We start from the raw sequence: 55,260 nt of genomic DNA, 5'->3' as shown, positions 1-55,260 counted from the left end.
GCGAACGAGATGACCTCGGCCTTGATGAAGCCGCGCTCGAAGTCGGTGTGGATGACGCCGGCCGCCTGAGGCGCCTTCGCGCCCTTCGGGATCGTCCAGGCGCGCGACTCCTTCGGGCCCGCCGTCAGGTAGGTCTGCAGGCCGAGCGTGTCGAAGCCGATGCGGGCGAGCTGGTCGAGGCCCGACTCGTCCTGCCCGGTGGAGGCGAGCAGCTCGGCGGCGTCGGCCGGGTCGAGGTCGATGAGCTCCGACTCGATCTTCGCGTCGAGGAACACGGCCTCTGCGGGTGCGACGAGCGCTGCGAGCTCCGCCTTCTTGGCGTCGTCGGTCAGCACCGTCTCGTCGACGTTGAAGACGTAGATGAAGGGCTTGGCCGTCAGCAGGCCGAGCTCCTTGATGGGGGTCAGGTCGACGGATGCCGCGGAGAGCGGCGTGCCCCGCTGCAGCTCCTCCAGCGCGGCCTTCGCCGCGTCGATCACCGAGGGGTCGATCTTCTTGCCCTTGAGCTCCTTCTCGTAGCGCGGGATGGCGCGTTCGAGGGTCTCGAGGTCGGCGAGGATCAGCTCGGTGTTGATGGTCTCCATGTCGGCCTTGGGGTCGACGGTGCCCTCGACGTGCACGACGTCGGAGTCCTCGAAGCCGCGCACGACCTGCGCGATCGCGTCGGCCTCGCGGATGTTCGCGAGGAACTTGTTGCCGAGTCCCTCGCCCTCGGAGGCGCCGCGCACGATGCCGGCGATGTCGACGAACGACACCGCTGCGGGCAGGATGCGCTCGGAGCCGAAGATGCCGGCGAGGGTCTCGAGCCGCGGGTCGGGCAGGTTCACCACGCCCACGTTGGGCTCGATCGTCGCGAACGGGTAGTTCGCCGCGAGCACCTGGTTCTTGGTGAGGGCGTTGAAGAGGGTGGACTTGCCGACGTTGGGCAGGCCGACGATGCCGATAGTGAGAGCCACGGGGGTCTATCGTACCGGCAGCTGTCTATCGCGCCGACAGATCGGTCGCGGCATCCGCTCGCTTCGGTCGACCGACCCGGAGCGTCAGGTACACGCCGAGCAGCACGAGCACGCCGCCCGCCATCGCCACCGGCTCGAGCGACTGCCCGAGCACCACGGCGATGAGCACCGTGAAGACCGGCAGCAGGTTCAGGAAGATGCCGGCGCGGGCGGGGCCGACGGCGCCCGAGCCGAGGTTCCAGAGGGCGTAGCCCAGCATCGACGGGAAGATCACGATGTACACGAGGCCCGCGATGCTGCCCGCGGTGCTCGGCAGGGTGACCCCGACGACGGCGACGAAGGGCAGCATGGTCACGACCGCGAGCACGGCCTGCACGGCGGTCGCCGTGATGGGCGGGGTGCGCAGTCGCCGGGCGACGATCGAGTAGGCGGTCCAGGCGATGACGGATGCCACGACGAGCAGATCCCCGACGCGGAACCCCTGCTCGAGCACGGCCATCACGTCGCCGCCCGTCAGCACGAGCGTCACGCCCGCGAACGCGACGACGAGGCCGACGATCTGCAGGCCGCGCAGCCGCTGATGCAGGAAGATCGCCGCGGCGAGCGCGATCGTCGCCGGATTGATCGCCGAGATGACCGAGGCGTTCACCGCGCCGGTGAGCCCCAGGGCGCTGTAGAGGAAGAGCGTGTAGCCCGTGAGGCCGAGCACCGACTGCAGCAGGTGCAGCGGCCACTCGCGCGCGGCTGACCGCCAGTCGGGCCGTTCGATCGCCCAGGCGAGCACGAGCAGCGGGATCGCAGCGAACACCCAACGCCAGAACGTGAGCGAGATCGGCGTGATCTCGGCGGTGACCATCTCGCCGAAGACGTAGTTGCCCGCCCAGAAGAGGTTGGCGAGCGCGAGTGCCAGGTACGCCCGTCCGCGATGCATCAGGTCAGGATACGGGCTCGCTCGGGCCGGCTCCGGCCGGTCGCGTCATGCGAGCGCCGTCGTGGGTGCGGTCTCTCGTTCAGTTCGCGAGCACGGTGCGGAAGCATCGCGTCACGTACGGCACGACGAGCTCCTCCGCGCCCGCGAGGTCGGGATGCGTCGTGAGCAGCGTCTCCAACGCGGTGATGGTCGCGTGCTGCTCCTCGGGCGACGCGGTGATGAAGTAGCTGCGCGAGCGCACGAGGTCGAGGAACCCCTCCCGCGACATCCGCGCACCCCACTCGACCGTGTGCTCGGCGATCTCGCCGAACGGCGGCCCGACGTTGACGTAGCTCTCGAACGTGGCACTCGCATCGTGCCGCTCGTGCATGATCTCGCCTGCCTCGCGGAGCCAGTCGACCCGCGTATCCCGGCTGTTCCAGACGAGTCCGAGCACGCCGCCCGGGCGCAGCACGCGCGCGATCTCGGGGATCGCCCGTTCGGGCTGGAACCAGTGCCAGGCCTGCCCTGCGACGACGGCGTCGACCGCGGCATCCTCGATCGGGATGTCTTCAGCGGTGCCGAGGAGGCGCGGCACCCCGGGCACGGCGACCTCGAGCTCCTCGAGCATCTCCTCGACGGGGTCGACCGCGATCACCTCGCGGTCGAGTGCCACGAGCGCCTCGGTGAGCTTGCCGGTGCCCGCCCCGAGGTCGAGCACGCGGGTCGCGTCGCCGATGAGCCAGGCGATCGCCTCGGCCGGGTAGCCGGGCCGGGCCTGATGGTAGACGGATGCCGCGGCGCCGAACGAGCGCGCACTCTCGAGCGTCGCGGGGTCGGAGGGGTCGGCGACGAGTCCGTGCTCGCGGGAAGCCGAGACCTCGGGTCGATCGTTCATCGCGATTGCTCTCCTCACGTGCCCCGGCCGACCCGGGTCACCGCCATTCCACGCCCAGCCCGGGGCATCCGTCAACCTCGCGGTTCGCGGCGCGGGTGGCGAGCGGTGTCGGCGCGGCATGCGACGATGCCAGTGTGCCAGTGGACTTCACCGCGATCGACTTCGAAACCGCCAACTCCTCTGGCGCCTCCGCCTGCTCGGTCGGGCTGGTGAAGGTGAGAGACGGCCGGGTCGTCGAGCGCGAGCACCGGTACATCCGCCCGCCGTTCCCGCACAACGAGTTCTCGGAGTGGAACGTGCGCATCCACGGCATCACTCCCGAGATGGTGGCGAACGCCGACGACTGGTCGGTGCACCTGCCGGCGCTGCGCGAATTCGCGGGCGACGACATGCTCGTCGCGCACAACGCGGGCTTCGACATGGGCGTCATCGCAAAGACCTCGACCGCACTCGGCCTCGAGGTGCCCGACTTCCGCTACCTCTGCAGCCTGCAGGTCGCACGGCGCACCTACCACCTCGAGTCCTACCGGCTGCCGGTCGCCGCGATGGCCGCAGGCTTCGAGGGCTTCTCGCACCACGACGCGCTCGCCGACGCCGAGGCGTGCGCCGCGATCATCGTGCACTCCGCGGCCCGTCACGAGGTCGACGACCTCGACCGCCTCGCGCACGTCACGCGCGTGAAGGTCGGTGCGATCGGGCCGGTCGCCACGCGCGACGACCGTGCAGCGCACGGCCCGATGGCACTGCAGTAGCGGCCCGCCGGCTCGCACTGCAGTAGCGGCCCGCCGGGCCCGGAGCCGGGCGATGTCTGCGGCCCCTGCGACACTGTGGACATGGACATCCTCGCCCTCGTCATCGGCCTCATCGTCGGCATCGCGCTCGGCGCCCTCGTTGCCGCGCTCGTGCTGCAGCGCCGTGCGTCGCAGGCCGCGGCCGAGTCACCCGTCGCCGAAGACCCGGCGCTCGTCGAGGCCCGCATGCAGGCCCGGCTCGCCGAGGTGCGCGTCGGCGAGGAGGCCGCGAAGGCGGTGCTCCGCGAAGAGCTCGCCTCCACGCAGGCCACGGCAGAGGCGCTCCGCGAGCAGATCCTCTCCGCTCAGCAGCAGTACCGCGAGCTCGTCGAACAGCAGCGCGCCGAGGTGCAGGCCCGCGAGGCGCGCGACGCCGCAGAGAGCAAGGTCCTCCAGGCACTCGCCCCGGTGAAGCAGTCGCTCACCGAGATGCAGTCGAAGGTCACGCAGCTCGAGAGCCAGCGCACGCTCCAGCACGGCGAACTGACCCAGCAGCTGAAGTCCGCCGCCGAATCCGAAGAGCGCCTGCGCTCCACGGCGGAGTCCCTGGCCTCTGCCCTCCGCTCCAACAGCACCCGCGGAGTCTGGGGCGAGACACAACTGCGCAGCGTCGTCGAGGCCGCCGGCCTCATCGAGCGGGTCGACTTCGACGTGCAGTCGAGCATCACGAGCGACTCCGGTCACGGCCGCCCCGACATGGTCGTGCGACTGCCCGGCGGCAAGTCGATCGCCGTCGACGCGAAGGTGCCGTTCAACGCCTACCTCGAGGCCAGCCAGATCCCGGCCACCGCGACGGGAGCAGAGGGCGCACGACGCGCAGAGTTCATGAAGCAGCACGTCGCCGCGGTGCGCGCCCACGTTACGGCGCTGGGCACCAAGGGGTACTGGAACGGCCTCGACGCCTCCCCCGAGCTCGTCATCGCGTTCATTCCGAGCGAGTCCCTCGTCTCCGCGGCCATGGAGGCCGACCCCACGATCATGGAGTTCGCGTTCTCGAAGCGGGTCGCTCTCGCCTCCCCGGTGACGCTGTGGTCCGTGCTGAAGACCGTCGCCTTCTCGTGGCAGCAAGACGTACTCACCAACGAGGCGAAGACGCTGTTCGACCTGAGCCGCGAGCTCTACTCCCGTCTCTCGACCACGGCGAGCCACATCGAGAAGCTCGGCCGCACCATCGAGCGCAGCGTGAAGGACTACAACGCCTTCGTCGGCTCCCTCGAGCGTCAGGTGCTGCCGACCGCCCGCAAGCTCGGCGCCCTCGACGAGTCGAAGGTGCTCGCGCCGCTCACGGGTATCGAAGAGGCGCCGCGCGAGCTCACGGCGTACGAACTCGTCTCGACCACCAGCGCCGACCTCGACCCCGAGTTGCGTCGCCAGCTCGAGGCCACGGGCGACGCCGACTGACACGGCCGCGCGAGGGGCTACGCCGCCTCAGTCGTAGTACAGGTCGAGGCTCTCGCTCAGTCGATCGCGTTCCTGCAGCCGACGGCCGGCGCCCTTCGCGCTGGCGGTCGTCAACGTGACGAGCAGGTGGATGACGAGCGCGACCGATGTCGGCGAGTTGGCGAACGAGGCGCTCTCGGTGTCGACGATGAGCAGCTCCTGAGCCACGTCGGCGAGCGGCGCATCGGCCGAGTCGGTGATGACGATCACCGTTCCTCCCGCCTCGGCGAACCGGCGGGCGATGTCGACCGTGTACTTGCGGTAGCGCGAGAGCGAGATCGCGACGAGCACGTCGGTCGAGCGCACGTCGCTCAGCACGTCGAGCGGCCGCACGATGGTGCCGTCGATGAGCGACACGTTGGCGAGCCCCGCACTCAGGTCCATCGCGAGCAGCGAGGCGTAGGTGAACGACTTCGCCGCGCCGAGGATGAAGCGTCGACGCGAGGCCACGATCGCAGCCGCGATGCGCTCGAAGGCGGCCTCGTCGTGAGCCCAGTCGAGGGCGGCGAGGAAGTGCTCGCGCTCCTGCTCGACGATGCGACGCTTCAGCAGCAGCGCTGAGCGCCGCTGCACCCGCGCGTCGTACCGTTCGTGCGGACTCCCGAGATCATCTGGCGGCATGTCACCCTTTCCGATGCAATCGTGCCCGGTCGAGGGGTGCACCACCAAGAGCGACACCCCTGCGAAGCCCCGGACTGGGGACATTCATCGCGTCAGCGGGTCACGCCTCGATCACGAGTTCGGGTTCGGAGCCTGCCACCAGCGTCCCGCGCACCCCGAGCGGAATGCTCGAGGCGTGCGGCCCATGGCCGAAGCCGAGCTCCCACACGAGCGGAACCCCGAGCGGAGCGAGCAGCTCTTCGGCGAGCGCGCGCACCTCGCCGAGGTCGCCGCAGCCCTGCCAGCTCCCGAGGGCGATGCCGGTGACGCCGTCGAACCAGCCCGCCCTGAGGAGCGAGGTCAGCAGGCCGTCGAGACGGTACGGCTCCTCTTCGACGTCTTCGAGCAGTGCGATGCATCCGGTGTGATCCGCGACCGGCAGGCCGTGCGCCCCGAGGGTCATGGCGAGCAGGCTGAGGTTGCCGCCGATGATCCGGCCCGTCGCCTCGCCCGCAACGAGCGTCTCGGCCGTCGGCGCGGTGAAGCGCCGACCCCCGACGGGCTCGAAGACGGCACGCCGCAGGCTCTCGATGGCCGCTGCATCGTCGAGCAGCGCCGCGGTCGCCGTCATCGGCGTGAACCAGGTCGCCAGCCCGATTCGCTCGAGCCAATACTCGTGGATGCCCGTCACGTCGGAGCTGCCGTACAGCGGCTTCGGCGGCGCGGCGGCGAGCGCATCGCGGTCGAGCAGGTCGATCATCCGTACGGAGCCGTACCCGCCGCGAGCGCAGAACACGGCGTCGACGGTCGTATCGCACCAGGCGGACTGGAGATCTGCCGCACGCTGCACATCCGGCCCGGCGAGGTACCGTGCTCGCGGATGCGTCGCCGTCGCGCTCGGGAACACGACGGGCTCGAGTCCCCACCCGTCGAGCAACTCGAGCGAGCGGGCGAGCAGTTCCGACGGCGGCGGCCCGCTCGGGGCGACGATGGCGACGCGGGCGCCGGGGGTGAGCGGACCGAGTTCAGAGGCGGTCAAGCGGAGTTCCTACCTTCGAGTAGCGAGCATCTTACGTTTCACATGGCATCGATCCAACCGACAGTTCGAGGATGAACCGGCCCCGCCTGCACAGCATCAACACTGCCATCTCGGAGTGCAGTGCGCGAGGACGTTGCTCGATGATACGGTGCGTAACAGGCGGATAGGTATCGTTTCACCAGCATGCCGCAACGACGTGAGGAGCCTCGATGGCGCAGCAGTGGAACGTGCAGGGGCTCGACGAGGCGATCACGGCCGGTGCAGCTGACCTGAGCACGGTCGAGTGGTCGGCCGCGGTCGCCGACGCAGCCACCGGTGACGTGCTGTGGTCGCACGACGCCGATCGCGTGCTCAAGACTGCGAGCGTGGGCAAGGTCTTCCTGCTCATCGAGGCGGCGCGCCAAGCGGAGACCGGCGAGCTCGACCTCGACGAGCCGGTGCAACGGCTGCCCGAAGACCTCGTCGCCGATTCCGGACTCTGGCACGTGCTCGACCTCGAAGCCCTGAGCATTCGCGATGCCTGCGCCCTGATCGGCGCCGTGAGCGACAACCTCGCCACCAACGTGCTCGTGCGGCGGCTCGGCATCGACCGCATCGGCGACACCGGCCGATCGCTCGGCTTCACCGCATCGGCATTGCTCGACCGGGTGCGCGAAGACCGCGGGCCGCAGCATCCGCCGACCCTCTCGCGCGGCAACGCCGCTGAACTCGTGCGCCTGATGGCCGACCTCACTCGGGGGCGCATCGTGTCACCGGCGGTCTCGGCCCGCGTGCTCGGATGGCTCGCCCTCAACACCGACCAGTCGATGGTCGCAGCTCCGTTCGGCGTCGACCCCCTCGCGCACACCGAACCCGACAACGGGTTCGTCCTGCGCAACAAGACGGGCACCATCAGCACCGCCCGCATCGACATCGGCGTGTGCGACGTCGACGGGGGCGACGGCGGACTGGCCTGGGCCGTGCTGGCGAACTGGAGCGACGAGGTCGACCTGCGCGATGCCGTGCTCGAGCGCATGACGGCGATCGGCGCCGAACTCCGCGGTGCCCTGCGGCAGACGGTCACCGACCGCCCCGTCGCCGGCTGAGCCCGCGGGCGGTGCGCCGTCAAGCGGTGAGCACGCTCAGCACGTTGCCCGCAGGGTCGGTGAACCAGGCGATGTCGGGTCCCTGCCCGGTCGCAGAGCCGTGCGCGATGCCGCGCTCATCGGTGCCGAAGTCGTCGGGGGCGGTGTAGATCTTCGTGACCACGCCTGCTGCGTTCAGCTCGTCGACGGCGCGGTCGATGTCGTCGACCACGAGGTTCAGGATCGTGAAGCTCGCCGGCTCGTGGTTCGGCTTCGGGTAGATGAAGACGCCCTGACCCGATGGCAGCGTGACGCGCAGCGCCCCGGCGCCGGGTTCGTCGCCCACGGGCAACCCGAGTCTCGTACCGTAGAACTCGCGCGCCGCTTCGACGTCATCGACGCTGAACCCCGGGAACGCATCTCGAACCGTGACCATCATCGTGATCCCCTTTCACGTACGTGCACCCCACACTTGCACGACGCATGGGCGACGTCGACCCCTCACCTGTGCTCGTGCTCGTCGACGGGAGGCTCGAAGCCCGCAACGGCCCCCGCACCGGTCACCGGTTCGGCGTCGGCCGACGCATCGAGCGGATGCGCCAGCTCGTCTTGCCCGAGACGGGCGAGCGCGAGGGTGCCGATGGCGAGCAGCGGCGACACGACGCCCGCGATGAGGAAGGCCGGCGCGATGCCGATCCACTCCCCCACCGGGCCCGCGACGGCCATCGAGATGGGCATGAGCGCGAGCGAGACGAAGAAGTCGAGGCTCGACACCCGGCCGAGCATCGCGGGCGGCACCCGGCGCTGCAGCAACGTGCCCCACACGACGCTCGCCCCGGAGAAGAGCACGCCGCAGATGAAGAGCGCGACGACCATCACCCAGAGCCACGAGGTGAAGCCGATGACCGCGAGCGGGAGGCATCCGAACCCCCACGCCAGGATCATGAGCGTCAGGTACCGCCGCGGCAGTCGCATGGACGCGACGGCGAGCGAGCCGATCGCGCCGCCCACGCCGAACGCGGCCAGCGCGAGGGCGAAGGCACCGGCGCCGCCGCCCGTCTGGTCTTTCACGGCGAACGGCAGCAGCACCTCGATCGGACCCATGATGACGAAGACCAGCAGGATCGAGAAGATGAGCGTCGCGAGCAGCCATCGCGTCTGCAGCAGGTACGCGAACCCGTCGCGCAGGTCGATGAACGTCTGCCGAACCGGGTGCACCGGCGGCCCGTCGAGCACCCGTCGCACGGGAGTCGTGCGCATCACGCCGAGCACGGCCGCTGCGACCACCTGCAGCCCCGCGACCACCGCGAACGCGAGCACGGCCCCTGCACGGCGATGAGGGCGCTCGCGACCGCCGGGCCCGCGGCGTTCATCACCGAGGGCCGAAGCACCCCCTCGATGCCGTTGGCGGCGAGCAGCTGCTCGTTCGGGAGGATGGCGGGCAGCCAGGCCGAGTAGGCCGGGTAGAAGAAGCCGTCGGCGAGGCCGAGCACGAACGAGAGCACGGCGAGGTGCCACACCTCGATCACTCCGGTGGCGGCGAGCACGGCGGCGACCGAGAACGCGGCACCGCGCACGACCTCGACAGCGAGGAGGATGCGCCGCTGCGGGATGCGGTCGGCGGCGACACCGCCGAAGAGCACCGCGAGCACGAGCCCGAGGCTCGACCCGACCGCCACGAACGAGAGGTCGACGGGCGTGCCGCCGAGCTCGACGACCTGCCAGACGGCCGAGACGATCCACGCGCCGGCGCTCAGGAGCGACGCTGCGAGCGCCGCCGTGAGCAGACGGTACTGGCCCGACCCGAAGGGTCGGAGGGCACGCGGGAGTCGAGCGGCGGTGGTCACCCGTCCATCATGGCGACCCCCGCCGACACGGTCACCCGCGAGCGCGCGTCACAGCGCGTCGTCGACGAGCCACTTCTCGACGAGGTGGTCGGCCACGATGCGGCGGATCGTGCCCGACTTGCCGCGCAGCACGATCGACTCGGTGCGCACGATGGGCCCCTTCTTGCGCACGCCGTCGAGCAGCTCGCCGTCGGTCACGCCCGTGGCGACGAAGAACGTGTTGTCGCCGCGCACGAGGTCGTCGAGTTCGTAGACGCGCTCGCAGTCGAGGCCGGCGGCCTCGCCGCGCGCACGCTCGGCGTCGTCCTTCGGCGCGAGCACGCCCTGCATGAAGCCTCCGAGCGCCTTGATCGCGCACGCCGTGGTGATGCCCTCGGGGCTGCCGCCGATGCCGACGCACATGTCGATGCGCGACTCGTAGCGGGCCGCGTTGATGCCGCCGGCGACGTCGCCGTCGCTCATCAGGCGGGTGCCGGCGCCGGCCTCGCGGATGTCGGCGATGAGCCGCTCGTGGCGGTCGCGGTTCAGCACGGCGACGCGGAGTTCGCTGACGTCCTTGCCCTTCGCCGCGGCGAGCGCGCGCAGGTTCTCGCCGATCGGCTTCCGGATGTCGACGACGCCGATGCCCGAGGCATCCGTGACGATCTTGTCCATGTAGAAGACCGAGGAGGCGTCGAGCATGGTGCCGCGGTCGGAGACGGCGATGACCGAGAGCGCGTTGTGCCGGCCGGCGGCCGTGAGCGAGGTGCCGTCGATCGGGTCGACCGCGATGTCGCAGGCCGGGCCGCGCCCGGTGCCGACGCGCTCGCCGTTGAAGAGCATGGGCGCGGCGTCCTTCTCGCCCTCGCCGATGACGACCACGCCCTCGAAGTCCACCGTGCCGAGGAATGCGCGCATCGCGTCGACCGCTGCGCCGTCGGCCCCGAGCTTGTCGCCCTTGCCGATCCACGGGTACGAGCGGATCGCCGCAGCCTCCGTGGCACGCACGAGTTCGAGTGCGATGTTGCGGTCGGGGTGCAAGAACAGGCTTGCCGTGTCGGTGCTCACCATCGAGGGTCCTCCCGGACGCTAGTGCGGCCGGCCAGTCGGGGCGGCCATGGAACGATGCTTCCAGCCTATGCAGCGCGCCCGCCGATCTCGCCTGTTTTCAGGGCGACGGCGATGAAAGAATGTGCATTCTTAAGCTGTCGTTCACACCACGCGCACCTCGCCGACCATGGCGTCGACGCCCGGCCCGGCGTGCCAGGTCGCCACGATCGCAGGGCCGTCCGGCCGCGTTCGTACGCCGGGCATCACCGCGTCGCCCGGTGCACACTCGGTCACGGCGCTGAGGAAGACCCATGCGGGTGCTCCGCAGAGTTCGCCGAGCGACCAGACGCGATCGAGGTCGAGCCCGTCGGCGAGCACGCGCGCTCGCTCGACCCTCGACTGCGGCGCGAGTCGCGCCCACATCGAGCCGCCGAGCGCGTGCACCGCCGCTGCGGTCAGCACCCCCTCGGGGGCGCCGCCGATGCCCGAGACGAGATCGAGCCCCGCTTCGCCGCCCGCCGCACGAAGGCTGCGCTCGACGTCGCCGTGCACGAAGAGCTCGACGGATGCCCCCGCCGCCCGGGCCTCGACGACGAATCCCTCGTTCCGCGGCCGATCCTGCACGGCGACCCGCACCCCCGAGGCGGCGATGCCCCGTGCCGCAGCGATGCGGTCGACGAGTTCGCCGACGGAAGCGCCGGCCGGGGCGTCCGGAAGCCACGTGATGTGCTTCTCGAGGTAGTGGGCCGCACCGAGCGCGGCGAGGGCGCCTCGCGGTGCGACCGCGAGCACGGCCATCGCGCCGGGTGCGCCGGCCGCCGCCAGCCGGGTGCCGTCGACCGGATCGACCGCGAGATCGATGACGGGCGAACCCCTTCCAGCGCGGCCGAACCGCTCGCCGACGTACAGCATCGGCGCCTCGTCCTTCTCGCCCTCGCCCACCACCACGACCCCGTCGACGTCGAGTTCGCCGAGCGCCGAGCGCAGCGCCTGCACGGCGAGCGCGTCGATGGCGTGGCCGTCGTCCGAGCCGATGAGCGGCGAGGCGGCCAGCGCGGCGAGCGCCGTCGCGCGGCGGAAACCGTCGACGAGGCCGCGTTCGGCGAGGCGGAGCTGGTCGGTCGGCACGCGTCCATCCTGCCGTGCTGCGGGCGCCGCGGCATCCGACACCTGAGCACCCCTCGGCAAGTCGGTAGACTCGACGCCAAACCCGTTGTCGTCCGAAGGAGCACCATGCCCATCGCCACCCCCGAGCAGTACGCCGAGATGCTGGACACCGCGAAGGCCAAGGGCTTCGCGTTCCCGGCCTTCAACGTCTCCTCCTCGCAGACGCTCAACGCGGTGCTGCAGGGTCTGACCGAGGCGGGCTCCGACGGCATCATCCAGGTCACCACCGGCGGTGCCGACTACTTCGCCGGCCACACCGTCAAGGCCCGTGCCACCGGCGCGCTCGCCTTCGCGCGCTTCGCCCACGAGGTCGCCAAGAACTACCCGATCACGGTCGCACTGCACACCGACCACTGCCCGAAGCCGGCCCTCGCCGACTTCGTGTTCCCGCTCATCGAGGCCTCCGAGGCCGAGGTCAAGGCCGGCCGCAACCCGATCTTCCAGTCCCACATGTGGGACGGCTCGGCTGTGCCGCTCACCGAGAACCTCGAGATCGCGAAAGAGATCCTCCCCCGCATGAAGGCGATCAACGCCATCCTCGAGGTCGAGATCGGCGTCGTCGGCGGCGAGGAGGACGGCGTGCAGCACGAGGGCTCGAACGACGCGCTCTACACGACGCTCGACGACGCGATCGCGACCGTCGAGGCGCTCGGCTTCGGCGACCAGGGCCGCTACATGGCCGCCCTCACCTTCGGCAACGTGCACGGCGTCTACGCTCCCGGCAACGTGAAGCTGCGCCCGGCGCTCCTGAAGGAGATCCAGGATGGCCTGCAGGCCAAGTACGGCACCGCGGCGAAGCCGCTCGACCTCGTCTTCCACGGCGGCTCGGGCTCGACCGACGCCGAGATCGCCGAGGCCGTCGCGAACGGCGTCGTGAAGATGAACATCGACACCGACACGCAGTACGCGTACACGCGCGCCGTCGCCGGCTACATGTTCCAGAACTACGACGGCGTGCTGAAGGTCGACGGTTCGGTCGGCAACAAGAAGCAGTACGACCCGCGCGCCTGGGGCAAGGTCGCCGAGACCGCCATGGCGGTTCGCGTCGGCGAGTCGACCCGTCAGCTCGGTTCCGCCGCGCAGTCGATCAGCGCGTAGGGCACGGATGTCGCAGCACGAGGCCGCTCGAACGCCCGACCAGTCGGGCGACGCCGCAACGACGAACGGAGGGGCGACCCCGCCCGCCGCGCCGTCGCCGCGGCGCGACGAGCGGCCTCGTCCGCAATACGGCGAGTACGCCCCCGAAGGGTGGACATGGACGCCGCCGGTCGATGAGCGGGCGGCGGCCTCTGACGCGGCGATCGCCGAGCCCGCCGCAGCGGTGACTCCCGCCCAGGCGGCTCCCTCGGGCGCCGCTGCTGCCGGTGCGCACCCGATCGATCGCATGTGGACGATCGCCCTGCTCGTCATCGGCGTGTTCGGTGCGCTCTACAACAGCCTGTCGCTCTTCCAGCTGCCGACGACAGCACTCGAATCGGCGAAGCTCTCGGCATCGATGCTCGGCATCGACGGGCCGGCCGACTTCACTCCCGGCCCCGCGGTACCCGTGTACATCTTCGTCGGCATCGCGCTGCAACTCCTGCTGTGGGTCGGCGCGCTGCTCTGGTCGCGTGCGCGCATGCGGACCGGCCGACTTGCCTGGTGGGTTCCGCTCCTCGCGGGTGTCGCGGCGTTCATCGTCGTGGTGGTCGTCGGCATGCTCGTGTTCGCGAGCGACCCGGCCTTCCTGCAGTCGCTGGCGCCCGCCCAGCCGTAGGCGCGATCAGTCGGTCGCGCGGAACGTGCCCTCGATCACATGACCGGCAACGGTGTGGCCGAGGGCGTTCCCGTCGGTCATCGCCTTCCGGAAGTGGAATCCGAGCCAGATCCTCGCGTTCATCGCCTCGTCATCGAGGTCGCTCGTGGCCGCGAAGTGCCGGTCGGGACGGCCCTGCACGGTCGACGGAACATCGATGTCGATCGTGTCCGCGCCGAACAGATGGCCGAACACCTCCGACGCCGAACCGGTCACACAGGCGTGCCCGCTCGTATAGTCGGGGTACGGCGGGGTCTCACGGAAGGCCTTCCACGTCGGGTCCGCCACCGTTGCATCATTCCCGTCGGCGCCGGCCTCGTGGATGGCCGTGATCGGGCGCCAGTACGCCTCATCGAACTTCGACCGCCAGCAGGAGATCTGCGTGTCGGCCATCGAGGTGCCCAGCAGCGCGAACGCTCGAGCGGATTCGCCGATGTCGTACCCGCGCTGCGCCGTCTCAGCACGCATCACCGCGTTGTACTGCGCCACCGGATTCGCGGTCCAGAACACTGCCGTCGCGCTTTCCGCATCCGAGCGGGTCGACCCGTTCAGCGCGCCCTTCTCCTTCACCTCGGTGAAGTCCGTCGCATACGCGTCCGACTCGACGGGATCGGGCCCGGCGGGCGCGAACTGCGTCGGCGAATCGATCACGAGCGGGTCGACGAAGCCGAGCCACGACACCGCCATCGGCAGGAGCAGATCGGGAGTCGGCCGCCAGACGCCGATGTCGGGTTGGGCGAGGAACGGATGGGGATCTCCGCGCCCGTCGTCCGCACGCAACGCGATGATCGCTGCCGCCGCGTCCTCACCGACGCGCGTGCCGTGCACGAGGCCGACCCCCTTCGGCACCTCTGCGAGGAACGCCGCGTAGTCGGCATCGAGGTTCGCACCCGAGTTCGGGAAGTAGTGCTTCAACACGTGGTGCGCCGCCGTCGCCGCCGCTACCTCGGGCGAGGCGTGCGCGTGAGCTCGCGGGAGCTCGGTGAACGGCTCGAAACCACCCTCGATGGTGGCGACGGCATCGTGCATCGCGATCGACACGAACGCGAAATACAGCGGCGATGCCGGCACCGGGGTGCCGTTCTCCGTCGCGATCGTGCGGACCGCGATCGCGTTCCACTCGCTGATCACGGCGGGATCCCGCCCGATGTCGGGGACCGCCTGGCTCGGCCCCGCGACGACCACGGGGGCCAGGAGGCACGCGACCGCGGCGACCGCGGCGGTGATGAGTTTGCTGGGCTTGAGAGACATCGGGTACCTCCAACTGACACGCACGGGTCGCTCAGGGATGGAAAGCCGGATGACGTGTAAGGACGAAGGTTCTGACGTGCCCTGACGGTTGCATCTTCGTCGCGCACGTACGCGCGCACAAGCCCCCGGGGGCACATCTCATCCGGGGCATCGGAGGCGAATCCCGTCCGTCGCGCGGACGTCGCGGCGGCGCCGGTCAGCTCGTGGCGCCCTCCGGCACCGCCTCGATGCCGCCCGTGGCCGTACCCGGTCCCCCGACGTCCTCGGGGTCGACGAGCGCCCCCGCATCGGCGGGCGCCGCGAACTGCGCCTCGTAGAGCCGCGTGTACGCGCCGCCCTGGGCGAGCAGCCCGGCGTGGTCGCCCTGCTCGACGATGTGCCCGTCCTCCATCACGAGGATGAGGTCGGCGTCGCGGATCGTCGAGAGCCGGTGCGCGATCACGAAGCTCGTGCGGTCTTTCCGCAGCGCGTTCATGGCGTGCTGCAGCAGCAGCTCGGTGCGCGTGTCGACCGAGCTCGTCGCCTCGTCGAGGATCAGCACGGCCGGCTGCGCGAGGAATGCACGGGCGATCGTGATGAGCTGCTTCTCACCGGCCGAGAGGTTCGACGCCTCGTCGTCGAGCACCGTGTCGTACCCGTCGGGCAGCGTGCGCACGAAGCGGTCGACGTAGGTCGCCCGGGCCGCCTCGAGGATCTCGTCCTCCGAGGCATCCGGTCGCCCGTAGGCGATGTTCTCGCGGATCGTGCCCGTGAACAGCCAGGTGTCCTGCAGCACCATGCCCATGCGGCCGCGCAGCTCGTCGCGCGTCATGCGCGTGATGTCGACGCCGTCGAGCGTGATGCGCCCGGAGTCGAGCTCGTAGAAGCGCATGATGAGGTTCACGAGGGTGGTCTTGCCCGCCCCGGTCGGGCCGACGATCGCGATCGACTGCCCGGGTTCCGCGGTGAGCGAGAGGTCGTCGATGAGCGGCTTCTCGGGGTCGTAGCTGAACGAGACATCGTCGAAGACGAGGCGACCGGATGCCGCGCCCTCCGCGCCGTCCGCATCCGCGGCGGCCTCGGGCTCGACCGGATCGGGCACCTGCTCGTCGGCGTCGAGCAGCGCGAACACCCGCTCGGCGCTCGCGACGCCAGACTGCAGGAGGTTCGCCATCGAGCCGAGCTGGCTGAGCGGCTGGGTGAACTGCCGCGAGTACTGGATGAACGCCTGCACGTCGCCGAGGCTGATGCTGCCCGCTGCGACCATGAGGCCGCCGACGACGGCGATCGCGACGTAGACGAGGTTGCCGACGAACATCATGGCGGGCATGATGATGCCGCTCACGAACTGCGCGCCGAAGCTCGCCTCGTAGAGCTGGTCGTTCTTGTCGTCGAACCCGCGCTCGACCTCGCGGCGGCGGCCGAAGACGCGCACGAGGGCGTGGCCCGAGTAGGCCTCCTCGATCTGCGCGTTGAGGGCGCCGGTATGGGTCCACTGCGCAACGAAGAGCTTCTGCGAGCGCTTGGCGATGATCGTCGTGATGAGGATCGTGAGCGGGATCGTGACGAGCGCGATGGCCGCGAGCAGCGGCGAGATGATGAACATCATCACGAGCACGCCGACGACGGTGAGGAGCGACGTGAGCAACTGGCTCATCGTCTGCTGCAACGACTGCGAGACGTTGTCGATGTCGTTCGTGACCCGCGAGAGGAGCTCGCCGCGCTGCATCTTGTCGAAGTACGACAGCGGCAGGCGGTGGAGCTTCTCCTCGACCTCCTGGCGCAGGCGGTAGACCGTGCGCTGCGTCACGCCGTTCAGCACGTAGCCCTGCGCCCACCCGAAGAGCGAGGCGAGCACGTAGAGGGCGAGCACCCAGAGCAGCACGGTCGCGAGCGCGCTGAAGTCGATGCCCTCCCCGGGCACGAGGTTCATCGACGACACCATGTCGGCCTGCTGGGTGTCACCGGAGGCACGCAACCCGTCGACGACCTGCTGCTGCGTCGCACCCGCGGGCATCTGCGACGAGAGGAAGCCCTCGAAGATGATGTTCGTCGCCTCGCCGAGGATCTTCGGGCCCAGCACTGAGAAGACGACGCTCACGACGCCGAGCAGTACGACGGCCGCGACGAGCGCTCGCTCGGGCTTGAGCCGGCGGAGCAGTCGCTTGGCCGACGGCCAGAAGTTCATCGACTTCTCGGCGGGCATGCCGACGCCGCCCATCGGGCCGCCGCCCATCGGGCCGCGGCGCGGCGGCCCGACCGGGCGTGCCGGGGCCGCCGTCTCCTGGGCCGCCGGGGTCTCCTGCGACCCGGCGGGCTCCTGGGGCTGTCCCTGCGACGCGCTCATGCCGCCTCCTCCACGCTCAGCTGGCTCTCGACGATCTCGGCGTACGCCTCGGAGCTCGCGAGCAGTTCCTCATGGGTGCCCTGCGCCGTGATGCGGCCGTCTTCGACGACGAGGATCTTGTCGGCGCCGACGATCGTCGCGACGCGCTGGGCGACGACGATCATCGTGGCATCGGACACCGTGCGCGACAGGGCCGCGCGCAGGCGGGCGTCGGTCGCCGTGTCGAGGGCCGAGAACGAGTCGTCGAACAGGTAGATCGGTGGTCGTTTCGCGAGGGCTCTCGCGATGGACAGTCGTTGTCGCTGGCCACCCGAGACGTTCGTGCCGCCCTGCGCGATGGGCGCCTCGAGCTGGCCGGGCATCGCGGCGACGAAGTCCTGCGCCTGCGCGGTCTCGAGCACGCTCCAGAGCTCGGCGTCGCTCGCCTCGGGGTCGCCGTAGCGCAGCGTCGAGCCGACGGTGCCGGCGAAGAGGTAGGGCTTCTGCGGCACGAGGGCGAGTTGGGCGCCGAGCACCTCGGGGTCGAGCTCCCGCACGTCGACGCCGCCCACGAGCACGGAGCCTCCCGTCGCGTCGAAGAGGCGCGCGACGAGGTTGACGATCGTCGTCTTGCCCGAGCCGGTGGCGCCGATGATCGCCGTGACCTGGCCGGGCTCGGCGACGAAGTTCAGGTCGTGCAGCACGGGCTCCTCAGCGCCGGGGTAGGCGAAGTCGACGCCGCGGAACTCCACCGTGCCGGGTGCGGTGAGCGTGAAGACGGGCTGCTCTGGATCGACGACGCTCGACGCCGTCTCGAGCACCTCGCCGATGCGACCGGCCGAGACCGCCGCACGCGGCAGCAGGAACGCGATCATCGTCGCCATCATCACCGCCATGAGGATCTGGATGAGGTAGCTGAGGAAGGCGGTGAGCGAGCCGATCTGCATCGAGCCGTCTTCGACGCGGTAGGCGCCGAACCAGAGCACGGCGATGCTCGAGACGTTCAGCACGAGCATGACGACCGGGAAGACGAGGGCGAAGAGGCGGCCCGCCTTGAGCGCGGTGTCGGTGAGCGCGTCGTTCGCCTCGTCGAAGCGCTCGCTCTCGACGCCCTCGCGCACGAAGGCGCGAATGACGCGGATGCCTGTGAGCTGCTCCCGGAGCACCCGGTTGACGCCGTCGATGCGCTTCTGCATCGACTGGAAGAGTGGCACCATGCGGCTGATGATGAGCCCGACCGAGACGAGCAGCACGGGCACGGCGACGACCATGATCCACGACAGGGCGAGGTCTTCGCGGAGCGCCATGTAGACGCCGCCGATCGCGAGGATCGGCGCGGAGACGAGGATCGTGCACGACATGAGCACGAGCATCTGCACCTGCTGCACGTCGTTCGTCGACCGCGTGATGAGGCTCGGTGCGCCGAAGCGCGACACCTCCTGCTCCGAGAAGTCGGCGACCTTGCGGAACACGGCGACGCGCAGGTCGCGGCCGAAGGCCATCGCCGCCTTCGCGCCGAAGTACACGGCCGCGATGGCGCACGCCACCTGGGCGAGCGTGATGGCGAGCATCACGCCGCCGGTCGAGATGATGAAGCCGGTGTCGCCCTTGGCGACGCCGTCGTCGATGATGTCGGCGTTCAGCGTCGGCAGGTAGAGCGAGGCGATCGACTGCGCGAGCTGGAACACGAGGACGCCGAGGAGCAGCGCCCAATACGGCCGGAGGTGCCGGCGCAGCAGTTTCATCAGCATGGAGTGGTTCCCATCGGGCTGGTCGGAGCGGTCTGGATGGTCGGTTCGAGAACGGCAGCGGATGCCGCCGGCGCGGGTGCGCCCGTCGATGACGCGATGCCGTGCACGATGAGGTGGGCGAGTTCGTCGGTGTCGAGCCCGATCGTCGGGCCGAACTGCGGCATCGCCGACGAGAACGCGACGAGTCGCACGAACTTGAAGACCTGGGCCGGCGGCACGCGCAACGCCTCGAGGTCGGGGGCGAGCAGCTCGTCGAAGATATCCGTGATGATCTCGAGGTTCTGCGCGGGTGGCCGGGGGCGGCTGCCGAGCGACGCGAATACCCCGAAGATGCCGCTGAACCGTTCGAGGAACCGGGCCAGCACGAGCTCGACCTTCAGCTCGAGCGGAAGCGACGGATCGATGCTGCGAAGCGCCGCTCGAAACGGCTCGGGGTCGAGGAAGTGCTCGACGGCGGCGTCGATGATCGCCTCCTTGTCGTCGAACACGCGGAACAGCGTGCCCTCGGCGACCCCGGATGCATCGGCGATCTGCCGGGTCGTGACGTCGCGTCCGTGGGCGACGAGCAGCGGCAGCGTCGCCTGGGCGATCGCCGCCCGACGCTCCTCGACCGGCATCGGCCTCGCGCGCGTCGAACGCTCGGTATTCGAGTTCATGCGGGCGATACTACGCGGAGTGAGCGCTCACTCCATCCCCCTGGAGACGGAGGATCCGCGCCACGCGGCGGAGTTCGCCGACGGCGGAAACGCGAGCGGCCCGCCGACGACCGTCACCAGGCGAGCGGATCCACCAGGCGAGCGGATCACCAGCCGTCGGACGCGCGGCCGCGGCATCCGCTCACCGGATCAGCGCTGCGCGCGAGCGCGACCGCCGAGGGCACGCTCGTCGCGGTTGCCCTGCAGGTCTTTGCGCAGTTCCTTCGGCAGCGAGAACATCAGGTCCTCCTCGGCCGTCTTCACCTCGGAGACCGAGCCGTATCCCGCGTCGGAGAGTGCGTCGAGCAGTTCCTTCACGAGCTCCTCGGGCACGGACGCCCCGCTCGTCACGCCGACCGTCTCGACGCCGTCGAGCCACTCCTGCTTGACCTCGCTCGCGTAGTCGACCCGGTAGGCGGCCTTCGCGCCGTACTCGAGCGCGACCTCGACGAGGCGCACGCTGTTGGAGCTGTTGGCCGAGCCCACGACGATCACGAGGTCGGCGTCCTGTGCGACCTTCTTGATCGCGACCTGGCGGTTCTGGGTGGCGTAGCAGATGTCGTCGGAGGGCGGGTCTTGAAGATTCGGGAAGCGTTCGCGCAGGCGGCGCACGGTCTCCATGGTCTCGTCGACCGAGAGCGTGGTCTGCGAGAGCCAGACGACCTTGTCGGGGTCTTGCACCTCGATGTTGTCGACGTCGTCGGGGCTGTTGACGATGGTCACGTGGTCGGGCGCCTCGCCCGCCGTGCCCTCGACCTCTTCGTGTCCTTCGTGGCCGATGAGCAGGATCTCGAAGTCGTCGCGCGCGAAGCGCACGGCCTCACGGTGCACCTTGGTCACGAGCGGGCAGGTCGCATCGATCGCGTGCAGGCCGCGGTCGGCGGCGGCGTTGACGACGGCCGGCGAGACGCCGTGCGCACTGAAGACGATGTGGGCGCCTTCGGGCACCTCGTCGACCTCTTCGACGAAGATCGCGCCCTGCGCCTCGAGCTCGGTGACGACGTGGATGTTGTGCACGATCTGCTTGCGCACGTAGACCGGGGCGCCGTAGTGCTCGAGGGCCTTCTCGACCGCGATCACGGCGCGGTCGACGCCGGCGCAGTAGCCGCGCGGGGCCGCCAGGAGCACCCGCTTCTGTCCGGGGACCGGGTTATCCTTGAGCCGGCCGCGCACGCCCGGAACTCGGGGCATGCCAAGGCCGATTCGCGGGGTTTCCGTAGTGCTCGTCACGGTGCCCATCCTACGCGGCTGACGCGGGCAGACGGCTGGGAGGCCAGACATGACGGATGCACCGGCGACACGTGAGGCTCCGTGGCCGGTCGGGCTCCTCTCGGGCAAGCTCAAGCAGTACATCGATCGACTCGGCACGGTCTGGGTCGAGGGCGAGATCACTCAGTGGGGCGTCTCGGGCGGCAACGTCTACGGCAAGTTGAAAGACCTCGATGCCGAGGCGACCCTCTCGTTCCAGGTGTGGTCTTCGGTGCGCGCCCGGTTCGACGAGCAGTTCAAGCAGGGCGACCGGGTCATCGCCCTCGTCAAGCCCAACTGGTGGGTCAAGGGCGGCTCGCTGTCGATGCAGGTCTTCGAGCTGAAGCACGTCGGCCTCGGCGACCTGCTCGAGCGCCTCGAGCGCCTGCGCGCCCAGCTCGCGGCCGAGGGACTGTTCGACGCCGGCCGCAAGCGACGCCTGCCGTTCCTGCCGGGCGTCGTCGGCCTCATCACCGGAAAAGACAGCGACGCCGAGAAAGACGTGCTGCGCAACGCCAAGTTGCGATGGCCCGCCGTCGAGTTCCGCGTCGTGCACGCCGCCGTGCAGGGCGACCGCACCGTCTCAGAGGTCGTCGCGGCGATCGAGCGACTCGACGCCGACCCCCAGGTCGAGGTCATCATCGTCGCCCGCGGCGGCGGCGACTTCCAGAACCTGCTGGGCTTCAGCGACGAGCGCGTCGTGAGAGCGGCTGCCGCGGCATCCACCCCCATCGTCTCGGCCATCGGGCACGAGGCCGACCGGCCGCTGCTCGACGAGGTCGCCGACTTGCGAGCCTCGACCCCGACGGACGCCGCGAAGCGCGTCGTGCCCGACGTCAACGAAGAACTCGTGCGGGTCGAGCAGGCCCGCGCCCGCCTCGGCATGCGGCTGCAGGCGATCCTCTCCCGCGAGATCGACCGCATCGGCCACTTGCGATCGCGACCGGCGCTCGCCGAGACCTCGTGGATCGTCGACCGCCGCGCCGAGGACCTGACCCGTTGGGTGGCGCGCGGCGCCGAGCTCGTCGAGCGCACGATCGATCGACAGACCCATCGCGTCGCCGAACTGCGCGGGCACCTGCGGGCGCTCTCGCCGCAGGCCACGCTCGACCGCGGGTACGCGATCGTGCAGGGCGCCGACGGCCATGTGGTGCGGGGCCCCGCAGGGGCTCCCGACGGCGCCGAGGTCACGGTCACGCTCGCCGAGGGCGCGTTCGCCGCCGTCTCCCGCGGCGCCGTACCGTCGGTGCACGACCTCGCCGGTGCGCCTCACGACCACCCTGAATAAACCTCGCGAACACGCCGAATAGAATGGACGCCATGCCCTCCACCACCGAAGTCTCCGAGCTGAGCTACGAGCAGGCGCGCGACGAACTCGTGCAGGTCGTCGGCGAGCTCGAGCAGGGTTCGGCGACGCTCGAGCAGTCGCTCGCGCTGTGGGAGCGCGGCGAGGCCCTCGCGGCCCGCTGCGAGGAGTGGCTCATCGGCGCGAAGGCTCGCCTCGAGGCGGCCCGCGCCGGCTCATCCCGCGCGGCGGCCGACGACAGCGGCGACCGCTGATGGCGGAGCGCGCACCCCGGGTCGTGGCCGAGCTCGGCCGGCCCGAGACCCCCGAAGAGACGGCGGCCCGCAAGGCCGAGAACTCCCTGAAGCACCGCCAGCGCCAGACGCTGCGCAACCTCCTGCTCGCGCTCGGCGCGAGCCTCGCGGTCATGCTCGTCATCGTGCTGCTCGTGCCGCGCAGCGACACCCCCATCGAGCGCGACATCGACGTGGCATCCCTCGCCGAACAGGCGCAGGCCGCGAGCGTCGACCCGCTCGCCGTGCCCGAGCTGCCCGACGGCTGGCGCGCCAACGCCGCCGAGCTCCGCGTCAGCCAGGCCGACGACGTGACCGCGTGGTACGTGGGCTACCTCACCCCGAGCGATGAGTTCATCGGGCTCTACCAGGGGCTCGACGCGAACCCCACGTGGGTCGCCGGGCTCCTCGCCCGCACCCTCGCCGTGGGCACCACGACCATCGACGGCGTGGAGTGGACGGTGTACGACAACCGCGAATCCCCCGAAGACGTCGGCAACGCCCGCTACGGCCTCACCACCGAAGCGGGCGGCAGCACCTTCGTGCTGCTCGGCACCGCGACTCCCGAAGAATTCGAGACGCTCGCGTCGGCGCTCACGCCGACGATCGAGGCACAGGACTGAAAGGGCACCACGTGACCACGCAGCCGAAAGATCGTCCGCAGACTCCGGCTGAGACGTGGCGCGAGCTCCGCAGCGGCAACACCCGCTTCGTCGAGGGCAAGCCCCTCCACCCGCGTCAAGACGTCGATCGCCGCGCGTCGCTCGCGCACGCGCAGCGCCCGCTCGTCGCGATCTTCGGCTGCAGCGACTCCCGCCTCGCGGCCGAGATCATCTTCGACGTGGGTCTCGGCGACGCCTTCGTCGTGCGCAACGCCGGCCAGGTCGTGACCCCGTCGTCGCTCGGCTCGCTCGAGTACGCCGTCGGCCTGCTGCACGTGCCGCTCGTCATCGTGCTCGCGCACGACGAGTGCGGTGCCGTGCGCGCCGCCATCGATTCCGAGGCCGAAGACGCGACCCCGCTGCCGGTGCACATCGCCGGTCTCGTCGAGAAGATCGTGCCCGCCGTGCGCAAGGTCGCCGGGGGCGCAGCCGACGCGCCCGTGGACCCCGCTCACGTCGACACCGGCTTCGTCGGCCGCGAGCACCTGCGCAACACCGTGACCGAGCTCGTTGCCGCATCCGAGATGATCAGCGACGCGATCGCAGCGGGTACGCTGGCTATCGTCGGAGCGAACTACCGACTCTTCGAGGGTCGTGTCGAGACCGACATCGTCGTCGGCTCGGTCTGACGGCTCACGCCGAACGAACGAGCGGCATCAGCCGGGACATCCGGCAAGCACATCGAAGGGAACACACCGTGGTGGACAACGCCGCCGACTATCGCATCGAGCACGACACGATGGGCGAGGTGCGGGTGCCCGCATCGGCCCTCTACCGGGCGCAGACGCAGCGCGCCGTCGAGAACTTCCCCATCTCCGGCGCAGGTCTCGAGCCCCAGCAGATCCAGGCGCTCGCCCGCATCAAGAAGGCGGCCGCGCAGGCGAACGCGCAGCTCGGCGTGCTCGACCCGGCCATCGCGAAGGCGATCGAAGACGCCGCAGACGAGGTCATCTCGGGCGTGCACAGCTACACCGAGCACTTCCCGGTCGACGTGTACCAGACCGGCTCCGGCACCTCCTCGAACATGAACATGAACGAGGTGCTCGCCACCATCGCGACGGGCAAGCTCGGCAGCCCGGTGCACCCCAACGATCACGTGAACGCCTCGCAGTCGTCGAACGACGTCTTCCCGACCTCGGTGCACATCGCCGTGACCGCGGCGCTCATCGACGAGCTCATCCCCTCGCTCGACCACCTCGCCGTCGCCCTCGAGGCGAAGGCCGTCGAGTGGGCCGGCGTCGTCAAGGCCGGCCGCACCCACCTCATGGATGCGACCCCCGTCACCCTCGGCCAGGAGTTCGGCGGCTACGCCCGCCAGATCCGCCTCGGCATCGAGCGCGTGCGCACGGCGCTCCCCCGCGTCGCCGAGGTCCCGCTCGGCGGCACCGCCGTCGGCACCGGCATCAACACGCCGGCCGGGTTCCCGCAGCTCGTCATCTCGCTGCTCCAGGCCGAGACCGAACTGCCGGTCACCGAGGCCGCCGACCACTTCGAGGCGCAGGCCAACCGCGACGGCCTCGTCGACGCCTCGGGCGCGCTGCGCACGATCGCCGTGAGCCTCACGAAGATCTCGAACGACCTCCGTTGGATGGGTTCCGGCCCGAACACCGGCCTCGGCGAACTGCGCATCCCCGACCTGCAGCCCGGCTCCTCGATCATGCCGGGCAAGGTGAACCCCGTCGTTCCCGAGGCCGTGCTCATGGTCTGCGCACGCGTCATCGGCAACGACGCGACGATCGCGTGGGCCGGTGCATCGGGTGCCTTCGAGCTCAACGTGCAGATCCCCGTCATGGGCACCGCCCTCCTCGAGTCGATCCGCCTGCTCGCGAACTCGGTGCGAGTGCTCGCCGACAAGACGATCGACGGCCTCGAGGCCGACGTCGAGCGCGCGACCGCCCTCGCGGGCATGTCGCCCTCGATCGTGACCCCGCTCAACAAGCTCATCGGCTACGAGGCCGCCGCGAAGATCGCGAAGCACTCGGTCGCCAAGGGCATCACGGTGCGCGAGGCCGTGATCGACCTCGGCTACGTGGAGCGCGGCGACCTCACCATCGAGCAGCTCGACACGGCCCTCGACCTGCTGTCGATGACGCGTCCGCCGCAGGCCTAGCAGCAGCGATTCCCGAAGCGCCCCGCCGGTCCGGCGGGGCGCTTCGTCGTCGGCCGCCAGTTACGTCAGGCGGATGTCGCGTGCACGCCGTGGCCCGCGACGAAGCCGATGATGTCGGCCGACGCGTCAGCGAGCGTGCGAAAGTGCCGGTGGGCGCCCGCGACCGGCACCTGGCCGTTGACGCTCCAGGTCGTCATGCCCGCGGCCACTCCTGCGGTGACGCCCGCTGGAGAATCCTCGATCACGAGGCAGTCGCCGGAACGGGCGCCGAGACGACGCGCCGCGAGCAGGTAGGGGTCGGGCGACGGCTTGCCCGCGTTGGTCGCCACATTGTCGACGATGACCTCCGGCAACGGCAATCCGAGTCGACGGAACCGTGCCGTCACGCGCCGCTCGGCATTCGAGGTCACGAGGGCCCATGTGTTCGGTTCGAGCGACGAGAGAAGCTTCGCGGCCCCCTCGATTCCGTGCAGCGCCCCGTGCTCGGCCTCCACATCTTCGAGCTCGTCGAACGCGGCGACGAGTGGAGCCGGGTCGCGCCCCGGCAGCAGTTCGGCCACCGTCTCGAGCGGCCGGGTGCGCATCGCCGCCTCGTACACGACCGACGGGTCGAGGTCGAAGCGCTCGGCCCACTCGTGCCAGATACGTCGCTGGCCCGCGATCGCGTCGATCAGCGTGCCGTCGACGTCGAAGAGCACCGCACGTTTCGACCGCATGATCCGATCCTCTCAGGCTGCAGCGTTTCAGGCGGCCGCGCGGGGCGAGCGGGCGACGGATGCCGGCGGCAGCACGCGCAGCGCGACGATGACGCCGGCGACGGTCGCCGCAGCGGTCAGCAGCAGCCCGCTGACCGCGCTGTCGCCGCCGCTCACCGCGAAGGCGTCGGCGATCGACATGCCCATCGAGAAGCCGCCGACCCACTGCGTGAACCCGATGCCGAAGACGGCGACGAGGCTCGCGCGGGCGATGCGACGGGCGTCGAGGCGGCGGAGCGTGCCCCGGTTTCCGACGACGGCCGTCGCGAGGAACAGCAGACCGAGCGGCGCCCAGGTCGCGGCCCAGACGAGGGCGTACGCCGCGGCCGGACCCGCGGGCTCGCCCCGGTCGGCCATCTGCGCGTAGATCTCGGGCAGGGCGAGGCCGGGCACCTTCGAGAGCGGGTTCCAGACCAGGATGTGCACGGCCCCGACAGCGGCGCCGCCGAGCACGACGATCGCGCCGACGAGCGCGGTCGCCCGGGTGCCGAGTCGTGCGGGCAGGCCGGGCCACGTGCGACGACGTTCGGGGTCGGTCGCGGCGGGGAGCGCCCACGCGAACACGACGGTCGCCGCGCCGGCGAGCATGCCTCCGAGCATCATCGCGGGCACGAGCGCTACGGTCAGCATGGCGACGACCGGCACGGTGAGCAGCACGACTCCGAGGCTCACCGCCCAGCGGAGGCCGGCACCACGTGAGGCGAGCAGCCCGTGCACGGCAGCGGCCAGCCAGACCAGCCCGACACCGCCGACGAGTGCCACGACGACCATCACGCGCGAGCCCACCTCGCCGAACGCGCCGCCGGCCGTGAACGGTGTCAGGAAGAAGCTCCCGAGCGCGAGCGACACCGCCGCCGCGAACCAGGCCGCCGCCCAGCGGAGCCGCCTTCCGGCGAGCGCGCTCGACGTCAGTCCGAACGCCTCCGGCGAGCGCGGAGCCCGCAGCACGACGCCGAACGCGCCGGCGACGAGTTGCGCGGTCGACACACCCGCAGCCGGGGCATCCCGCAGGTCTGCCGCCCACTCCTCGCGGTAGCGCTCGCGCCGAGCATCGGGCAGCAGCCGCACGGCCACGGCGAGGCCGGCGCGGGCGAGTCGCCCGCTCATGCGGTTCCGTCCGCGACGGCGGGCACGGTCGCGACCGACGCGGCAGACCGGGCCGCGGTGCGAGCCGGCCGCGCGGCGACCGCCTGCCGGGCGGCTGCCGACCCGCCCTCGCTCAATGTGTAGTACCGGCGACGCGGCCCGGGCCGCGCGGCATCCTGCTCCCATTCGCTCTCGAGCCAGCCGGCCCGCTCGAGTCGTTCGAGGATCGGGTAGACACTGCCGGCGGGTCGTCCCGACGCCTTGACGACGGCGAGCCCCCAGCTCGGGCCGGGCGCGTCGAGCAGCGCCCGCAGCACGTCGACCGTGGCATCCGTGATGCGACTGAGCGGTTCCATGCTCGAACTCTAGCTATATAGAGATAGCCGGGGCAATGCCCGGGAGCGCGGGATCCGCCGTGACGATCGACGCCGCGCGACGGGCGTAGCGTGGAGCCATGGATCATGGAGGCACCCCCGTCACGACCACCGCCGAGCTCGAGGCGATCATCGGCTCCCCGCTGCCCGCCGCCCGCGACAAGTCGCGCGCTCGACTGCACGACCTCGATCGGCAGTGGCTCGCGGCATCCCCGCTCTGCTTCGTCTCGACGGCGGATGCCGCCGGCAACGCCGACGTCTCCCCCAAGGGCGACCCCGCCGGCTTCGCGATCGTGCTCGACGACACGACGATCGCGATCCCCGAGCGGCCGGGCAACCGCCGGGCCGACGGTTTCCACAACGTGCTCGAGAACCCGCACGTCGGGCTGCTCTTCGTCATCCCCGGCCGCGGCGACACGCTGCGCATCAACGGCCGCGGCCGTCTGCTGCGCGATGCGCCCTACGCCGATCGCATGCAGGTGCGCGGGCACGAACCGGCGCTCGTGCTCGAGGTCGCGATCGACGAGATCTTCTCCCATTGCTCGAAGGCGTTCCTGCGATCGCAGACCTGGAAGCCCGAGACCTGGGCACCGGCGGCCGCGCCCCGCCGCGCGCTGATCGCGCAGGCGCTCGAACGGCCGAACGAGTCGGTCGAGGCGCTCGACGCGTACTACGGCCCCACCTACGACGCGAAGCTCTACGGCTGACGCGACGCGGCTGAGACACCGGAGCACGCGGAAGCGGGCCCCGGTCGCCCGGGGCCCGCTCCAGTCAGCCCTGCTCAGGCCAGTTCGTGCCCGTCGAGCATCTCGGCGACGAGCGCGGCGATCGCCGAGCGCTCCGAGCGGGTCAGCGTGATGTGGGCGAAGAGCGGATGCCCCTTCAGCGTCTCGATCACGCTCGCGACGCCGTCATGGCGGCCGACCCGAAGGTTGTCGCGCTGGGCGACGTCGTGGGTGAGCACGACCCGCGAATTCTGGCCGATGCGCGAGAGCACCGTGAGCAGCACGTTGCGCTCGAGCGACTGCGCCTCGTCGACGATCACGAATGCGTCGTGCAGCGAGCGCCCGCGGATGTGCGTCAGCGGCAGCACCTCGAGGATGCCGCGGTCGATCACCTCTTCGAGCACGTTGTCGGAGACCACGGAGCCGAGCGTGTCGAACACGGCCTGACCCCAGGGGTTCATCTTCTCGCCCTGGTCTCCGGGCAGGTACCCGAGCTCCTGGCCGCCGACCGCGTAGAGCGGACGGAACACCATGATCTTCTTGTGCTGCTGGCGTTCGAGCACCGCCTCGAGGCCTGCGCACAGGGCGAGCGCCGACTTGCCGGTGCCCGCCCGGCCGCCGAGCGAGAGGATGCCGATCTCGGGGTCGAGCAGCAGGTCGATCGCGAGCCGCTGCTCGGCGGAGCGCCCGTGCAGCCCGAAGACCTCGCGGTCGCCGCGCACGAGCCGCACCTCGCGCTCCCCCACGACCCGGCCGAGCGCCGAGCCACGGTCGGAGTGGATGACGAGACCGGTGTTGATCGGCTGATCGAGGTCGGCGGGCACCGTCAGGTGCTCGTGCTCGTAGAGCTTCGCCATGTCGTTCGAGCCGAGGTCGAGCTCCGCCATGCCGTTCCAGCCGGAGTCGATCGCGAGCTCGTGCCGGTACTCCGCGGCGTCGAGGCCGATCGAGGCGGCCTTCACGCGCAGCGGCAGGTCCTTCGAGACGACGGTGACGGCGAGGCCGTCGTTGGCGAGGTTCAACGCGCACGCGAGGATGCGGGAGTCGTTGTCGGAGAGGCGTAGGCCCGACGGCAGCACGCTCTGGTCGCTGTGGTTCAGCTCGACGCGGAGCGACCCGCCGTCGCCGACGGTGATCGGGAAGTCGAGTCGCTCGTGCTCGACGCGCAGCTCATCGAGGATGCGCAGCGCCTGACGGGCGAAGTAGCCGATCTCGGGATCGTTCCGCTTGGCCTCGAGCTCCGTGATCACGACGACGGGCAGCACCACGGCATGCTCGTCGAAGCGGAACAGGGCCTTCGGATCGGAGAGCAGCACCGAGGTGTCGAGCACGTACGTGCGCTCCTGCTGTGCTGCTGCGGCATCCGCCGCGAGATCGGTCGACTTGGAGGTAGAGAGTGACACGCCAGCTCCCGCCCCGAGCTTCAGCTCGGCATTCCGTGCCGGCGGCGAACCTCCCACGAGCGGTTCACGAGCCGACTCGATCGGACTCCTTGTCCGATGCCACAGACGCTACGACGGTGCCGGCGAATCGGCCTCAGCGACACGCGGTGCGACACACGCCGTTCACCTGGGAGCGGATGCCGCGACCCCCCGATGGCCGTTCAGTACGACGCAGCGGTGCCGTACGAGACGAACGCCGCGCGCAGCATCTCGAGCGTCTCGCCGGACGTCGCTGCGTGCACCGAGAGCCGGATGCGCCCCTGCCGCATGGTCGCCGTGACGCCGTGGTTGTGCAGCGACGCGGTGAGCAGGGTCACCTGCTCGGTCGGCGGTTCGAGCACGACGATGCCGGCACGCTCGCGCTCGTCGCGCGAGGAGACCACCGCGATCGCGAACTCGTCGGCGAGCTCGATGGTCTGGCTGACCCGCTCCGCCATCGCCGTGTTGATCGCGGCGACGCCGACGCCGGCGATCTCCTCGAGGCTCGCGGCGAACCGCGCCTCGGCGAGCGGGTCGGGGTTCGACACCCGGTAGGCGCGTGCATCGGGCGCCGGCGGGGGCACCTCGCCCCACGGCTCGTCCTCCTCGGTGCCCGTGAAGCCCGAGAAGACCGGGGTCAGCTGGTCGAGCGCGCGCGGCGACAGCGCCATGAACCCCGTGCCCCAACCCGCGCGGCACCACTTCTGCCCACCGGTCAGCACGACGTCGGCGACCTCCCACGGCGCGTCGACGACGCCGAAGCCCTGGATGGCGTCGACGATCAGCAGTCGATCGCCGATGACCTGCCTGATGCCCTCGATGTCGCAGAGGTATCCCGAGCGCGAGTCGACGAGGCTCACCGCCACGGCGGCGACGTTCGCCTCGAGCTGCTCGCGGATCTGGCCGGGCGTCACCTTGCCGTGGTCGGTCTCGAGCCAGACGGGCTGCACGGTGTGCAGCGCCTCCTGCGCGCGCACCGCGGCGATGGGCAGGCTCGGGAACTCCTCCGCCGAGAGCAGCACCCCGCCGGTGAGACCGAACATCGCATGCATGATGCCGGTCGTCGCGTTGGGCTGGAAGACGATCTGGTCGGCCGGGAACCCGAGGACCGCCGACGCCGCCGCGCGCACCCGACCGTCCTGCTCGCGGATCTCGTCGAGGCTGCCGTGACGGGCGCGCTGCAGCACCTGGGTGAAGACGAGCGACTCCTCGGCGGCAGCGGTCGAGAGCGGCCCGACCCGGCCGTAGTCGAGGTATCCGGGTTCCTGGGTGAATCCGGCGGTGAAATCGTCGATGGTCACGTGGTGGTGCCCCCTTCATCGAGGCGGAGATGGTCGGCGCGCATAGTCTCGCAGACGAGGGTGTCGCGAGTCATCCGCCGAATCGGCGATGACGCTTCGTGTAGTCGCGCAGGGCCCGCAGGAAGTCGACCTTGCGGAGGTCGGGGCCGAGGGCCTCGACGAAGTAGAACTCGCTGTGGGCCGACTGCCAGAGCATGAAGTCGCTGAGCCGCTGCTCGCCCGAGGTGCGGATGACGAGGTCGGGGTCGGGCTGCCCGCCCGTGTAGAGGTGCTGGCCGATGAGGTCGGGTGTCAGCCGCTCGGCGAGGTCGTCGAGGCTCCGTCCCTCTGCGTGGTGCTCGGCGACGATCGAGCGCATCGCGTCGGTGATCTCCTTGCGCCCGCCGTAGCCGACCGCGAGGTTGACGTGCAGGCCGCGCTTGTCGGCGGTTCGGTGCTCCGCCGCGTCGAGCGCCGCCACGAGGGGCTCGGGGAGGCCGGCATCCGACCCGACGTGCTGCACGCGCCAGTCGCGGTAGTGCGAGAGTTCCTCGGCCAGCTCGGCGATGATCTCGATCAGGTCGGCGAGCTCGGCCGACGGGCGATTGCCGAGGTTGTCGCTCGAGAGCAGGTACAGCGTGACCGTCTTGATGCCAGCGTCGTCGCACCACTCGAGGAACTCGCGCATCTTCGCCGCGCCGGCGCGGTGGCCGTGGGCCGCGGTGTCGTAGCCGAGCTGCTTGGCCCACCGACGGTTGCCGTCGATGATCATCGCGACATGGCGCGGCATGGCCTCAGGGTCGAGTCCGCGCCGGAGCCGGTTCTGATAGAGGCGGTAGAGGAGGCCGCGACCGAGGGGCTGATCGCTCGTCTGCACGGAACTACGCTACCGCTCCGGGGCATCCGACACTCACAGCCGGTCGTGACCGGGGAGGTCCTACGCTGTGAGCATGACCTCGAAGCGCCGGCGCGCATCGCACGATGCCGTGGATGAACTCTCCCGCCCCGTCGCACCGGAAGATCCCGGAGACCTCGCCGTCGCACGAGGCCAGCACGGCCCCGACCTGCCGAACATCCCGCTGCTCGACGATTCGCTCGCGCACCCCGAAGAGGTCAAGCCCACGTGGCGCGGCTGGATCCACGCAGGCACCTTCCCGGTGACGATCGCGGCGGGCATCGTGCTCATCGTGCTCGCAGAGGGTGCACCTGCGAAGTGGGCGTCGGCGGTCTTCGTGCTCTCCTCGATGCTGCTCTTCGGCAACTCGGCGCTCTATCACCGCTTCGACTGGAATCCGAAGACGAAGCTCGCGCTGAAGCGCATCGACCACGCCAACATCTTCCTGCTGATCGCGGGCACGTACACCCCGCTCGCGGTGCTCGCGCTGCCGCCCGACAAGGGCTGGCTGCTGCTCGGCGTCGTCTGGGCCGGTGCGCTCGCGGGCATCGGCTTCCGCGTGTTCTGGATCGGCGCACCGCGCTGGCTCTACGTCGCGCTCTACCTGCTGCTCGGCTGGGCGGCCGTGATGTACATGGGCGACCTGCTCGCGGCGAACGTCGCGATGATGGTGCTCGTGATCGTCGGCGGCCTGCTCTACACGGGCGGCGCCATCGTCTACGGCCTCAAGAAGCCCAACCCGTGGCCGGGCGTCTTCGGCTTCCACGAGATCTTCCACACCTGCACGGTGCTCGCGTTCATGTGCCACTGGACGGCGACGCTGCTCATCGCGATCGCGCCGGTCTACCACGTGGGCTGAGGCCGGTCGCCGCAGGTCGGGGAGCGAACGCCGCGGCGTCTCGAGACCCGGTCAGCGAGCGGATGCCTCGTCGGGCCCCTCATCGGTGGAACCGGGTTCGGCGGGCGGCAGCGTGCCCGAGGCATCCGTCACCTGACCGTCGGCCTCCGCGATCTCGGCATCGCGCGCCTCGGCCTCGAGCTGCTCGCGCACCTCGATGCGGTAGTTCGTGCGGCGGATGCGGCGCACCATGTCGAGGATCAGCAGCAGCACCGCCAGCATGATGAGGAAGGTGATGACGAAGCCCCAGACGCCGGGCGTCACCGTATTGGGGTCGAACTCCTCGTCTTCGGCCAGGACGATCAGGGCTGGGACGACGAGCATCGGACTCTCTTTCACGCGTGCACTGGATCACGCTCGCACTGTCGAGCATCGGCCTGCGCCGGGCGCGTTAGGCTTGAATTCCAGCCTAGACGATCGACCTCGAAGGAGCCTGCGGTGACCGCGCCCCAGAACGCAGCGCCCTCGAACGCAGCGCCCTCGAACGACGCCCCCTCGAACGACCTGCTCGACGAGCGATACGGACGCACCCGCACGCACCGCACCCGCGATCGGGTGCTGCTCATCGGCGGTGCCATCGCCTTCGCGATCGTGCTCGTGGCGTGGGTCGTCTGGGCGGGCCTCGACGGCCAGAAGCCGCAGATCGAGGTCACCGACACCGGCCACCGGCTGATGAACGAGAACCGCGCCGTCGAGGTCACCTGGACCCTGTCGGTGCCGCCCGGCAACGAGACCGCGTGCGCCGTGCAGGCCTTCAACGAGGACTTCACCGTCGTCGGCTGGAAGATCATCGAGGTTCCGGCCTCCGATCGGCACCTCCGCAGCCTCACCGAGACCGTGCGGGTCGCGCAGGAGGCGAACACCGGTTTGATTTACGGCTGCTGGCTCACCTAACATGGGGCATTCGCTCCGACATCCGTCGGGGCGACACGTCTATATACGTCAGTGCGGTCGAGGCCGCACCGACACGGGAGTGTGCATCATGGCGCAGGACGTCACCGCCACCTGGCTCACCCAGGAGGCCTACGACCGCCTGGCAGCGGAACTCGAGCACCTCTCCACCCACGGCCGCGAAGACATCGCCAAGCGAATCGAGGCCGCGCGCGAGGAGGGCGACCTCAAGGAGAACGGCGGCTACCACGCCGCCAAAGACGAGCAGGGCAAGATGGAGGCCCGCATCCGTCAGCTGAAGGAGCTGCTCCGCACCGCCGAGGTCGCCGATGCACCGCAGTCGTCGGGCGTCGTCGAGGCCGGCACCGTCATCACCGCGATCATCGCGGGCGACGAAGAGACGTTCCTCATCGGCAGCCGCGAGATCGCCGGTGACTCCGAGCTCGACGTCTGGAGCACGCAGAGCCCGCTCGGTGCCGCGATCCTCGGCCTGAAGGTCGGCGAGAAGACCAGCTACACCGCGCCGAACGGTCGCGAGATCGCCGTCGAGATCACGAGCGTCGAGACCTGGGGCGGCCAGTAGGCCGCCCTAGTTGTACCCGGCCATCAGGTTGGTAGCAGGCGGCTGATTGGCGGGTGGCCTCCGAGCGCGCTGTGGCGTCGTTCAGTGTTGTAGTGCTCGATCCACGGCGCAAGTGCCGCGGCGCGTTCTGCGTTGCTTGTGAAGGCCTGCCGGTAGGCCCACTCGGTCGCCAGGGTCCGGTTCAGTCGCTCAACTTTGCCGTTCTGCCAGGGGCAGTGGGGCTTGATGAACTTCTGCCGGATTCCGTGGGTCGCACAGACCTCGCGGAGCGAGTACCTGTAGGCCCACGCGTTGTCGGTGATCAACCGCTCGATGCGGGTGATGCCGCTGGCCGCGAAGTAGACGATCGCACGCTCGAGGAACGCAGCGCATGTCGACCCCTTCTCGTCGGTGAGGACCTCGCTGTAGGCCAGCCGGGAATGGTCATCGACGAGGGAGTGGACGTAGTCGAAGCCGACCTTGGTGTTGCGGTCGCGTTGGATCGACCCACTGGCTCGGCCGTGGGCCCGCCAGCCGCCACCGTCAGGGATCCGGCCGAGCTTCTTCACATCCATGTGCACCAGCTCGCCCGGCCGGTCGCGTTCGTAACGTACGGCGGTCTGCTTTGATGAACGGATCACCTCGCCGGTGATCGGGTCGCACTCACGCAGGTAGGGCACGTTGTGGCGGCGCAGGATCCGAGACACCGTCCGTGCGGGCACCCCGACCATCGGGCCGAGGACGTCGGGGCCGCATCGCTCGCTGGCCCGTGCAGCGAGGACCTGCTGTTCGATCTCGTCGCTGGTCCTCGTGGGCATCGTGTGAGGCCGTGAGGACCGCGTCGCGAGTCCGGCATCGCCTTCGGCGGTATGGCGGTCGATCCAGGTCTTCACGCACTTGCGGGAGACCCCCATCGCGGCGGCGATATGGGCTTGGGGCCAACCGGCTTGGTGGCGTTGGATGATCAGTCGGCGACCGTGAACGGTCAACCGCGCACTACCGTGGGACACGAGAACCTCCGGTGGGTCGTGGGCCTTAGACAAGCCACATCCCACTCGGAGGTTCTCGTTCGTTCAACCAGGCTCGCCGCTACCAACGTCCTGGCCGGGTACACCTAGTCGTTGTCGACGACCGGCTCGTAGCCGGCCCGTCGCAGCACCGCGACGACCTCGGCCCGGTGGTCGGGGCCACGGGTCTCGATCGAGAGCTTGAGCTCGACCTCGGAGATCTGCAGCCCCGAGCCGTGCCGCGTGTGCAGCACCTCGATGACGTTCGCGTTCGCCTCGGCGAGCAGTTCGGCGATGCGGGCGAGCTGGCCGGGGCGATCGGGCATGCCGATACGGAGCGTGAGATAGCGATCGGATGCCGCGAGCCCGTGCGCGATCACCCGCTGCATGAGCAGCGGATCGATGTTGCCGCCCGAGAGCATCGCGACGACCGGACCGTCGGAGTGGATCTGGCCCGTCATGATCGCCGCGACCGAGACCGCGCCCGCCGGCTCGACGACGAGCTTCGCGCGCTCGAGCAGCACGAGGAGCGCCCGTGCGATGTCGTCTTCGGAGACCGTGACGATCTCGTCGATCGCCTCGCGGATGATCTCGAAGTTCAGCTCGCCGGGCCGGTAGACGGCGATGCCGTCGGCGATCGTCGGCACGACCGGCACTCGCTGCGGGGAACCCGCCGCGAGCGAGGCGACGTAGGGCGCGGCGTTCTCGGCCTGCACGCCGACGATGCGGATCGTGCGTCCGAGCTCTGCGGCGCGCTGCTTCGCGGCGCTCGCGATGCCGGCGGCGAGCCCGCCGCCGCCGATCGGAACCACGATCGTCGCGACGTCGGGGGTCTGCTCGAGGATCTCGAGTCCGAGTGTTCCCTGGCCGGCGATCACATCGGGGTGGTCGAACGGCGGGATGATGACCGCGCCGGTCTCGTCGGCGAACGCCGCAGCGGCCTCGAGCGTCTCGCCGACCGAGTCGCCGCGCAGCACGACGTCGGCGCCGTAGGCCTTGGTCGCCTCGAGCTTCGGAAGGGCGACGCCGACCGGCATGAAGATCGTGGCTCGGATGCCGAGCTCGCGCGCGGCGAACGCGACGCCCTGGGCGTGATTGCCCGCCGAGGCCGCGACGACGCCGCGTGCCCGCTCGGACTCGGTCAGGGCGGCGATGCGGTGATAGGCGCCCCGGAGCTTGTAGGAGCCCGTGCGCTGCAGGTTCTCGCACTTGAGGTGCACGGGAACCCCGAGCAGTTCGGCGAGGAACCGCGACGACTCCATCGGCGTCTGCCGGGCGACGGCGGACACCACGCCTCGCGCGCGCTCGAAGTCGGCGAGGTTCGGTCCTGCGATCGTGGTCGTGGTCGACAACTCGTTCATTCTCCTCGTTTGTAGCCTGGGCGCTGCGGTACCGTGCGCCAGAGCGCCGAACGGACCGGCGGTGGCGGGCCGGAATCGTTCTTCCACGCACCGCTCGCGACCGAGAGGATCATGACGTTCACGACGGCTGCGACGGGCACCGCGAAGAGCGCGCCGGGGATGCCGGCGACGAGCGATCCGGTCGCGACCGCGACCACGACGCCGAGCGGGTGCACCTTCACGGCGGTGCCCATGATGAGCGGCTGCAGCACGTGGCCCTCGACCTGCTGCACGAGCAGCACGATGCCGAGCATGATCACGGCCGGCCAGAGCCCGAGGTAGACGAGCGCGACGAAGACGGCGAGCGCTCCGGTGAGCACGGCACCCACGATCGGGATGAACGAGCCGAGGAAGACGAGGATCGCGATCGGCACGGCGAGCGGCACGCCGAGGAAGAAGGCCCCGAGCCCGATGCCGATCGCGTCGATCGTCGCGACGAGGATCTGCACCTTCACGAAGTTCTGCAGCGTCGCCCAGCCGGCCTGGCCGGCGCCGTCGATGGCGGCGCGCCCGCGGCGCGGGAAGATGCCGACGATCCAGTTCCAGATGCCGCGGCCGTCGATGAGGATGAAGAGCGTCGCGAAGAGGGCGAGCAGCATGCCCGCGAGGAAGTGCCCGAACGTGGTGGTGACCGAGAGCGCACCGCTCAGGAGCACCCCGGTGTCCTGCTGCACCGACTGGATGACCTGGTCGACCCAGTCGTTCAGCTGCGCCTCGGTGATGTGGAACGGCCCGGTGAGCAGCCATTCGCGGAACCGGTCCCACGCGACGAGCGACTGCGCCGCGAGCTCATCGGATCCCCGCACGATCTGCGTGATTCCGAGGGTCAGCAACCCTCCGACGGCGACGAGCGCCGACAGCATCGCGGTCAGGACCGCGAGCCACTTCGGCCAGCGATGCCGCTGCAGGAGGCCGGAGAACGGCACGAGCAGGGCGCCGATGAGCACGGCGACGAGCATCGGGATGACGATGAGGCGCAACTGGATGATCAGGAACACCACCACGGCGAGCACGCCGCCGATGAGCAGCATGCGCCACGACCACCCGGCAGCCAGCCGAACCCCGAACGGGATGCTGTCGGTGACCTCGCGTGGTGCGGACCCCGCCTGCGGCGCGGGCGGCGGCACCTCTGGTGCGCCCCGCGACAATCGGCCCCGTTTCCGCCCCGTGGAGTCCGTCATCGCTCCAGTCTAGGCGCGGCGTATGAACTGGACGGCATGCGCACGGATGCCACGTGCTCTCGTCGCTCCCCAGTGTCGGCCGTCCCCGCTATCGTCGAGGCACATGGTCGACATCGTCAGCCCCGCCCTCGCCCGCCGCATCGCACTGGCCGCGCAGGGCTTCTCGCGCCCACTGCCCGAGGCGCCCGGCACGCGCGCCGTCAACGGCGTCATCGATCGGCTCGCCCTGCTGCAGATCGACTCGGTCAACGTGTTCGAGCGCAGCCACTACCTGCCCGCGTTCAGCCGGGTGGGCGCCTACGACCGCGCCGCGCTCGACCGCATCACGACCGGGCGACGCGGGCGCATGGTCGAGTACTGGGCGCACCAGGCCGCCTACATCCCGCGCGAGCTGTGGCCACTCTTCGAGTTCCGGCGCGAGGAGTACCGCGCCAAGGGCAGCGACTGGGGTGGCTGGGTGGCGGAGAACGCCACGCTGGCGGAGTGGCTTCGCGCCGAGCTCGCCGCGAACGGCCCCATGCGGGCGAGCGAGATCGAGCACGACTCCAACGAGCGGCGTGGCCCGTGGTGGGGCTGGTCCGACGTCAAGCGCACGCTCGAGATGATGTTCCGCACCGGCGACGTCGTGTGCGTCGAGCGCCGCCGATTCGAGCGCGTCTACGCGCTGCCCGAGCAGGCCCTGCCCGGCGAGCTGCTCGGCACCGCCCCGGCCGAGCCCGACGCCGTGCGCGAGCTCGTGGAGCTCGCGGCATCCGCTCAGGGCATCGCGACCGAAGCCGACCTCGCCGACTACTGGCGCATGAAGCGCGCGCCGGTGCGCCAGGCGATCACCGAACTCGAGGAGGCCGGGGTGCTGCTGCCCGTCGAGGTTCCCGGATGGCAGACCGGGGCGCGGCAGACACCGGCCTGGCTGCACCGCGATGCGAAGCGGCCTCGCCGCATCGAGACCGCCGCGGTGCTCTCGCCGTTCGACCCCGTCGTGTGGTTCCGCCCGCGCACCGAGCGGCTCTTCGACTTCCACTACCGCATCGAGATCTACACGCCCGAGCCCGAGCGCAAGTTCGGGTACTACTCGCTGCCCGTGCTCATCGACGATCGGGTGGTCGGCCGGGTCGATCTGAAGAGCGACCGGCAGGCGGGCGTGCTGCGCGTGCAGTCGGCGTGGGCCGAGCCCGGTGCGCCCGCCGAGACGGCTGCGCGGCTCGTGCCGGTGCTGCAGCGCGCGGCGGCCTGGCAGGGGCTCGGCGAGGTGAGCGTCACCGGCCGCGGCGACCTCTCCCCTGCGCTCGCTGCCGAGCTGCGAGCCGCCGGCTGAGCCTGCCGGACAACTGAGCCGATCAGCTGAGGGGTCGGCCTCGTCAGTCCCCGAGCGCCTAGAAGGCGCCGCCCATCTCTTCCAGCCGCTTGACGCGGTCGGCGATCGGCGGGTGGGTGGCGAAGAGCTTGTCCATGATGCCGGGCTTGAGCGGGTCGGCGATCCACAGGTGGGCCATCGACGAGTTCTGCCGCTGCATGGGCCGGCCGTAGGTCTCGAGCTTCAGGAGGGCTCGGGCGAGCGCGTCGGGGTGGCGGGTCGTCATCGCCCCGGTGGCATCGGCGAGGTACTCGCGCTGACGCGACACGGCGAGCTGCACGAGGCTCGCCACGAGGGGTGCGATGAGCATCGCGACGAGGCCGAAGATCATGACGATCGGGTTGCCGTTGTTGTTGCCTCGACCGCCGAAGAAGGCCATGCGCACGAGCATGTCGGAGATGAACCCGACGGCCACGACGAGGCCGAAGACGACCATCGAGAGCCGGATGTCGTAGTTGCGCACGTGCCCGAGCTCGTGGGCCATGACGCCCTCGAGCTCGGCGTCGTCCATGATCTCGAGGAGACCCGTGGTCGCGGCGACGACGGCGTGCTCGGGGTCACGGCCGGTGGCGAACGCGTTCGGCGCGGGATCGGAGATCACGAACACGCGCGGCATCGGGGTGCCGGTGGTGATCGAGAGGTTCTCGACGGTGCGCCAGAGCCGCGGGTGGTCGGCCTTGGAGTGCAGCTCGACCGCCCCCGACATCGAGAGCGCCTGACGGTCGGCCGTGAAGTACTGGAACAGCGCGTACGCCGTCGCGATCACGAGCGTGACGACGACGATCGTGACGTCTTGGTAGATGAACGCCGCCAGCCAGCCCAACCCGCCGATGATGGCGAGGAAGAACAGGATGATGAAGACGGTGTTGCGCTTGTTCTTCGCGATCGCGCGGTACAACGCCGGCCCTTAGAACTGCACGCGCGGAGGCTCGGCGATCGCCGCCGGCTCCGTGACCTCGAAGAAGTCTCGCTCGTGGAAGCCGAGGCTTCGCACGAACAGGGTGTTCGGGAAGACCTTGATCTTCGTGTTGAGTTCGCGCACGCCGCCGTTGTAGAACCGGCGCGAGGCCTGGATCTTGTCTTCGGTGTCGACGAGCTCGGACTGCAGCTGCAGGAAGTTCTGGCTGGCCTGCAGCTGGGGGTAGGCCTCGGCGACCGCGAAGATCGACTTCAGCGCCTGCTGCATGTGGTTCTCGGCGGCACCGGCCTCCGCCGGGCCCTGAGCGGTCAGCGTCTCGGCGCGGGCCTGGGTGACGGACTCGAACACCGACTTCTCGTGCGCCGCGTAGCCCTTGACCGCCTCGATGAGGTTCGGGATCAGGTCGGCACGGCGCTTCAGCTGCACCGTGATGTCGCTCCACGCCTCGTCGACACGCACGTTCAGCGTGACGAGGGAGTTGTACGTCGCCCAGAGGTAGATGCCGATGATCACCACGAGCGCGACGACGATGATGACGGGGATGAGCCATTCCATGGCACGGACTCCTAAGCGCTCTGAGCGACGGTTGCTGTGTGGATTCAGTGTACCGAGCGAGCCTCCGCGTGAGCTGTGCTTCCCATGAGACTCGGAGGATCCGGAGGGTCTTCTCCGGGCATAGGCTCAGGCTGTGACGGAGCACTCGGAACGCCGTCGGCGAGGCCGCCCCCGCGGAGCGAACGCGGGCGACACTCGGGCGCGCATCCTCGCCGCCGCGACCGCCGAATTCGCCGAGCACGGGTACGAGGCGGCATCGATGCGGGCGATCGCCCGTCGGGCCGAGGTCGACCCGGCGCTGGTGCATCACTACTTCGACGGCAAGCAGGCGCTCGTCGCCGAGGTCGTCGAGGTGCCGCTGCGGCCCGAACGGGTCGTCCGCGAGGCGCTCGCCGCCCCGATCGACGAGCTCGGTGGCCGACTCGTGCGCGCAGTGCTCACGGCGTGGGATTCCGGCGCCGTGCGCCCGGCCGCCGTGGCAGCGCTGCGATCGGCGATCGGCCAAGGGCCCGTCGCCCGCATGCTGCGCGAGTTCCTCCGCCACGAGATCATGCAGCGCATCGCGACCGCGCTGGGCGACGCCGACGACGCCGAGCTCCGTGCCGAGCTCGCGGCCTCGCAGCTCGTGGGGGTCATCATGGTGCGGTACGTGCTCGAGTTCGAGCCGGTCGCCTCGGCCGACGTCGAGGAGCTCGTGCGCCGGGTCGGCCCGGCCGTGCAGTGGCACCTGACCGGGAGTCCGGAGTCGCTTGACAGCACGGTGCGGTCGGCGAAGGATTCAGCACATGATGAATAACTCGGATGCCGCGGCACCCGCGTCCGGTGCGGCATCCGCCGCCGCGGTCATCGTGCAGGACCTGACGGTGGTCCGCGGCGGCAGCACCGCGCTCGATCGGCTCTCGCTCGCCGTGCCGCGCGGCCACCTCATCGGCCTGCTCGGCCCGAGCGGCAGCGGCAAGACCACGCTGATGCGCGCGATCGTGGGCGTGCAGGTCGTGAAGTCGGGCACGATCGAGGTGCTGGGCCTGCCCGCGGGCAGCCGGGCGCTCCGCACCCGCATGGGCTACGTCACCCAGCAGGCGAGCGTCTACGACGACCTCTCGGTGCGGCAGAACCTCGCCTACTTCCGCCGCATCATCGGCGCACCGGCATCCGATGTCGATCGCGTCATCGAACGCACCGAGCTCGGCTCCGTCGCCGGCCGGCTCGTCGGCACGCTCTCGGGCGGGCAGCGCAGCCGGGTCTCGCTCGCCGCGGCCCTCCTCGGCGATCCCGAGGTGCTCGTGCTCGACGAGCCCACCGTGGGCCTCGACCCCGTGCTCCGCGTCGAACTGTGGGCGCTGTTCCGCAGCCTCGCCGACGACGGCGCGACCCTCCTCATCTCGAGCCACGTCATGGACGAGGCGAAGCGCTGCGACCGCCTGCTGCTGCTCCGCGACGGCGCGCTGCTCGCCGACGACACCGTGCAGGGCCTCCTCCAGGTCACCGGCACCGACGACGTCGAGCAGGCCTTCCTGCGCCTCATCGAGCGGGGCGAGCCCGATCTGCGCCCCACAACGGAGACGGAGACGGAGACGGAGCGATGAACCTCACCCGCACCTTCGCGACCGCCGGGCGCGTGCTCGGCCAGATCCGCCACGATCCCCGCACGGTCGCGCTGCTGCTCGTGGTGCCGAGCCTGCTCATCGGCCTCGTCGCGTGGATCTTCGTCGACACCGACTACTTCACCGACATCGGCCCCGCGATGATCGCCCTGTTCCCGTTCATCGTGATGTTCCTCGTCACGAGCATCTCGACGCTCAGGGAGCGCCGGAGCGGCACGCTGGAGCGCCTGCTCTCGATGCCGATGGGCAAAGGAGACTTCATCCTCGGCTACGCGCTCGCCTTCGGCCTGCTCGCCGTGTTCCAGACCGCGATCGCCGTCTCGTTCGCCGTGTGGGTGTGCGGGCTCGAGATCGAGGGCTCGATCTGGCTGCTCTTCGCCGTCGCGGTCGCCGACGCCCTGCTCGGCACCGCACTCGGCCTGCTCGCGAGCGCGTTCGCGCGCTCGGAGTTCCAGGTCGTGCAGTTCATGCCGCTCATCGTCTTCCCGCAGATCCTCCTCGGCGGCATCTTCATCCCCCGCGACCAGCTGCCCGAAGCCCTCGAGGCGATCAGCGAGTGGCTGCCGTTGAGCTTCGCGATCGACGCGCTGCAGGCCGTCGCCGCCGACTCGGAGAGCGCCGAGTGGATCACGGCGAAGATCCTCGTGATCGTCGCGTGGATCGTCGGATCGATCGTGCTCGGCTCGATCACGCTGCGTCGCCGCACGCCCTGACGCGCTCGCCCACGCACGGACGAGGACGGATGCCACGTGGCATCCGCCCTCGTCGCCAGCCGCTTAGGCGCCGAGCACCCGGTCGAGGTACGGGTTCGCGAAGCGTCGCTCGGGGTCGAGCTCGTCGCGCACCCGCAGGAAGTCGTCGAAGCGCGGGTAGACCTCGCGCAGCGACTCGGCGTCGCGCGAGTGCATCTTGCCCCAGTGCGGGCGACCGCCGTAGCCGCGCATGATCGCCTCGACCGCGGCGAAGTACTCGGTCGGGTCCTCGCGGTAGTAGCGGTGCACCGCGATGTAGCCCGATTCGCGGCCGTGGGCGGTCGAGAGCCAGTTGTCATCGGATGCCGCGGCGCGCACCTCGATCGGGAAGCTGATGCGCCAGCCCTTGCGCTCGATGAGTTCGCGCACCTCGCGCACGGCGGCGGGCACGGCCTCGAGCGGCACCGCGTACTCCATCTCGCGGAACCGCACGGTGCGATTGGTGATGTAGACCTTCGGCGAGAAGTCGGCGAAGTCGCGGTCTCCGGTGAGCTTCTCGACCTGGCGGGCGAACACGGGCACGACGCCGGGAGCGACCGTGCCGAGCGCGCAGACGCCGCGGTACGCGCCGTTCGCGAGCAGCTCGTCGTCGACCCAGCGCGAGAGGCGCCCGAGCGGCCTCCGCGGGGCATCGCCCGGCAGCCGCGTGTTCGTCTTCGTGAGCGCCGCCTCGGTGTGCGGGAACCAGTAGAACTCGAAGTGGTCGGCGGCGCGCACGCGCTCCTCCCACCCGTCGAGCACCTCGCCGAGCGGCTCGGGCTTCTCGACGGCGTGCAGCACGTAGCGCGGCACGAGCTGCAGCGTCACGTCGACGAGCACGCCGAGCGCACCGAGGCCGAGGCGGACGGCAGGCAGCAGCTCGGGGCGCTCCGTCTCGCTCACGGTGATGAGCTCGCCGGTGCCGGTCACGAGGCGGGCGGCGACGATCTGCGTCGCGAGGCCGCCGAAGCCGAGGCCCGTGCCGTGCGTGCCGGTCGAGGTCGCGCCCGAGATGGTCTGCCGATCGATGTCGCCCATGTTCGCGAGGGCGAGACCGTAGGGGGCGAGCATCTCGGGCAGCTCGTGCAGCCGGGTGCCGGCGCCGAGGGTGACCCGGCCCGTCGCGACATCCGCATCGTTGACGCCGGAGACGCCCGTCATGTCGAGCTGCACGCCCGGCGCGACCGCGATGCCGGTGAAGCTGTGGCCCGAGCCGACGGGCTTGATGGCCAGACCGGATGCCGCGGCTGACGCCACCGCCCGCTGCACCGCCTCGGCGCTCGCCGGGCGCTCCACGCGAAGGGGCCGCACCGATTCCGTGCGACCCCAGTTGCGCCAGACGGCTCCAGTCGCGGTCACAGGGACTCCTCGTTTCGGGTACGCGCCGCATCGCGACTCGTGCACACATGCCAGATGGCTCCCGCAGCTGTCACAGGAACGCCTTCCCTTCTCCCCGATACGTCGGGATGGTGTCGACGACTTCGCCCGCATCGACCAGGGCGAACTCGTTCAGGTGCTCGGCCAGCTCGCCCGACTTCGTGTGGCGCAGCCACACCCGGTCGCCGACCTTCATGCGACGTGCCGCCGGACCGCTCACCGGGGTCTGCACCTCGCCCGCCATCTCCCGCGGTTCCATCACGAGGCCCTGGGGCCACACGATCTTCGGCAGCCGGTCGCCGGCGGGCGGGCCGGAGGCGACCCAGCCGCCGCCGAGGATCGTCGCGTGGTCACGGCTCGGGCGGCGCACGATGTCGAGGGCCCACGCCGCGGCCGGTGCCGGGGTGAAGTGCTGGTAGCCGTCGAAGAGGTGCCCGCCGAAGATGCCGGAGCCGGCCGCGATCTCGGTCACCGAGGCGTCGGCCGCCGTGGCCTCGAGCGAGCCGGTGCCGCCGCCGTTGACGAACTCGAGCTCCACGATCTCGCGCACGGCCGCGACGGCGCGCCCGCGACGTTCGCGCAGCTCGGGCATCGAACGCGACTGCATCCAGCGGTTCACCGCACCGTCGACCGGGCGGCCGGCGGGCTGATTCACGACGCCGGCGATCTGCGCCTCGTAGGCCATCATGCCGACGAGGTCGAAACCGGGGCGCTTCACGATGTACGCGGCGAGCGCCGCGGCGTCCTCGGGCGCGTGCACGGGCGAGCGGCGCACGCCGAGGTGACCGAGCACCGGCGCGTTCCACGAGGCGTCGAGTTCGAGGCACACCCGGATCGTCTCGCGCTTGCCGGGCGGCAGCACCGCGTCGACGAGGTCGAGCTGCGCCGGGGAGTCGACCATGAGGGTCACGCGCTTGGCGAGCTCTGGGTCGCTCGCGAGCCGGCGGATGGCCGCACGCTCGGCGGTCGGGTAGCCGACCACGATGTCATCGACCGTCTCGGCGAGCCAGAGCGCCTCGGCGAGCGTGTACGCGAGCACGCCGTGGTAGCCCGGCATGGCGAGCAGCGCCTCGACGATGCCGCGCACGCGCAGCGACTTCGAGGCCACGCGGATCGGCGTGCCGTGGGCCCGCCGCAGCATGTCGAGCGCGTTGTGACGCAGCGCCCCGAGGTGGAGCGCGCCGACGGGGGCGTCGAGGTGGGCGGTGGCGGCGGTCAGCGACGGCCAGTACTTCTCGGGGTGCAGCCAGTCGGAGGCATCCGATGCCGGCGTGCCGGTCTTGCGCAGGTCGATCGTCATCAGCGCACGCTCCGCACCCGCGCGACGGCGAACGCGCCGGCGAACGAGAACGCGGCACCGAGCAGGAAGACGAGCATGAACGAGCCCGACACGACCACCGCGGCCGCGCCGATCATCGGGGCGATCGCCTGCGGCACGGCCGAGGCGATGTTCATGATGCCGAGGTCTTTGCCTCGGGAGGCGGCGTCGGGCAGCACCTGCGTCGCGAGCGCCTGGTCGACGGAGAGGAAGCAGCCGTACCCGAGGCCGAGGAGTCCGGCGCCGACCATCGCGACGGTGAGGTCGGGGAAGAGGCCGAGCATGAGTGCCGCGACGCCCTGCAGGCCCGAGGCGATGAAGACGAAGAGCTTGCGACGGCCGAGCCTGTCGGAGAGCTTGCCGAGGATGAGCGAGGCGAGGATCACGAACACCATGTAGATGAGGGTGAGCACGATGAGGTCGTCTTCGGCGTTCTCGTCTTTCAACTGGAACATCAGGAAGTAGAGCAGCAGGCTCGTGCCGAGCGCGTTGCCGACCGAGACGAGCACACGGCTGAGGAGGGTCCAGCCGAAGTCGGGGTGCTTGCGGGGGCTGATCCAGAAGCCGCTGAGGATGCCCTTGGCCGTGACGCGCACGCGCTCGGTCGGGGCGAGCGGCTGGTCGGCGCGGAAGAGGAACGGCACCGCGAGCACGACGAGGATCACCGCGAGCAGGATGTACCCGAGCGAGGCGTCGGTGACGAGCTCGGTCACGAGCACGAGCCCGACGATGATGCCGACCGCCTGCGGCGCCGACATCCAGCCCGAGACGAAGCCGCGCTGGTTCACGGGCACCTGGTCGGAGATCGTCGCGGTGAGCGCGGCGGTCATGATGCAGAACCCGACGGATGCCGCGACCCACGTCGCGCCGATCGCCCAGATCTCGGTCTGCTGGCCGAGGGTGACGAGCGAGAGGCCGAAGACGACCGCGCCGATCGCGATCCACGGGCGGCGGCGACCGAAGCGCGAGGTCGTGCGGTCGGAGAGCGCACCCGTCAGCGGATAGGCGATGATCGTCGCGATCGCGGCGATGCCCGAGATGATGCCGAACGCGACGACGCTGTCGACCCAGTTGTCGGGCTTGAGCTGCGCGTCGATCTGCGCGGGCAGCAGCAACTGCACGGGCGTGAGCTGCGCCATCCAGATGCCGAGCCAGACCGTCGCGAACGAGGCGATCCAGCCGGCGGAGACCCGGCTGACCGGTTCGCCGAGCGCGGCGGTCGTGGGCTGCGCCTGGTGGGGCGCGGAATCGAGGCTCGTCATCGGGGCTCGGCCATTCTCGAAAGGGCGTCGGCGGCCGCATGTGCGACCGCGCGTGCGACGTCGTCGTCGCGGGTGACGAGCCACGTGAGGGTGAGCCCGTCGGTGAACGCGATGAGCACGCGCGCGACCTGCTCGACGGGAGTGGTCCAGACGACCCCCGCGAGCTCGGCGGCGGCCGCGAGCGACCGCGCACCGAGCTCGGTGTACTTGTCGTACTGCGCGATGGCGAGCGGATGCCGCTCGGGCGATCGCAGCGCGTACTGGGTGAGCTCGAGCATCGCCTGCTCGTGCTCGGGGTCGGCGCGGAGGTGTTCGAAGTAGCGCAGCAGGCCGGCCTCGAGCATGTCGCGGATGTCGTGCCCCTGCAGGTCGTCGGGCAGCACCGCCTCCTGCTCGCGGGCGACGACCGTCGTGATGAGCTCGTCGATGAGCTCGTCGCGCGAATCGAACGCGTAATGGAAGCTCGCGAGCGACATGCCGGCCTCGGCGACGATCGCCCGGGTGGTTGCATGTGCGATTCCGCGCTGGGACACCACGCGGAGTGCCGCCTGTACGAGCGCGGCGCGCCGTTCTGAAGCTGGGATGCGGGCCATGCGACTCCTCTTCGACACCATCGACGACTGAAGTGGGACGATCGTCCCAGTCGCATCAGTATGCACGAAAACCGTTACGCTCGCAGCATGCGCCTCGGAGTCCTCGACGTCGGTTCCAACACGGTGCACTTGCTGGTCGTCGAAGCGCACCCCGGCGCGCGCCCCATACCGACAGCCTCGCACAAGTCCGTGCTGCGTCTCATGCGCTATCTCGAGCCCGATGGCGCCATCAGCGCCGAGGGCGTCGCCGCCATCCTCACGGCGGTGGGCGGGGCGGCATCCGCAGCTCGCGACGCCGGCATCGAGGAGCTGCTCGCCTTCGCGACCTCGGCCATCCGCGAGGCGGCGAACGGCGAGGCCGTGCTCGACCTCGTCGAGCGGGACACGGGCGTGCGCCTGCAGGTGCTCTCGGGCGACGACGAGTCGCGCCTCACCTACCTCGCCGTGCGCCGCTGGTACGGCTGGTCGGCCGGGCGACTGCTGCTCTTCGACATCGGCGGCGGTTCGCTCGAACTCGCGCAGGGCATCGACGAGGTGCCGGATGTCGCGCGGTCGCTCCCCCTCGGCGCCGGGCGCTCGACGATCTCGTTCCTGCCCGATGACCCGCCCTCGCCCGAACAGGTCTCGCGCCTCCGCGCCCACGCGCGCGAGGTGCTCGCCGAGGCCGTCGAGCCCTTCAAGTCGCTGCCCTCGCCGAACCACGTCGTCGGCTCCTCGAAGACGATCCGCTCGCTCGCCCGGCTCGCCGGCAGCGTCGAAGACGGATTCGGCGACACCGAGCGCAGCATCCTGACCCGCGAGGGCCTCGACGACTGGACGCCGCGGCTCGCGCGCATCCCGGCGGACGCCCGGCCGGCGTTGCCCGGCATCACCGCCGACCGCACGTTCCAGATCGTGGCCGGCGCCGTCGTGCTCTCCGAGACGATGCGCGCCTTCGGGGTCGACGAGCTCGAGGTGTCGCCGTGGGCGCTCCGCGAGGGGCTCATCCTCCGGCGGCTCGACCGCCTGACCTGACGCCGACACTGGCCCCGCCACCGCCGTCGGCGATGACACGCCGAGATCGATCAGGAATGGAGAAGCGCAAGGCGCTCGCCCCCGCATAGCCTGACATCGACGCCCCGCCCACGCGGCGGCACCGATGAGGATCCGAGGAAGGACCACGAGATGGCGAAGGCAGATACGTCCGGAGGACTGAGCAAGGAAGAACGCGACGCCGTCAAGCAGCGCGCGAAGGAGCTCCGCGAGCAGGAGAAGGCCGGCAAGAACCGCGCTGCCGGCGACAAGGCGGTGCTCGACGCCATCGCCGAGATGGAGCCCGACGACAGGGTGCTCGCGGAGGGGCTCTACAAGGTCGTCACCGCGGTCGCGCCCGATCTCATGCCGAAGACGTACTACGGCATGCCCGGCTTCGCGAACGCCGAGGGCAAGATGGTCGTCTTCATCCAGGCGGCTGCGAAGTTCAAGACCCGCTACGCGACGATCGGCTTCGAGGATCGGGCGAACCTCGACGACGGCGACCTGTGGCCCATCGGCTATGCGGTTCGCAACTGGACCCCGGCGGTCGAGGCCAAGTTCACGGAACTCGTGCGCAAGGCCGTGAGCTGACGGGACTCCGGCTCGACAGGGCGCAGCCATCACGGTGCTCCCGCTGGGATTCGAACCCAGACTGAGGCGAGTTTAAGTCGCCTGCCTCTGCCGATTGGGCTACGGGAGCGCGGCGCCGCCCCGAAGGGCGACGCCGCGTCACAGCATAGTCAGGGGACGTCGCTACTTGGCGGCGACGGCCTCCTGCTTGGCCGGCTTCTCCGCCTTCGCGGCGGGTGCGGCGGCGGGAACGGGCGCCTCGACTGCCGGCGGCTTCGGACGAGCGGCGAACAGCTCGAACTGCGCGCGCGGCTGCTGCACGGCGCTCAGCGAGACGATGTCGCGGCCGAGCCAGAAGTTGTTCCACCACCCCCAGAAGACGCGGAACTTGCGCTCCCAGCTGGGCATGGCGAGGCCGTGGTAGCCACGGTGCGCGAACCAGGCCGGCAGGCCCTTGATCGCGAGCTTGCCCGACTGGAACACGCCCGAGCCGATGCCGAGGCCGGCGACCGCACCGAGGTTCTTGTGGAAGTACTGCTTCGGCTCCTCGCCGCGGAGCACCGCGACGACGTTCTTGGCGAGCAGCTTGCCCTGACGCACGGCGTGCTGGGCGTTCGGCACGCAGTAGCCGCCGACGCCGCCGCCGGTGAGGTCGGGGACCGCGGCGATGTCGCCGGCTGCCCAGGCGTCGGCCACGAACTCGTCGTCGTCGCCGACGCGGAGGTCGGCGCGGGTCTTGATGCGGCCGCGCTCTTCGACCGGAAGGTCGCTGGAACGCACGATGGCGGGGTTCGCCATGACGCCTGCGGTCCAGACGATGAGGTCGGTCTCGAAGCTCTCGCCCGTCGACAGCTCGATGACGCCGTCGACCGCACTCGTGAGCTGCGTGTCGAGGTGGATCTCGGCACCGCGCTGGGCGAGGTGCTTGATGACCCAGTGGCTCGTCTCGAGCGAGACCTCGGGCATGATGCGCCCCATGGCCTCGATGAGGTGGAAGTGCGTCTCATCGAAGGTGAGCTGCGGGTAGTACTCGAGCAGCGAGCTCGCGAACGAGCGGAGCTCTGCGAACACCTCGATGCCCGCGAAGCCGCCGCCGACCACGACGAACGTGAGCAGGCGCTCGCGCTCGGGGCCGGGGGGAAGGTTCGATGCCTTGTCGAAGTTCGTCAGCACGCGGTCGCGGATCGCGACGGCCTCTTCGATCGACTTGAGGCCGATCGCGTTGTCGGCGATGCCCGGGATCGGGAACGTGCGCGAGACCGCGCCGCCCGTGACGATGACGATGTCGTAGTCGAACTGCCACGGCTCGCCGAGCTCGGGCGTGATCGTCGCGGTCTTCGCCGCGTGATCGATGCGCGTGACCTTCGCGGTCACGACGTTGGTCTTCTTCAGGTGACGACGCTGCGCGACCACGGAGTGGCGCGGCTCGATCGACCCTGCGGCGACCTCGGGCAGGAAGGGCTGGTACGTCATGTACGGCAGCGGGTCGACGATCGTCACCTCGGCCTCGCCGGCACGCAGCCACTTCTCGAGCTTCCACGCCGTGTAGAACCCCGCATAGCCACCGCCGACGATGAGAATCTTGGGCACGGTGAATGGACTCCTCAGTTTTGGAACGTGCGGGCTGATTTGCGTGCGATCACTGCTCGCGAATGCGGACAGTCCGCTTGGTATGCCGAGTGGCGCCGATGCCCAACAGCGCTGCTAGCGTACCAAACCCTGCGACGAGTGAGAGCGGCACGGTGATGTAGGCGAGCGTCCACTGCGTCGGAAGCAGGGTGAGGGCGCCGTCGGATCGCGGCAGCGGCGGGTCGGCCATGGGCACGATGGGCTGATCGACGCTGCTCTCGTCGGGGGCCTCGACCTCGGCACGACGGTGCAGCGTGATCCAGTCCGCCAGGCTGCCGAGCGGATTCTCGTCGACGTGCGGCACATCCGACTCGAGTGCGGCGACCGGATCGATGAGGCCGTACCCGTAGAGGGCGCTCGGAACCGTCTGCCCGTTGGGGTCGGCCGTCTCGATGAGCCGGTTGATGACGTTCGCCGCATCGAGGTCGGGATACTCGGAACGGATCAGCGCGACGAGGCCGGTCACGATGGGCGCGGCGCCGCTCGTGCCGTCCCACTGCACGTGGCTGCCGTCGGGCAGCACGCCGACCAGGTCTTCGCTCGGCGCGGCCACCGCGATCGAGATGCCCTGCGAGCTCGCGTCGAGGCTCGCGTTCTTGTCCTTGTCGACGCCAGCGACCGTGAGCACCCCGGGAATCGTCGCGGGCGCCCCGACCTGGCTCGTGCCGCTGCCGCGATTGCCCGCTGCCGCGACGATGACGACGTCGTGCTCGAAGGCGTACATGAACGCGTCGTCCCAGCTCTCGGGCCAGTCGGGGGTGTTGCGGGTCAACGACATGTTGATGACGTCGGCGCCGTTGTCGACGGCCCAGCGCACCGCTTCGGCGATCTGGTCGTCGTTGGACTTGGCCGCGCCGGTGTCCTGACCGAACGCGACCGAGACGGCGAGCAGGTCGGCTTCAGGTGCGGTGCCGATCACGCCGCTGCCCTCACCCGTGCCGCGACCGGCGAGGAGACCGGCGACCATCGTGCCGTGGGTCTCGTCGTCGCCGACGGGCGTCTGGCCGTCGGGCGTGCCGAGGCCCGAGACATCCGTGCCGCCGACGACGGCGCCGCGGAGCTCGGCGACGTTACCGTTCACACCGGTGTCGATGACCGCGACCGTGACGCCCTCGCCCTTGGTGGTGTTCCAGGCGGTCGTGAAGCCGTAGTCGGCGAGCCAGTACTCGTAGTCGCGCACGAGGTCGGCGTGGGCCGCGCCGGCTCCGGTGAGCGTGAGCATCGTCGCCGCTGCGAGCGTCGCGGCGGCGCGCACGACGAATGCCGAGCCACGGGCGCGCCCGTTCCGCCCGGAACGCCTGGTGCGTTCGGAGCGGGTCAGGCGCGTCGACCGGTTCACCCGATGGTTCCTTCGGGGCCCTCGGTGGCAACGGCGGATACCGGCGCCTCGTCGACGCCGTAGTCGGGGCAGCGGCAGACGTCGGGCGACCAGGTCGAACGCTCGAGCGCGATGTCGCCCATCGGGTTCGCGCCCGGCCCTGCGGCGAGGGAGTGCGCCACGAGCGCGTGCAGGCACTTCACGCGCGTGGGCATGCCGCCCGCGGAGATGCCCGCGAGCTCGGGCACGACGGCGATCGACTCGCGGTCGGCGAGGTAGTCGGTGTGGGCGCGGCTGTACGCCTCGGCGACCCCGGCGTCGGCGGCCAGGAGCTCGGTGCACTCCACCATGAGCTGGGCTGCCTCGAGGAACGACATCGCGGCCGTCGCGGCCGGGTGCGAGAGGTAGTAGAACGTCGGGAACGGCGTGCCGTCGGAGAGGCGCGGCGCCGTGGCGACGACCGTCGGTGCGCCGCACACGCAGCGGGCGGCGATGCCGACGACGTCGCGGGCCGGGCGACCGAGCTGCGCCGAGACGATGCGCACGTCGCGCTCGCTCACCGGCTCGAAGGGCGGGCGGGTCATCGGGTCTCCTCGGCTGCGGGATCTGCTGGCGGTGTCGTGGGGGTGGGAGCGGGTTCCGCGGGCGGGGCGGCGTCGGGCGCGAGCCCGGCGGTCAGCACCGAGCCGAGCAGGGTGGTCATCCAGTCACCCTTCGATTCGGTCACCTCGGCCGAGACCTCGGCCGTGGCATCCGCCTTCGCCGCTGCCGTTCGGTCGTCGATGACGAGGTAGCTCACCTCGCCCGGCATCACGTAGTACAGGCGCTCGCGAGCCTGGGTCACGATGAACGTGTCGTCGTTCCAGCGCTCGCGTTCGTCGCGCAGGCGCTGCACCTCCTCCTCCTGGGCGGAGACGGCGGCGCGGAGCTCGGCGATCTGCTGCCGTTGCTGTGCGAACGCCGCGATCGTCGGCGCCAGCACCACGACGGCGAGCACGAGCACTCCCATCATGATGAGGGAGAAACCTGAGAATCGGATGCCGCTGAGCCAGCCTGCCCCGGCTGCGGCGGTCTGCCCGGCCGATGCCCGCCCTGAGCCGGACTTCGCGGAACCCTTCGGCTTCGCGCCGGTCGACTTCGATGCCGGGGTCTTCGGACTCGAGGCCTTCGCGGATGCCGGCGACTTCGCGGTCGAGGCCTTCGAACCCTTCGGGGTCGACGCCGTCGAACCCGTGCCGGACGACGCGGGGCCGCGCTTCGCGGCCGGCTTCGGGGTCGGCACCGTCGGGCGCCTGGGGGTGCGGCCGGAACGACCGGTGTCATCGCGCATCGCCCCTCCTCGTCATCGCACCCGGATACGCGACGACGGGGGCGGCCACTCGGCCGCCCCCGTCACGTGTGTTGCTTCTAGGCCGTGTAGCGGGGGAACGCCGTGCGGCCGGCGTACACCGCGGCCTCACCGAGTTCCTCTTCGATCCTCAGAAGCTGATTGTACTTGGCGACCCGCTCGCTCCGGGCGGGCGCGCCCGTCTTGATCTGACCGCAGTCGGTCGCGACCGCGAGGTCGGCGATCGTCGTGTCCTCGGTCTCGCCCGAGCGGTGCGACATGACGGCGGTGTAGCCCGAGCGCTGCGCGAGCGTGACGGCGTCGAGGGTCTCGGTCAGGGTGCCGATCTGGTTCACCTTGACGAGGATCGAGTTGCCGGTGTGCTTGGCGATGCCCTCGGCGAGGCGCTTCGGGTTGGTGACGAACAGGTCGTCGCCGACGAGCTGCACCTTCGAGCCGAGCTCGGCGGTGAGCTGCGCCCAGCCGTCCCAGTCGGACTCGTCGAGCGGGTCCTCGATCGACACGAGCGGGTACGCGGCGGCGAGCTCGGCGTAGTACGCGCTCAGCTCGGCCGACGTGCGCTCCTTGCCCTCGAACGTGTAGACGCCGTTCTCGTAGAACTCGCTCGCCGCGACGTCGAGGCCGAGTGCGAGGTCGGTGCCGAGCTTGAAGCCGGCCTTCTCGATCGCCTCGGAGATGAAGTCGAGCGCCGCGCGGTTGTGCGCGAAGTCGGGAGCGAAGCCGCCCTCGTCGCCGAGGCCCGTCGACAGGCCCTTGGCCTTCAGCAGGCTCTTGAGCGCGTGGTAGGTCTCGACGCCCCAGCGGAGGCCCTCGGAGTAGCTCGGCGCGCCGATCGGCAGCACCATGAACTCCTGGATGTCGACGCCGGTGTCGGCGTGCGCACCGCCGTTGATGATGTTCATCATCGGCACGGGCAGCACGTGGGCGTTGGGGCCGCCGAGGTAGCGGAAGAGCGGCAGGTCGGCCGAGTCGGCTGCGGCCTTCGCGACCGCGAGGCTCACGCCGAGGATGGCGTTCGCGCCGAGGCGGCTCTTGTTGTCGGTGCCGTCGGCCTCGATGAGCGCCGCGTCGACGAGGCGCTGGTCGGCGGCGTCGAGGTCTTCGATGGCCGGGCCGAGGTCGTCGAGCACGGCGTCGACGGCCTTCTGCACGCCCTTGCCGAGGTAGCGGTCCTTGTCGCCGTCGCGCAGCTCGTACGCCTCGAAGGCACCGGTCGATGCGCCCGAGGGCACCGCAGCACGGGCCAGCGAACCGTCGTCGAGGAGCACCTCGACCTCGACGGTCGGGTTGCCGCGCGAGTCGAGAATCTCGCGTGCGCCTACAGCTTCGATGATTGCCACAGTGAACTCCTCTGTGATGGGTGGGTATGCAGCGGACGACTCCGTCGTGATCCGCCAGCCAGTCTAGAGGTCGAGGATGTCTCGTGCTTGCGACGCGGGTGCTACGCGGAGAGCTCGCGGAACGCGAGCGACGCGGCATCCGTCGTCTCGGCGCCGACCGGTGCGAACGCATCGAAGCCGTCGGCGGTCACGCGGTCGAGCAGGGCGCGCAGGTTCTTGACCCGGCGCTCGAGGCGCACCCGCGAACCGGATGCCACGAGCTCGCGCTTGAGCTCGAGCAGGCGGGCGGCCGGGACATCCGCGTCGTAGACGAGCACGACCGCGCGCGGGCGCTCCTCGTCGCGCACGGCGAGCAGGTCGACGATGCGCTCGAAGCCGATCGAGAAACCGCACGCGGGCACCTCCTGGCCGAGGAAGCGCCCGATCATGCCGTCGTAGCGACCGCCGCCGCCGAGCGAGTAGCCGTAGTCGGGGTGGGCGATCTCGAAGATCGTGCCCGTGTAGTAGCCCATGCCGCGCACGAGGGTCGGGTCGAATTCGATGGCAGCGTCGGGCAGGGCTGCGCGCAGCGCGAGCAGGTCGGCGTAGGCGTCGCCGTCGAGCCACGAGGGCGGCGGTACGACCCCATCGGCGAGGTGCCAGTCGGCGTTCGTGAGTGCCTCGAGCTCGGCCGCGACATCCGCATCGCCGGTGACGATGCCGAGCTCGGCGAGTTCG

The 55,260-nt window shown here is 70.4% G+C and carries 55 protein-coding genes, 1 tRNA gene and 1 pseudogene (2 of these 57 only partly in view); 20 read left to right on the top strand and 37 right to left on the bottom strand.

Features of this window, described 5'->3' with window-relative positions; genetic code table 11:
- From ychF to BJY17_RS17795, 3 genes are all read right to left on the bottom strand, one after another.
- Positions 1–956 carry the 5' portion of a redox-regulated ATPase YchF gene (gene ychF, locus BJY17_RS17805; protein ID WP_179552548.1) on the bottom strand. It extends 118 nt beyond the left edge of the window, so the window shows 956 of its 1,074 coding nt (coding positions 1–956); the start codon lies at positions 954–956; the stop codon falls past the left edge of the window.
- A gap of 25 nt (positions 957–981) precedes the next feature.
- Positions 982–1,887 carry a DMT family transporter gene (locus BJY17_RS17800; protein ID WP_179552547.1) on the bottom strand — a complete coding sequence of 302 codons (906 nt, stop codon included), beginning with the start codon at positions 1,885–1,887 and terminating at the stop codon, positions 982–984.
- A 79-nt stretch (positions 1,888–1,966) separates the two neighbouring features.
- Positions 1,967–2,764, bottom strand: a complete 798-nt coding sequence (locus tag BJY17_RS17795; protein ID WP_179552546.1) for a class I SAM-dependent methyltransferase — start codon at positions 2,762–2,764, stop codon at positions 1,967–1,969.
- A 134-nt stretch (positions 2,765–2,898) separates the two neighbouring features.
- Here BJY17_RS17795 and BJY17_RS17790 point away from each other — a divergent pair, with 134 nt between their 5' ends.
- Both BJY17_RS17790 and rmuC read left to right on the top strand, forming a co-directional pair.
- The gene (locus BJY17_RS17790; RefSeq protein ID WP_179552545.1) at positions 2,899–3,516 is read left to right on the top strand and encodes a 3'-5' exonuclease; all 618 of its coding nucleotides are present in this window, start codon (positions 2,899–2,901) and stop codon (positions 3,514–3,516) included.
- An 81-nt stretch (positions 3,517–3,597) separates the two neighbouring features.
- Complete coding sequence (rmuC, locus tag BJY17_RS17785; protein ID WP_179552544.1) at positions 3,598–4,956, top strand: DNA recombination protein RmuC; 1,359 nt, start codon at positions 3,598–3,600, stop codon at positions 4,954–4,956.
- Positions 4,957–4,983: 27 nt separating this feature from the next.
- Here rmuC and BJY17_RS17780 read toward each other — a convergent pair whose 3' ends face one another.
- Both BJY17_RS17780 and BJY17_RS17775 read right to left on the bottom strand, forming a co-directional pair.
- Positions 4,984–5,568, bottom strand: a complete 585-nt coding sequence (locus BJY17_RS17780) for a MurR/RpiR family transcriptional regulator (RefSeq protein WP_322789889.1) — start codon at positions 5,566–5,568, stop codon at positions 4,984–4,986.
- Positions 5,569–5,716: 148 nt separating this feature from the next.
- The gene (locus BJY17_RS17775; RefSeq protein WP_179552542.1) at positions 5,717–6,634 is read right to left on the bottom strand and encodes a S66 peptidase family protein; all 918 of its coding nucleotides are present in this window, start codon (positions 6,632–6,634) and stop codon (positions 5,717–5,719) included.
- A gap of 209 nt (positions 6,635–6,843) precedes the next feature.
- Between BJY17_RS17775 and BJY17_RS17770 the strand changes: the two genes are divergently transcribed.
- A complete protein-coding gene (locus BJY17_RS17770; RefSeq protein ID WP_179552541.1) occupies positions 6,844–7,719 on the top strand; it encodes a serine hydrolase in 876 nt (291 codons plus the stop codon).
- Positions 7,720–7,738: 19 nt separating this feature from the next.
- Here the strand turns inward: BJY17_RS17770 and BJY17_RS17765 are convergent, their stop codons facing one another.
- The 4 genes and pseudogenes from BJY17_RS17765 to BJY17_RS17750 all read right to left on the bottom strand — a co-directional run bounded on the left by BJY17_RS17765 (position 7,739) and on the right by BJY17_RS17750 (position 11,702).
- Positions 7,739–8,134 (bottom strand): VOC family protein, encoded by a 396-nt coding sequence (locus BJY17_RS17765; RefSeq protein WP_179552952.1) that lies wholly within the window; start codon positions 8,132–8,134, stop codon positions 7,739–7,741.
- Positions 8,135–8,199: 65 nt separating this feature from the next.
- Positions 8,200–9,545 (bottom strand): annotated as a pseudogene (locus BJY17_RS17760) (MFS transporter).
- A 48-nt stretch (positions 9,546–9,593) separates the two neighbouring features.
- Positions 9,594–10,595, bottom strand: coding sequence for a class II fructose-bisphosphatase (gene glpX, locus BJY17_RS17755; protein ID WP_179552540.1), 1,002 nt, complete (start codon positions 10,593–10,595; stop codon positions 9,594–9,596).
- 141 nt (positions 10,596–10,736) lie between these two features.
- Complete coding sequence (locus BJY17_RS17750; RefSeq protein ID WP_179552539.1) at positions 10,737–11,702, bottom strand: fructose-bisphosphatase class II; 966 nt, start codon at positions 11,700–11,702, stop codon at positions 10,737–10,739.
- A gap of 105 nt (positions 11,703–11,807) precedes the next feature.
- On the opposite strand from BJY17_RS17750, the gene fbaA reads away from it, so the two are divergent.
- Together fbaA and BJY17_RS17740 are read left to right on the top strand one after the other, a co-directional pair.
- Positions 11,808–12,839, top strand: a complete 1,032-nt coding sequence (gene fbaA, locus BJY17_RS17745; protein WP_179552538.1) for a class II fructose-bisphosphate aldolase — start codon at positions 11,808–11,810, stop codon at positions 12,837–12,839.
- Between the two features lie 7 nt (positions 12,840–12,846).
- Entirely contained in the window at positions 12,847–13,497 is a 651-nt protein-coding gene (locus BJY17_RS17740) for a DUF6264 family protein (RefSeq protein WP_179552537.1), read from the top strand.
- 6 nt (positions 13,498–13,503) lie between these two features.
- On the opposite strand, the gene BJY17_RS17735 is transcribed toward BJY17_RS17740, so the two are convergent.
- From BJY17_RS17735 to BJY17_RS17715, 5 genes are all read right to left on the bottom strand, one after another.
- Positions 13,504–14,787: a vanadium-dependent haloperoxidase gene (locus tag BJY17_RS17735; RefSeq protein WP_179552536.1), complete on the bottom strand. Its 1,284-nt coding sequence runs from the start codon at positions 14,785–14,787 to the stop codon at positions 13,504–13,506.
- Between the two features lie 196 nt (positions 14,788–14,983).
- On the bottom strand, positions 14,984–17,002 hold the full coding sequence (locus tag BJY17_RS17730) for an ABC transporter ATP-binding protein (protein WP_246304133.1): 2,019 nt from the start codon (positions 17,000–17,002) through the stop codon (positions 14,984–14,986).
- A 107-nt stretch (positions 17,003–17,109) separates the two neighbouring features.
- Positions 17,110–18,843, bottom strand: coding sequence for an ABC transporter ATP-binding protein (locus BJY17_RS17725; protein ID WP_179552535.1), 1,734 nt, complete (start codon positions 18,841–18,843; stop codon positions 17,110–17,112).
- Positions 18,837–19,499 (bottom strand): TetR/AcrR family transcriptional regulator, encoded by a 663-nt coding sequence (locus BJY17_RS17720; RefSeq protein WP_179552534.1) that lies wholly within the window; start codon positions 19,497–19,499, stop codon positions 18,837–18,839. The genes BJY17_RS17725 and BJY17_RS17720 overlap by 7 nt, the downstream gene beginning before the upstream one ends.
- A 189-nt stretch (positions 19,500–19,688) precedes the next feature.
- Positions 19,689–20,729: a 4-hydroxy-3-methylbut-2-enyl diphosphate reductase gene (locus tag BJY17_RS17715; protein ID WP_179552533.1), complete on the bottom strand. Its 1,041-nt coding sequence runs from the start codon at positions 20,727–20,729 to the stop codon at positions 19,689–19,691.
- 88 nt (positions 20,730–20,817) lie between these two features.
- Between BJY17_RS17715 and xseA the strand changes: the two genes are divergently transcribed.
- The 5 genes from xseA to BJY17_RS17690 all read left to right on the top strand — a co-directional run bounded on the left by xseA (position 20,818) and on the right by BJY17_RS17690 (position 25,136).
- On the top strand, positions 20,818–22,074 hold the full coding sequence (gene xseA, locus BJY17_RS17710; RefSeq protein WP_179552532.1) for an exodeoxyribonuclease VII large subunit: 1,257 nt from the start codon (positions 20,818–20,820) through the stop codon (positions 22,072–22,074).
- A gap of 23 nt (positions 22,075–22,097) precedes the next feature.
- Entirely contained in the window at positions 22,098–22,346 is a 249-nt protein-coding gene (locus tag BJY17_RS17705) for an exodeoxyribonuclease VII small subunit (RefSeq protein ID WP_179552531.1), read from the top strand.
- Positions 22,346–22,987, top strand: a complete 642-nt coding sequence (locus BJY17_RS17700) for a DUF4245 domain-containing protein (RefSeq protein ID WP_179552530.1) — start codon at positions 22,346–22,348, stop codon at positions 22,985–22,987. Before BJY17_RS17705 ends, BJY17_RS17700 begins: the two co-directional genes overlap by 1 nt.
- Positions 22,988–22,998: 11 nt before the next feature.
- Positions 22,999–23,655: a carbonic anhydrase gene (locus tag BJY17_RS17695; RefSeq protein WP_179552529.1), complete on the top strand. Its 657-nt coding sequence runs from the start codon at positions 22,999–23,001 to the stop codon at positions 23,653–23,655.
- A 68-nt stretch (positions 23,656–23,723) separates the two neighbouring features.
- Positions 23,724–25,136, top strand: a complete 1,413-nt coding sequence (locus BJY17_RS17690; RefSeq protein ID WP_376866426.1) for a class II fumarate hydratase — start codon at positions 23,724–23,726, stop codon at positions 25,134–25,136.
- Positions 25,137–25,201: 65 nt separating this feature from the next.
- Here the strand turns inward: BJY17_RS17690 and BJY17_RS17685 are convergent, their stop codons facing one another.
- The 3 genes from BJY17_RS17685 to BJY17_RS17675 are packed head-to-tail and all read right to left on the bottom strand — an operon-like array spanning position 25,202 to position 27,333.
- Positions 25,202–25,852, bottom strand: coding sequence for an HAD family hydrolase (locus BJY17_RS17685; protein ID WP_179552528.1), 651 nt, complete (start codon positions 25,850–25,852; stop codon positions 25,202–25,204).
- 27 nt (positions 25,853–25,879) lie between these two features.
- Positions 25,880–26,998: a hypothetical protein gene (locus BJY17_RS17680; protein ID WP_179552527.1), complete on the bottom strand. Its 1,119-nt coding sequence runs from the start codon at positions 26,996–26,998 to the stop codon at positions 25,880–25,882.
- Positions 26,995–27,333, bottom strand: coding sequence for a PadR family transcriptional regulator (locus BJY17_RS17675; protein ID WP_179552526.1), 339 nt, complete (start codon positions 27,331–27,333; stop codon positions 26,995–26,997). Before BJY17_RS17675 ends, BJY17_RS17680 begins: the two co-directional genes overlap by 4 nt.
- 98 nt (positions 27,334–27,431) lie before the next feature.
- On the opposite strand from BJY17_RS17675, the gene BJY17_RS17670 reads away from it, so the two are divergent.
- Positions 27,432–28,058 (top strand): MSMEG_1061 family FMN-dependent PPOX-type flavoprotein, encoded by a 627-nt coding sequence (locus BJY17_RS17670; RefSeq protein ID WP_179552525.1) that lies wholly within the window; start codon positions 27,432–27,434, stop codon positions 28,056–28,058.
- A gap of 74 nt (positions 28,059–28,132) precedes the next feature.
- Here the strand turns inward: BJY17_RS17670 and BJY17_RS17665 are convergent, their stop codons facing one another.
- From BJY17_RS17665 to BJY17_RS17655, 3 genes are all read right to left on the bottom strand, one after another.
- On the bottom strand, positions 28,133–29,479 hold the full coding sequence (locus BJY17_RS17665) for a PhoH family protein (protein WP_322789888.1): 1,347 nt from the start codon (positions 29,477–29,479) through the stop codon (positions 28,133–28,135).
- 200 nt (positions 29,480–29,679) lie between these two features.
- A complete protein-coding gene (locus tag BJY17_RS17660; RefSeq protein ID WP_179552524.1) occupies positions 29,680–30,798 on the bottom strand; it encodes an aminotransferase class V-fold PLP-dependent enzyme in 1,119 nt (372 codons plus the stop codon).
- A 70-nt stretch (positions 30,799–30,868) separates the two neighbouring features.
- The gene (locus BJY17_RS17655) at positions 30,869–31,654 is read right to left on the bottom strand and encodes an isoprenyl transferase (RefSeq protein ID WP_179552523.1); all 786 of its coding nucleotides are present in this window, start codon (positions 31,652–31,654) and stop codon (positions 30,869–30,871) included.
- 73 nt (positions 31,655–31,727) lie between these two features.
- Between BJY17_RS17655 and trhA the strand changes: the two genes are divergently transcribed.
- Complete coding sequence (gene trhA / locus BJY17_RS17650) at positions 31,728–32,531, top strand: PAQR family membrane homeostasis protein TrhA (protein WP_179552522.1); 804 nt, start codon at positions 31,728–31,730, stop codon at positions 32,529–32,531.
- 51 nt (positions 32,532–32,582) lie between these two features.
- Here trhA and BJY17_RS17645 read toward each other — a convergent pair whose 3' ends face one another.
- Positions 32,583–32,894, bottom strand: coding sequence for a hypothetical protein (locus BJY17_RS17645; RefSeq protein ID WP_179552521.1), 312 nt, complete (start codon positions 32,892–32,894; stop codon positions 32,583–32,585).
- Between the two features lie 114 nt (positions 32,895–33,008).
- On the opposite strand from BJY17_RS17645, the gene BJY17_RS17640 reads away from it, so the two are divergent.
- Entirely contained in the window at positions 33,009–33,464 is a 456-nt protein-coding gene (locus BJY17_RS17640) for a DUF4307 domain-containing protein (RefSeq protein ID WP_179552520.1), read from the top strand.
- Positions 33,465–33,552: 88 nt separating this feature from the next.
- On the top strand, positions 33,553–34,044 hold the full coding sequence (gene greA / locus BJY17_RS17635) for a transcription elongation factor GreA (RefSeq protein WP_074261501.1): 492 nt from the start codon (positions 33,553–33,555) through the stop codon (positions 34,042–34,044).
- A gap of 23 nt (positions 34,045–34,067) precedes the next feature.
- Here the strand turns inward: greA and BJY17_RS17630 are convergent, their stop codons facing one another.
- The 3 genes from BJY17_RS17630 to BJY17_RS17620 all read right to left on the bottom strand — a co-directional run bounded on the left by BJY17_RS17630 (position 34,068) and on the right by BJY17_RS17620 (position 37,611).
- A complete protein-coding gene (locus tag BJY17_RS17630; protein WP_179551414.1) occupies positions 34,068–35,033 on the bottom strand; it encodes an IS481 family transposase in 966 nt (321 codons plus the stop codon).
- 104 nt (positions 35,034–35,137) lie between these two features.
- The gene (gene ilvA, locus BJY17_RS17625; protein ID WP_179552519.1) at positions 35,138–36,391 is read right to left on the bottom strand and encodes a threonine ammonia-lyase; all 1,254 of its coding nucleotides are present in this window, start codon (positions 36,389–36,391) and stop codon (positions 35,138–35,140) included.
- Entirely contained in the window at positions 36,388–37,611 is a 1,224-nt protein-coding gene (locus BJY17_RS17620; protein WP_179552518.1) for an AI-2E family transporter, read from the bottom strand. Before BJY17_RS17620 ends, ilvA begins: the two co-directional genes overlap by 4 nt.
- 103 nt (positions 37,612–37,714) lie before the next feature.
- On the opposite strand from BJY17_RS17620, the gene BJY17_RS17615 reads away from it, so the two are divergent.
- Complete coding sequence (locus BJY17_RS17615; RefSeq protein WP_179552517.1) at positions 37,715–38,926, top strand: winged helix-turn-helix domain-containing protein; 1,212 nt, start codon at positions 37,715–37,717, stop codon at positions 38,924–38,926.
- A gap of 58 nt (positions 38,927–38,984) precedes the next feature.
- On the opposite strand, the gene BJY17_RS17610 is transcribed toward BJY17_RS17615, so the two are convergent.
- Positions 38,985–39,863: a M48 family metalloprotease gene (locus BJY17_RS17610; RefSeq protein WP_179552516.1), complete on the bottom strand. Its 879-nt coding sequence runs from the start codon at positions 39,861–39,863 to the stop codon at positions 38,985–38,987.
- A gap of 9 nt (positions 39,864–39,872) precedes the next feature.
- Positions 39,873–40,439: a LemA family protein gene (locus tag BJY17_RS17605; protein WP_179552515.1), complete on the bottom strand. Its 567-nt coding sequence runs from the start codon at positions 40,437–40,439 to the stop codon at positions 39,873–39,875.
- A gap of 133 nt (positions 40,440–40,572) precedes the next feature.
- On the opposite strand from BJY17_RS17605, the gene BJY17_RS17600 reads away from it, so the two are divergent.
- From BJY17_RS17600 to BJY17_RS17590, 3 genes are read left to right on the top strand one after another with little or no spacing between them, the layout of a single operon-like run.
- Entirely contained in the window at positions 40,573–41,235 is a 663-nt protein-coding gene (locus BJY17_RS17600; protein ID WP_179552514.1) for a TetR/AcrR family transcriptional regulator, read from the top strand.
- Positions 41,225–42,025 carry an ABC transporter ATP-binding protein gene (locus tag BJY17_RS17595; protein WP_179552513.1) on the top strand — a complete coding sequence of 267 codons (801 nt, stop codon included), beginning with the start codon at positions 41,225–41,227 and terminating at the stop codon, positions 42,023–42,025. Before BJY17_RS17600 ends, BJY17_RS17595 begins: the two co-directional genes overlap by 11 nt.
- A complete protein-coding gene (locus tag BJY17_RS17590; protein WP_179552512.1) occupies positions 42,022–42,756 on the top strand; it encodes an ABC transporter permease in 735 nt (244 codons plus the stop codon). The genes BJY17_RS17595 and BJY17_RS17590 overlap by 4 nt, the downstream gene beginning before the upstream one ends.
- A gap of 63 nt (positions 42,757–42,819) precedes the next feature.
- On the opposite strand, the gene BJY17_RS17585 is transcribed toward BJY17_RS17590, so the two are convergent.
- The 4 genes from BJY17_RS17585 to BJY17_RS17570 all read right to left on the bottom strand — a co-directional run bounded on the left by BJY17_RS17585 (position 42,820) and on the right by BJY17_RS17570 (position 47,324).
- Positions 42,820–44,133, bottom strand: a complete 1,314-nt coding sequence (locus BJY17_RS17585; RefSeq protein ID WP_322789887.1) for a D-arabinono-1,4-lactone oxidase — start codon at positions 44,131–44,133, stop codon at positions 42,820–42,822.
- Positions 44,134–44,203: 70 nt separating this feature from the next.
- The gene (locus tag BJY17_RS17580; RefSeq protein ID WP_179552510.1) at positions 44,204–45,451 is read right to left on the bottom strand and encodes an amino acid deaminase/aldolase; all 1,248 of its coding nucleotides are present in this window, start codon (positions 45,449–45,451) and stop codon (positions 44,204–44,206) included.
- On the bottom strand, positions 45,451–46,731 hold the full coding sequence (locus tag BJY17_RS17575; RefSeq protein ID WP_179552509.1) for an MFS transporter: 1,281 nt from the start codon (positions 46,729–46,731) through the stop codon (positions 45,451–45,453). The genes BJY17_RS17580 and BJY17_RS17575 overlap by 1 nt, the downstream gene beginning before the upstream one ends.
- Positions 46,728–47,324 (bottom strand): TetR/AcrR family transcriptional regulator, encoded by a 597-nt coding sequence (locus tag BJY17_RS17570; RefSeq protein WP_179552508.1) that lies wholly within the window; start codon positions 47,322–47,324, stop codon positions 46,728–46,730. The genes BJY17_RS17575 and BJY17_RS17570 overlap by 4 nt, the downstream gene beginning before the upstream one ends.
- Before the next feature lie 87 nt (positions 47,325–47,411).
- Here BJY17_RS17570 and BJY17_RS17565 point away from each other — a divergent pair, with 87 nt between their 5' ends.
- Both BJY17_RS17565 and BJY17_RS17560 read left to right on the top strand, forming a co-directional pair.
- The gene (locus BJY17_RS17565) at positions 47,412–48,338 is read left to right on the top strand and encodes a Ppx/GppA phosphatase family protein (RefSeq protein WP_179552507.1); all 927 of its coding nucleotides are present in this window, start codon (positions 47,412–47,414) and stop codon (positions 48,336–48,338) included.
- Positions 48,339–48,488: 150 nt separating this feature from the next.
- Positions 48,489–48,929 (top strand): iron chaperone, encoded by a 441-nt coding sequence (locus tag BJY17_RS17560; RefSeq protein ID WP_179552506.1) that lies wholly within the window; start codon positions 48,489–48,491, stop codon positions 48,927–48,929.
- Between the two features lie 35 nt (positions 48,930–48,964).
- On the opposite strand, the gene BJY17_RS17555 is transcribed toward BJY17_RS17560, so the two are convergent.
- The 7 genes from BJY17_RS17555 to hisS all read right to left on the bottom strand — a co-directional run.
- Positions 48,965–49,038, bottom strand: a tRNA-Leu gene (locus BJY17_RS17555).
- 53 nt (positions 49,039–49,091) lie between these two features.
- The gene (locus BJY17_RS17550; protein WP_179552505.1) at positions 49,092–50,498 is read right to left on the bottom strand and encodes an NAD(P)/FAD-dependent oxidoreductase; all 1,407 of its coding nucleotides are present in this window, start codon (positions 50,496–50,498) and stop codon (positions 49,092–49,094) included.
- 49 nt (positions 50,499–50,547) lie between these two features.
- Positions 50,548–51,876, bottom strand: a complete 1,329-nt coding sequence (locus BJY17_RS17545; RefSeq protein WP_322789886.1) for a S8 family serine peptidase — start codon at positions 51,874–51,876, stop codon at positions 50,548–50,550.
- Positions 51,873–52,439: a DUF501 domain-containing protein gene (locus BJY17_RS17540; RefSeq protein ID WP_179552504.1), complete on the bottom strand. Its 567-nt coding sequence runs from the start codon at positions 52,437–52,439 to the stop codon at positions 51,873–51,875. Before BJY17_RS17540 ends, BJY17_RS17545 begins: the two co-directional genes overlap by 4 nt.
- Positions 52,436–53,185, bottom strand: a complete 750-nt coding sequence (locus tag BJY17_RS18680) for an FtsB family cell division protein (protein WP_246303764.1) — start codon at positions 53,183–53,185, stop codon at positions 52,436–52,438. Before BJY17_RS18680 ends, BJY17_RS17540 begins: the two co-directional genes overlap by 4 nt.
- A 77-nt stretch (positions 53,186–53,262) precedes the next feature.
- A complete protein-coding gene (gene eno, locus BJY17_RS17530) occupies positions 53,263–54,543 on the bottom strand; it encodes a phosphopyruvate hydratase (RefSeq protein ID WP_179552503.1) in 1,281 nt (426 codons plus the stop codon).
- A gap of 101 nt (positions 54,544–54,644) precedes the next feature.
- Positions 54,645–55,260, bottom strand: the final stretch of a protein-coding gene (gene hisS, locus BJY17_RS17525) for a histidine--tRNA ligase (protein WP_179552502.1). The gene runs 653 nt beyond the window's last position; 616 of the gene's 1,269 nt are visible here — the last part of the coding sequence; its start codon lies beyond the right edge, outside the window — the gene reads right to left on this strand; its stop codon occupies positions 54,645–54,647.

It is taken from the genome of Agromyces hippuratus (assembly GCF_013410355.1).
Classification (GTDB): domain Bacteria; phylum Actinomycetota; class Actinomycetes; order Actinomycetales; family Microbacteriaceae; genus Agromyces; species Agromyces hippuratus.
Note: the sequence above shows the minus strand (reverse complement) of the source record. Positions and strands in the feature narration are given on the sequence as shown.

Bases quoted from the DNA above. Each gene is read 5' to 3' on its own strand.
- BJY17_RS17800 (WP_179552547.1), bottom strand. From the start codon at position 1,887: ATGCATCGCGGACGGGCGTACCTGGCACTCGCGCTCGCCAACCTCTTC.
- BJY17_RS17795 (WP_179552546.1), bottom strand. From the start codon at position 2,764: ATGAACGATCGACCCGAGGTCTCGGCTTCCCGCGAGCACGGACTCGTC.
- rmuC (WP_179552544.1), top strand. From the start codon at position 3,598: ATGGACATCCTCGCCCTCGTCATCGGCCTCATCGTCGGCATCGCGCTC.
- BJY17_RS17770 (WP_179552541.1), top strand. From the start codon at position 6,844: ATGGCGCAGCAGTGGAACGTGCAGGGGCTCGACGAGGCGATCACGGCC.
- BJY17_RS17765 (WP_179552952.1), bottom strand. From the start codon at position 8,134: ATGGTCACGGTTCGAGATGCGTTCCCGGGGTTCAGCGTCGATGACGTC.
- glpX (WP_179552540.1), bottom strand. From the start codon at position 10,595: ATGGTGAGCACCGACACGGCAAGCCTGTTCTTGCACCCCGACCGCAAC.
- fbaA (WP_179552538.1), top strand. From the start codon at position 11,808: ATGCCCATCGCCACCCCCGAGCAGTACGCCGAGATGCTGGACACCGCG.
- BJY17_RS17740 (WP_179552537.1), top strand. From the start codon at position 12,847: ATGTCGCAGCACGAGGCCGCTCGAACGCCCGACCAGTCGGGCGACGCC.
- BJY17_RS17735 (WP_179552536.1), bottom strand. From the start codon at position 14,787: ATGTCTCTCAAGCCCAGCAAACTCATCACCGCCGCGGTCGCCGCGGTC.
- BJY17_RS17730 (WP_246304133.1), bottom strand. From the start codon at position 17,002: ATGGGCGGCGGCCCGATGGGCGGCGTCGGCATGCCCGCCGAGAAGTCG.
- BJY17_RS17725 (WP_179552535.1), bottom strand. From the start codon at position 18,843: ATGCTGATGAAACTGCTGCGCCGGCACCTCCGGCCGTATTGGGCGCTG.
- BJY17_RS17720 (WP_179552534.1), bottom strand. From the start codon at position 19,499: ATGAACTCGAATACCGAGCGTTCGACGCGCGCGAGGCCGATGCCGGTC.
- BJY17_RS17715 (WP_179552533.1), bottom strand. From the start codon at position 20,729: ATGCCCCGAGTTCCGGGCGTGCGCGGCCGGCTCAAGGATAACCCGGTC.
- xseA (WP_179552532.1), top strand. From the start codon at position 20,818: ATGACGGATGCACCGGCGACACGTGAGGCTCCGTGGCCGGTCGGGCTC.
- BJY17_RS17705 (WP_179552531.1), top strand. From the start codon at position 22,098: ATGGACGCCATGCCCTCCACCACCGAAGTCTCCGAGCTGAGCTACGAG.
- BJY17_RS17700 (WP_179552530.1), top strand. From the start codon at position 22,346: ATGGCGGAGCGCGCACCCCGGGTCGTGGCCGAGCTCGGCCGGCCCGAG.
- BJY17_RS17685 (WP_179552528.1), bottom strand. From the start codon at position 25,852: ATGCGGTCGAAACGTGCGGTGCTCTTCGACGTCGACGGCACGCTGATC.
- BJY17_RS17680 (WP_179552527.1), bottom strand. From the start codon at position 26,998: ATGAGCGGGCGACTCGCCCGCGCCGGCCTCGCCGTGGCCGTGCGGCTG.
- BJY17_RS17675 (WP_179552526.1), bottom strand. From the start codon at position 27,333: ATGGAACCGCTCAGTCGCATCACGGATGCCACGGTCGACGTGCTGCGG.
- BJY17_RS17670 (WP_179552525.1), top strand. From the start codon at position 27,432: ATGGATCATGGAGGCACCCCCGTCACGACCACCGCCGAGCTCGAGGCG.
- trhA (WP_179552522.1), top strand. From the start codon at position 31,728: ATGACCTCGAAGCGCCGGCGCGCATCGCACGATGCCGTGGATGAACTC.
- BJY17_RS17645 (WP_179552521.1), bottom strand. From the start codon at position 32,894: ATGCTCGTCGTCCCAGCCCTGATCGTCCTGGCCGAAGACGAGGAGTTC.
- greA (WP_074261501.1), top strand. From the start codon at position 33,553: ATGGCGCAGGACGTCACCGCCACCTGGCTCACCCAGGAGGCCTACGAC.
- ilvA (WP_179552519.1), bottom strand. From the start codon at position 36,391: ATGAACGAGTTGTCGACCACGACCACGATCGCAGGACCGAACCTCGCC.
- BJY17_RS17620 (WP_179552518.1), bottom strand. From the start codon at position 37,611: ATGACGGACTCCACGGGGCGGAAACGGGGCCGATTGTCGCGGGGCGCA.
- BJY17_RS17615 (WP_179552517.1), top strand. From the start codon at position 37,715: ATGGTCGACATCGTCAGCCCCGCCCTCGCCCGCCGCATCGCACTGGCC.
- BJY17_RS17605 (WP_179552515.1), bottom strand. From the start codon at position 40,439: ATGGAATGGCTCATCCCCGTCATCATCGTCGTCGCGCTCGTGGTGATC.
- BJY17_RS17595 (WP_179552513.1), top strand. From the start codon at position 41,225: ATGATGAATAACTCGGATGCCGCGGCACCCGCGTCCGGTGCGGCATCC.
- BJY17_RS17590 (WP_179552512.1), top strand. From the start codon at position 42,022: ATGAACCTCACCCGCACCTTCGCGACCGCCGGGCGCGTGCTCGGCCAG.
- BJY17_RS17580 (WP_179552510.1), bottom strand. From the start codon at position 45,451: ATGACGATCGACCTGCGCAAGACCGGCACGCCGGCATCGGATGCCTCC.
- BJY17_RS17575 (WP_179552509.1), bottom strand. From the start codon at position 46,731: ATGACGAGCCTCGATTCCGCGCCCCACCAGGCGCAGCCCACGACCGCC.
- BJY17_RS17570 (WP_179552508.1), bottom strand. From the start codon at position 47,324: ATGGCCCGCATCCCAGCTTCAGAACGGCGCGCCGCGCTCGTACAGGCG.
- BJY17_RS17565 (WP_179552507.1), top strand. From the start codon at position 47,412: ATGCGCCTCGGAGTCCTCGACGTCGGTTCCAACACGGTGCACTTGCTG.
- BJY17_RS17560 (WP_179552506.1), top strand. From the start codon at position 48,489: ATGGCGAAGGCAGATACGTCCGGAGGACTGAGCAAGGAAGAACGCGAC.
- BJY17_RS17540 (WP_179552504.1), bottom strand. From the start codon at position 52,439: ATGACCCGCCCGCCCTTCGAGCCGGTGAGCGAGCGCGACGTGCGCATC.
- BJY17_RS18680 (WP_246303764.1), bottom strand. From the start codon at position 53,185: ATGCGCGATGACACCGGTCGTTCCGGCCGCACCCCCAGGCGCCCGACG.